Below are 56,695 nucleotides of genomic sequence, written 5' to 3'. Positions count from 1 at the left end.
GATTATCCATGCCGGACAGGAATACTGGCTTTCATGCCCACTGCAAGCGGTCAGACGCAGCCCCGCGACGAGGGCGGAGCGCTCCGGGGTCAACGGCTCGCCGAGCGGCTCACCCGGCGGTCGCCCGGACCAGCCGCGAGGGCGGCGATCGTCGCCGCATTCGCACTCTCGGCCGCCCTGCAGATCCTGGGCGTGCCCTTCACATCCAGTTTCGGCACCCGAACCCGGTTCGACATGGACGTGTACCGCATCGGCGGCCAGATCTGGCATCAGGGCCTGAGTCTGTACGCCGACGGTTCGATGCCCTTCACCGCCGACGGCATCTGGCTGCCGTTCACGTACCCGCCGTTCGCGGCGCTGCTGTTCACCCCGTTGGGTGCGATCCCGCTCGCCGTCGCGAGCATCGGGATCTCACTGGTCACCGCCGCGCTGCTGGTCTACGTCACCAAGCTCTCGCTCGCCGTGCTCGACATCGGCTCGCCCGGCAACCGGTGGTGGCTCGCGATCGCTGCATCGGTCGCGACCATCTGGTTCAACCCGTTCTGGATGACCCTCGGATTCGGTCAGATCAACGTGGTGCTGATGGCGATGATCATGATCGACGTCTTCGTCCTGCACCGCGCCGGGGGCCGCCGCGCACAGGGTGTCCTGATCGGCATCGCGTCGGCGGTCAAACTCACCCCGCTGGTCTTCCTCGGCGTGTTCCTGGTGGCCCGCCGGTTCCGCGCCGTCGCCACCGGACTGGCCGCGTTCGTCGGCGCGGCGGCGATCGGCTGGATCTGGATGCCGGCCGACTCCCGCACGTATTGGACCGACACGCTGTTCCACACCGCCCGGATCGGCCAACCCGAGGGGCGGATCAACCAGAATCTGAACGCCGCGTGGCTCCGCGTGTTCGGTGACGCGGGCAGTGCCGCGGAGGTCGCCTGGATCCTGACCAGCGTCGCGGCCACGGTCCTCGCGCTGGCGGCGGTGCTGGCGGCACGACCCGCCGAGGCGTTCGCGCGCGGACCGATGACCGGCCGCGTCGACGCCCTCGCGATCACGTGCGCCGTGGCCGTGTGGGGACTGCTCGTCTCGCCGACCACCTGGGCCCACCACTGGGTCTGGTGCGTCCCGGCGCTGCTCCTGTGCCTGACGATCGGCTGGCGCGTCGATGAGCGCCGCTACCGTGCCACGTACTTCGGCCTCGCCGGAACCGGGGTCGTGATCTTCGCGGTGGGGCCTTTCCAGCTCCTGCCGCCCATCGAGCACGGCTGGGCTGCATGGCAGCACCTGGTCGGCAACGCCTTCACGCTCTGGGGCGTGGCGCTCCTGGTGGCACTGTGGCGGCTGCCGTACCGTGCCCCCGAGACGACGACGGTGTCCGCCACGGCCGCTTGACGGCCGGCGCGGACACCGTCATGGGGTCCGGAATCGGATCAGGCCGCGTCGCCCGGTTTCGCGGCCGGCGCCGTCGGTGCCGCCGTCTTGGCGCCGCCGTCGGCGTTCTTGAGGCTGGCGGCGTACACGTCGACGTACTGCTGGCCGCCGAGACGCATCAGCGCGTACATGATCTCGTCGGTGACCGCGCGCTCGATGAAGCGGTTGCCTGCCATGCCCTCGTACCGCGAGAAGTCGAGCGGTTCGCCCACTCGGACGACGATGCGGGTCGGCCGCGGCAGCACCGTGCCGGGCGGGTTGATCCGATCGGTCCCGACCATCGCGATCGGGATCACCGGTGTGCCCGTCTCCAGAGCGATCCGTGCGAGCCCGGTCTTTCCCTTGTACAGCCGGCCGTCCGGCGACCGGGTGCCCTCCGGGTACAGGCACAGCAGCCGTCCGTCCTCGAGCACCTTCTTGCCCGCCAGAAGCGCGTCCGCGGCCGCGCTGGCGCCGGACCGGTCGATCGGGATCTGTCCCGAAGTGCTGAAGAACCACTTCTTGAAGCGCCCCTTGAGGCCCTTCTCCGTGAAGTACTCACTCTTGGCGAGGAAGAAGATCCTCCGCGGCACCATGAGCGGCAGGTAGAAGCTGTCGACCACCGCCATGTGGTTGGACGCGATCAACGCGGCACCGTCCTTGGGGATGTTCTCCAGCCCCTCGATCCGCGGACGTCCCATCAAGCGGAGCGCCGGACCCATGAAGATGTATTTGAAAAGGTAGTACCACATGGACGTTGCTGCCCCTCCTGCTCGATTCCCGACCTGCACCGGCGCACCGGCGCCCGAACGCATCGGAAGAAACTCTACTGACTGCCCGCCACCTGCATCGCCAGTCCCTGCCGTGCCACCTCGGCCGCACCGATCGTTCCCGCCGCCTCGCCGAGCTGGGTACCGCGGATCCGGGCCAGCCGGCGGTGCCCGCTACCGGTGACCGCCGCCGCATAGTGCTCGCGCGCGTCGTCGAGGAACAGACTCGACGCGGCACCGACGCCGCCGGCGAGGACGATGAGATCCGGATCGAAGACGTCGGCGATCATGCCGAGACCGTAGCCGAGCCAGCGCGCCATGTCCTCGTACGCGGCCAGTGCCGCGGGGTCGCCGTCCGCCGCGGCCGCCGCCACTCGCCTGCCCGTGAGCGAGCCCGGGTCCGCCTCCGACTCGGCGGCCAGCACGCTGCGCGGATAGTCGTGCGAGGCGAGCAGTTCCAGCACGGTGTCGACCAGTGCCGTCCCGCTGCAGTAGCGCTCCCAGCAACCGCGTTTGCCGCAACTGCACGAGCGGCCGTCCGGAACCACGGTGAGGTGCCCGAACTCCGGCGCCACGCCGAAGCTGCCGCGATAGAGCCGCCCGTCCATGATCATCCCCGCGCCGATCCCGGTGCCGATGGACAGGACGAGCGTGTTGTGTCCACCTGCCGCCGCACCGAAGTGCAGCTCGGCGAGTGCGGCCGAATTGGCGTCGTGCTCGGCGAATACCGGCAACCCCAGCCTGCGCGTCATCGTCTCCGGTACCGGAGCCTCGCGCCAGGCCAGATGCGGGGAGAAGCGCACCGTCCGGCGATCGGGTGTCAGGAAACCCGCGATCGCCAGTCCCACCGCTGCCACCGCCCACCGGTCCCGCAGTTCGGTGACGAGCCGGTGCAGGCAGTGCTCGAGTGACTCGGCGGTCGGCGGGGTGGCCGTGCGAAGCGTGTCGAGTTGGCGACCGCGCGCGTCCACCACCGAAGCTCTCACGCTGGTGCCGCCGATGTCGATGCCGATGGTCAGTTCCGAACCGGGCGACGCCCCGTCGCCTGCGCGCGCGGTCACGTCACCTGCCCATCGGCGTGACGTTGACCGAGATCGTCTCGAACCGCGACGACGTGCCTGCGCGCTCGGACCGATCCGAGCGCAGCATGTCGGCGACGGCCTCGAGCACCGCGATCAGTGCGGCGAGGATGCGGGCGAGCAGGTCGCCGAGTTCCCGGACCATCGTGCCGACGTCTCCGAGCAGCTCCGGAATGCCCGATCCCGCAACCCCGGAACCCGGGACTCGCGACCCGGATGTGCCGGCGATCAGACCGGCGAGCTGGTCGATCTGATTCGCGAAACCGAGCAGCAACGCCTGCACGGAGTCGCCGGCGTCGGCGGCTCCGGAACCGGTGGCGTCGTGGTCGTCGGTCATCGTGGGTGGAGTCCTCGGTGGTCGGGCCGACATCGGTGGTCGGGCAAACGGGGGTCGGGCAGCAAGCGGGGGTCGGGCAGCAAGCGGGGGTCGGACGGCACGTGGGTGCGCATCGCGGACACCTGACGCTACCGGGCGCGGCGGCCGATCCCCAGCGCCGGGCACCGGAGTGGTGACAGACCGCACATCCCACCCGGTCGATGCCCTCGCTCACAACGACGAGTGTACGTTCACCGGCTTCTCGTCGTGCCCGTCGCCGGGATCGTTCGTCCGGTCATCCGTCCCCGTCCGGAGTGGTTCGGGTGCGCCGCTGCGGCCAGACGGCCGGGTCCGGGCGGAAGCGCAGAACCAGCCGTCCCGCATGCCAGTCGGCCCCCGTCACCAGGCACCGCCGCAGCACCGAGGGCAGCCGGACCGGGAAACGGAAACCCGACACCGTCACCAGCAGATCGTCGCCCGACCTGCCCAGCGCCAGCCGGTCGGGGTCGGGTAGCCCTTGGTCCCACGCCAGTTCGAAGACGCTGTCCAGGCCCTCCCCGGAGACGTGCGCGACGGTCAGCGCGCCCGACCCGCGCGGCCGCCCGCCCGGTGTCGGCAGATCGACCACCACCCGGCGGATCCGGGACAGCCGGTCGACCGCCTCCGGCGCGGCGGCCACGGCCGTCACCTGCACCGTGTCGTCGCCGCCGAGCACCGCCCGCGCGGTATCGATCGCGCAGACCTGTGCCGCGCCGCCCGCGCCCTCATTGACCAGCACCGATCGCAACGGCAGCGCCATCAGGTCGCTGATCGCGATCTGGTCTGCGAGCGCACGCGCTCCGCGGTCCCCCGCGTCGACCACCACGTGGACCGCCACCCCGTGCGGATCGGTGAACAGATCCGCCAGATCCTGGCAGTCGCGGTCGATGCCCTCCACCGCCGCGGACAACTGCGCCACCGCGGGCTTCTCCGCCGCCTCGGCGAGCCGCGCGTGCCGCGGCCACAGCCGTTCGAGTGCCGCGGACAGCACCGTCGGCGACCGCAACAGGGCGAACGGATCACCGCAGCCGGACAGGTCTACGACGATGCGTCGCCACCGTCCAGCGGTCGCGGCTTCGCGAATCCGCCTGAGCAGCAGGAACTCCTGTACGCCGGGCAGCGCCGACAGCTCGCCCGGCGCCATCGACGCCACCGAACCGACTATCGGCAGGAGCGCCTTGCCCGAGCTCACCGCCGTGAGCGCGCCGGTGAACTCGCTCCACGCCTGCTCCAGCACGGACAACGGGTCGAGTTGCAGAAGGTCGACGTCGGCGGTCACCGCGACGGGTTCCCCGGGGAGCCGAAGAACGCCGAGACGTTCCGGCAGATACGACCGCGAGTCGAGAGAGACGAGCAGTGTGCCCCGCTCGGCGCCCAGCCGCACGCCCGCGGGCGGGTGCGTGGTGTGCCGCAGTGCCGCGGCCGCGGCGACGACGGAGACGCCCGAGCCACCCGGCCCGAGCACCAGATCGATGGGCGCTAGATCGATCAGCCTTCGACCCTCTTCTTCAGGTCGCCGAGCGCGGCCTCGGTGATCGCCTTCTCCGCGCGTCGCTTCAACTGGCTGATCATCGGGATGTGAAGGTCCACCATGAGAGCGTAGGTCACCTTGGTCGAACCCGGAACCTGCTGCGCCAGACGGTAACTGCCCTCCTGAGCGCGCTGCAGCTCACTCGAGACGAGCGTCCAGCAGACACCGTCGCCGTCCTCGTCCCACGTGTATCGGAGTTCGTAGGTGTCGGCGAGGACTCCCGCGTCGAGGACGAATCGCACCCGAACGCCCCGTCCGTCCTCGTCCCGTTCCAGAACGGTCACCTCGCGGGCCGCGGTGACCCACTGCGGATAGTTGTCGAAGTCGGCGATCACTGCCATCACGTCCGCCACGTCGGCGTTGATGACGATCGACTGCTCGGTGTGGTCGGCCATCGCTACGCCCCCGCGACGGCAGACGCCGCGGGCGCCCCGGCCTCGCGGTCACCCTCGAGCAGCGCCTTGACATGGAAGGACATCTCCTTGCCCGCGATGCGCCTGCGGCGGTTCAGCTCCGCGACCGCGTCCATCCGCTCGCGCGCCCCGTCCGGCAGTGGGCGCGACGGCTCGGCGTGCAGGTAGTAGTGCAGGATGAAACCGTCCATGCACGGCTCGCACCAGATCTCCATGGTGCCCTCGACCGGTCCGGCCACCGTCCACCGCACGCCCTGGTCTCCGCGGTCCTCGACCACGGTCAGCCGTAGGTCCGGCCACCACTGCCGCCAGCGCGCCCGATCGCCCACCACCGCACCGGCGAGCGACGGCGCCGCAGCGACGAAGACCTCGTCGGCAACCTGAATGCTCGTCACCGTCCTAGCTTCACACACCCGGCCCCGTGGGTGAAACCCGACTCGTGCGTAACCGGCACTCCGAGTGGGTCTAAGATCACTCAGAGATTCAGGTCGTTCTGAGAAATTTCCGTTCCGGAAGGTGTATTTCATGGCCGAGTGCCGCGTGCCCGCGAAGTTTCAGATCCCCGAGGAGCGGAACGCGTCCGACGTGCTCTTCGACATCGTCGAGAAGCAGAGCGGCAAGACCGTGTTCCGTCGTCAGTCCGGCTCGCAGTGGCTCCCGGTCACCGCGGCCGAGGCCGGAGCGCAGGTCACGGCGATCGCCAAAGGATTGATCGCCTCGGGCATCGAACCGGGCGACCGCGTCGCGTTGGTCTCGGCCACGCGCCTGGAATGGACTCTCCTGGACTTCGCCATCTGGTCGGCCGGCGCGATCACCGTCCCGGTCTACGACTCCTCCTCCGGTCCCCAGATCGATTGGATCATGCGCGATTCCGGCGCTACGGCGATCATCGCCGAGACCGCCGGGCACCGCGCCGTCATCGACACGGTGGAATCGGTGGACGACTCGGTCCAGGTGTTCCAGATCGACGTCGCCGACGGCCCGGGAGTCGTCGAACTCCTCACCGAGCGCGGCAAGGATGTGGCAGACGAGGAGGTCCACGCGCGTCGTCGGACGCTCAAGGCCTCCAGTCCGGCCACCCTCATCTACACCTCGGGGACCACGGGCCGCCCCAAGGGCTGCATGCTGACCCACTCCAACCTGCTCGGCGAGATCGCCGGCGTGATGGAGACCCCGCTGAATGCTCTGCTCGGCGACGGCAAGCGCCTGCTGCTGTTCCTGCCGATGGCACACGTACTCGCCCGCGCGATCAACCTGGTCGCGCTCGAGGCGGGCATGGAGGTCGGGTACACCAGCGACATCCCCAATCTGCTGCCGACTTTCTCCGTCTTCAAGCCGTCGCTGATCCTGTCGGTCCCCCGCGTCTTCGAGAAGGTGTTCAACTCGGCACGCCAGAGTGCGCACGACGGCGGGAAGGGCAAGATCTTCGATCTCGCGGCCGACGTCGCCGTGCAGTATTCGACGGCCGCCCAGAACGGTGACGTGGGCCTGCTGCTGCGCGCGAAGCACGCGGTGTTCGACAAGCTGGTGTACGCCAAGCTGCGCGCCGCGCTCGGCGGGGTCTGCGAACTCGCGATCTCCGGCGGCGCACCCCTCGGTTCGCGCCTCGGACACTTCTTCAGCGGCGTCGGCATCCCCGTCTACGAGGGCTACGGCCTCACCGAGACCACCGCCGCGATCACGGTGAACACCCCCGGCCAGGTGAAGGTCGGCACCGTCGGCCGGCCCATCCCGGGCAACGCCGTCCGGATCGCCGACGACGGCGAGATCCTGCTCTCCGGCGAGGTGGTCTTCACCGGCTATTGGCGCAACGACGAGGCCACCGCTACCGCGATCACCGACGGCTGGTTCCACACCGGCGACATCGGAGCGCTCGACCAGGACGGCTACCTGAGCATCACCGGCCGCAAGAAGGAGATCATCGTCACCGCCGGCGGCAAGAACGTCTCGCCCGCGCCTATGGAGGACATCATCCGCGCGAGCGCACTGGTGTCGCAGGCCGTGGTGGTCGGCGATCAGAAACCGTTCATCGGCGCACTCATCACGATCGATCTCGAGGCCTTCCCGGCGTGGAAGGAGCGCCACGGCAAGTCCGCCGACCTCAGCGTCGCCGATCTGGCGCAGGACCCCGACCTGCTGGCCGAGGTCCAGGAGGCCGTCGACGCCGCCAACGAGACCGTCTCCCACGCCGAGACCATCAAGAAGTTCCGCATCCTCCCGACCGACTTCAGCGAGGACTCGGGCGAACTGACCCCCACGCTGAAGGTGAAGCGCAACGTGGTGGCCGACAAGTGGGCCGAGGAGATCGCGGCGATCTACCGCAAGTAGCCGCCGGTGCGTGCCTGCGGGCACCGAGACGCGGTATGACGATCCCCGCGAACCCCTTCCGACGGGGTTCGCGGGGATCGTCAGTTCAAGCGCGTGGGGCGGCGTGGTCGGCCGGACCGGACGGCGCTCGTCACAGCAGCCGCATGAGGCGCGCGGCCTGCATCTTCCACTGCCAGTTCTCCACTGCCCATTCGCGTCCGGCCTCCCCCATCGCCGCAGCGAGCCGCGGTGAGGAGAGGATCTCGACGATCGCCCCGGCGACGGCGGCCCGGTCACGGCCGTCGACGACGGTGCCCGTCAGGCTCTCGCGCACCGTCTCGGGCGCCCCGCCCGAGTCGCCCGCCACCACCGGCACACCGCTGGCCGAGGCCTCGAGAAAGACGATGCCGAGGCCTTCCACGTCGAGGCCGCCGCCCCGGGTGCGGGTCGGCATGGCGAATACGTCGGCCATCGCGTGGTGCATCGGCAGTTCCGCGGCGGGGACGCCGCCGGTGAAGGTCACCGAATCCATCACGCCGTTCTCCTCGGCGAGCCGGTGCAGCGCATCGGCGTAGGGACCGCCGCCGACGATCATCAGCCGCGCGTCGGGAATTGCGTCACGGATCGCGGGCCACGCCCTGATCAGCATGTCCTGGCCCTTGCGCGGCACGAGCCGCGACAGGCAGAGCACTGTGGGTGCGTCGCCCAGTCCGTAGCGCTCCCGCAGCACGCGCCGCGCCGTGGAGTCCGGCGCGAACCGGTCGACGTCCACTCCGCAGGAGACGTACTCGAGCGATGCCCGCGGGCCGAAGGCCGCCGCGAACCGGCCGCGGGTGTAGCGGCTGACGTAGGTGATCGCGTCGGTGTGGTCGCCGATGTACCGGAGTACCTGGCGGGCGCCGGGCAGCATCGACCACCCGACCTCGTGACCGTGTGTGCTCGCGACGATCCGCCGAGCCCCGGCCTTCCGGAGCTTGGGCCCGAGGACCGCGAGCGGAGCCGCCGCGCCAAACCAGACTGTGTGAACATCGTTGTCGCGCACGAGATTCGCGGCCCTTCGCAGCACTCCGGGAGTCGGCAGCATCAGGCTCGTGGGATGGCGGACGATCCGGTACGGAGCCGCGCAGTCGTACTCCTCGCAGCCCCGCCACGTCGGCGCGTAGACGATGACGTCCTCCGGCGGGAGGAAGGCGATCAGGTTCTCCAGGTACGACTGGATGCCGCCCGGCCGAGGCGGGAAGTCGTTGGTGACAAGCAGCGTTCGTCTCACCGGCGCACCTGGGTGCGCAGCCACGCCCGCCAGTCGGCGACCACCGTCGACTTGTCGGCACCCAGCGCGTCCTTCATCGCGTCGTCGGTGGTGGAGGTGTCTCCGCCCTTGCCGACACCGATGTACATCTTCTTGAGCTTCTCCTCGCCGAACTTCTGGCCGACGAAGGCCGCGAACGACCACGCCTCCTGATAGGCGATCCGGGCCGCGTCCGAGTCGACGGAGAACGACCCGTCCGAGGGCAGCGCCTTCGGAACGTCGCCAGCGGCCACGGCAGCGGCCAATTCCGGTGCGGCGTCGACGAAGTCCCGGTAAGTGCCCTTGCGGCCCACGTACTCCGGAACGCCCTCGGTGAGCCACAGCGGCGCGTTCTCGGCGGTGTTGAGCCGCGAGGCGACGTGCGTGAGCTCATGGCGGATCACGACGGCGAGCGCCGGCTTCGACAGGGCACGGGCGGCGGGCGTGAGCACGATCCGCTGTCCCACCACCTGCTGATTCTGACGATCGATCATGGTGTACACGGTGGCGGCCGCGGCAGCTGAGGTGTCGACCGGAACGGTCCTCGTGAGTCCGGAGAACTGAGCGCCGTCGGCGGTGGAGATCACCGCGATCCGCCGAACCCAGTCGTCGCCCCAGAACTTCGATACCTCATCCACCGCAGCGGGCAGGATTTCGGCGACCTGAGCCGCGGTCTTCTCCGCGCCCCGGTAGCACAGAACCGTCGAGGTCCCCCCGGAGGTGCGCACGTCGTTCGCCGACAGCCCCGGAAACGCCCACGGTCCCACCTCGGGTGCCTTCGGATTCTCGCGTGAAGCCTGCGACGGGTCGGGCGCCAGGCCACCGTCGCCGACGACTTTCCAGTCGTCGCCGTATCGCGCGAAGGTCAGGCTCTGGTGGAGGGTCACCGTCGGTTCGTCGAGTCCAGGCGACGACGCGCCACCCAGCGCGTAGTCGAGATCGACGGGCGTCACCCAACTGTCGGAGGCGCCGGCCGCCTCGAGCTTCGCCTCGAAATCCGGTTCGAGAAGGTGCTCCGGACCGGTCTGAGGCGCCACTCGATAGCGGAATTCCTTGAGTTTGAGCGGCTTTCCCACCGGCGCCGATGCGAAATCGGCAGCCACGGCGTCGAGCCGATGCCGGAACTCGACGGTGGCGGCCGGATCGATGAGTTCGGACAGACCTCTGCGGTCGCCGTTGCGCAGCGTCGACGACAGTTGGTCGAGCAGGGCGGTGACGCCGTCGTAGCGCTGCTGTTCGAACGGGTTCAGCGGCGTCGTCGCGACCGTCGGAGACGAAGAGGCCGATGGGTGATCGGCAACGGAGCCACAGGCGGTGAGCGACGCGGCAGTCACGGCCGCCAAGACAGTGGCCGCGATCGCGGCACGCTGGGGGCGCACTCAGTACCGTCGCGCGGAGTTGTACGGGCCGGCCTTGTCGATCGGCACCACCGCGACCGGCACACCGAAGGTCGATGCGTGCACCACGTAACCGTCGCCCACATACATCCCGACGTGCGTGGCATCCGGGTAGTAGATGATCAGATCTCCCGGCTCGAGGTCGTTGCGATCGACCGGGGTGCCGCCTGCGAGCTGAGCCTCACTGGTCCGCGGAATCGAACGTCCGGCCTGCTTATAGGCCCACAGCATCAGGCCGGAGCAATCGAACTGGTTCGGCCCGGTGGCGCCCCAGACGTACGGATCACCGATACGCGAGATCGCGGCCTGGACGGCCACGAGTTCCGGAGAGGTCCCCTTCGGCACGGCCCGGGGGTCGAAGTTGTACTTCGGCCCGCGCAGCGCGGCGAGCTGCTTGCCGGTCATCGACTGGTAGATGGCGCGGATCTGAACGGCTTCGATCTGCAGATTCGCCTGCTTGGCCTGCAGTTCACCGCGCTGCTTCTCCGAGGCGGCAATGGCCTGGGTCGCGGCTGCGGCGGTCTTCTCGGCCTCCGATTTGGCGGCCTTGGCCTCGCGTGCGGTCTTCACCACCGACCGCAGGTCGGCAGCCGACTGGCGGGACATCACTTCCAGACCCGACATGTTGTCGAGGAGATTCTGGGGCGAATCGCTCACCAGCATCGCGTAGAGGCGGTTGATGCGAGCTCCGCGGTAGCTGACGCGCGCGAGGGCGTCCACCTTCTTCTGGGCCGCGTCCATCTGGCCCTGCATCGCGGTGAGCTGATGGGCCGCCTTGTCGGCCTTGCGTCGTTCGACGGCGACGATGCGGCGCTGCTTGTCGTACTCGACCTGCGCGGCGTTCATCGCCTCGGAGGTCTTCTCGGCGTTCACCGAGAGCGAGCGGTACTTCGAGAGCAGTTGGTCGGGGGTGCGCGCCGGGTCGGCTGACACGGGGGCCCCGACCATGATCGTCGACGCGGACACGGCTGCCAGCCCGAAGGCGGCCGCCCGTCTGAGCGTCCGGGACGTTCGACTCTTCAACACCACTCGCACTCGATCCTTCATACCCGTGAGGGCGGGCCGGCGCACATCACGCCGTCCCGCCCTTCACCGAAGTTCAAACGGCAGTCGCTGCTCAGTAGCGGCGAATACCCGTCAGGTTCCACGCGTTCACCTTGTCGCGCTTCACCGGAACGCCCTCGGTGGACGAGTGGACGAAGATTCCATTGCCGGCGTAGATGCCTGCGTGGCCGCCGCCGTTGAAGATCAGGATGTCGCCGGGCTGGGCCTGTGCCAGCGATGCGACGGGGGTGCCGCCGCCGAGCTGACCGTAGCTGTCGCGCGGGATGATCTTCCCGGCCTGCTTGTAGGCCCACGAGGTCAGACCCGAGCAGTCGAAGGCGTTGGGGCCGGCCGCACCGTAGACGTACGGCGCGCCGATCTTGGACTCCGCGTAGCGCAGCGCCTTCTTGGCGCGCACCTGCTGCGGGGTGCCGATGTCCAGGCTCGGGGCCTGCGGGGCCTTCGGCACCAGGTTCTGCGGCAGTCCCGGAACGTCGAAGGTGCCGACGTTCGGAACGGTCACCGGAGTGGCATGTGCGGGAGCTGCGGCGAACGCCAGCGATCCGCCGATGGCGATCGAGCCGGCGAGCACTGCGGACTTGGCGGCCTTACGGCCGGCACTGGTCTGCTCCAAACTATGTTTGCCCACGAAAACACGTACTCCTTGTTGTTCTCCCTTATCGCCGACCGGGTTAGCTGTCGGGTTCGGGCCGGAAGAGATGGACCCTACGCAGGCAGAAAGAAGCCCGAAGCTTCAATCCTTGTGCGATTCACCCCAATCCGCACGCACGATTCGCATCGGTCGCACGGAGGAAGTGGTTCCCCGGTTCGCCCCCGTTGGTGAGGGCGATTAGGCGATGACCCACCGGGCACCCGGACTGCTCCGGGACATCCCTGACTGGAAGGTCTCGGAAAGATTACGAAACCCTGACAGCGATGTCCACCGGCCCGCCGTAGGCGCGCCGTCCGCTACCGGCTCACACGGCGCGGAGGCCACCCGGCCACGACTCCCGGAAAGTGTCATCACCTGCGACGACACCCCGTTTGGCCGCACCCGCGACCTCAGGGGAGATCAATTCTGTGTCAGCGAACACATCGATCGCGTCGGCGAGTTCGGCACCGGCGGGGTCAGTGTTCTCCATGACCCCATAACCGCTGGTGGGCGGACCGAAGAAGACCTGCATCATGCAGTCGCCGCAGGCTCGCGCTCGCATCGGACACCGCGCACAGTCAATTTTCATGTGATCTGCCTCTCATCATCTCGGTGGAGACGGCGAAACCGGGCAATCACGTTGTCCGCGACCCGAAGACGTCTCGTCGCCGTCGACCTCGGGTGGAGACTACGACGCCCCTACGACATCTCCGTCCGCCGAAGCGCGTCGGGCCGGGGCTGTCAGAGCCCCGCCGTACGGTTCGGCCATGACCGTCGAACAGCTGTCGTTCGCCGACCTTCCCGAGGCCGACGAGTTCACCTCCGCTCCGTTGCGGGAGACCACCTTCGTGGTGGTCGACCTCGAGACCACGGGCGGGAGTCCGGAGAACGACCGCATCACGGAGATCGGTGCGGTCAAGATCCGTGGAGGCGAAGTGCTCGGCGAGTTCGCGACGCTGGTCGACCCCGGGCGCGCGATCCCGCCGCAGATCGTCGCCCTCACCGGAATCACCACCGCCATGCTCTACGACGCGCCAGCCGTCGAGGCGGTGCTGCCGTCCTTCGTCGAGTTCGCCCGCGGGTGCGTCCTGGTGGCGCACAACGCCCGCTTCGACATGGGGTTCCTGCGGAGGAGCGCTGCCCGAGCGGGCCTGCCGTGGCCGTTCTCCGCGTCCCTGTGCACTGTGGTGATGGCCCGACGGATTCTGAGCAGGCAGGAGGCGCCGAGCGTCAAACTCTCCGCGCTGGCCGATCTGTTCGACGTCTCGGTCCGGCCGACCCACCGTGCGCTGGACGACGCCCGTGCCACGGTCGACGTCTTCCATCGACTTCTGGAGCGCGTCGGCGACCAGGGGGTGCGAACGGTGGGCGATCTGACCACGTATCTGCCCCGGGCGACGCCGGCGATGCGCGCCAAACGCACGATGGCGTCCGGGCTCCCCCATCGGCCGGGCGTCTACCTCTTCCGCGGTCCGTCGGAGGAGGTCCTATATATAGGTACCGCCGTCGACCTCCACCGTCGCGTCTCCGGGTACTTCAACGGAAGCGACACCCGCACCCGGATCGCCGAGATGGTCTCACTCGCGACCCGCGTCGATCACGTCGAGTGCGCTCACGCGCTGGAGGCCGGGGTCGCCGAACTGCGACTTCTCGGGGTCCACAAGCCGTCCTACAATCGCCGCTCCCGCAATCCGCAGCGGGGCTGGTGGATCACCCTGACCGCCGAGCGCTTCCCGCGCCTCAAGGTGTCGCGCACGCCGGGGACCGAATCGCTCGGGCCGGTGACGAGCCGGGCGGTCGCGCTGGAGGTGGCGGACGTCCTCTCCGGGGCGGCGGGGCTGCGGACGTGCGGCGCCGACCTGAAGAAGGCGAGCCACCACTGGTGTGAGGGGCCGACGGAGGCGGGACGACTGCCGGATCCGCTCGTCGCGACGCTGCCGGGAACGTGCCGCGCCGCCAGTGACCGCCCGCAGACGCTGCCGGACTACCTCTGCCGAGTCGAGGCCGTACGCGACCTGATCTCGGGACGGTCCGACTCGCTTCTCGCGGTTCTGCGCGAACGCGTCGAGTACCTGGCCCAGCAGCGCCGGTTCGAGTCGGCGGCCCGGGCGCGCGACCGACTGTCGGCGACCATCGAGACCCTCGCCCGGACGCAGCGGCTCGCGGCGGTGGCGCAGCGGCCGGAGGTCGTGGGCGCACGGCCCGACGGTGCCGGCGGCTGGGAGCTGAGCGTCGTCAGATACGGGCGCCTGGCCGGCTCCGCGCACGCGGCTCGCGGCGTGGCCCCGATGGCGGTCGTCGAACGACTCAGAGCCGCGTCCACGACCGTGTTGCCCCCTGCCGACGACAGCGGACCGCTCGCCGGTGCGCCTGCCGAGGAGACGGCGCTGATCGAGCGATGGCTGTACGAGTCCGGTACGCGGTTGGTCGACGTGAGCGACCAGCTCTCACTGCCGATCGGCGCAGCCGAGCGCTGGCGCGACTTCGCACGCATCGCGCGATCGGCGCGCGAGGCGACGAGTCGCTAACGGCCTGGCGGCAAGCCACTAGAGTCGAGCCCATGATCACCGCCATCGTTCTCATCGGAGCCGACATCCATCAGATCCCCGAGACGGCCCAGGCCGTCGCCGAGATCCCGGGCGTCACCGAGGTGTACTCGTGCGCCGGCGACGTGGACCTGATCGCCAAGGTCCGGGTGCGCAATCACGAGGAGATCGCCTCGGTGGTGACCGGCGCCATCAACCGTCTTCCCGGTGTCCGCACGAGTGCCACGCACATCGCGTTCCGCAGTTACGCCAGCGCCGAGGTGGAGGGCGGGTTCTCGATCGGCGAGGCGTGACGCGCCCCGATGTCCCGTCCGACCGAGGCGTCCTGCGCCCCGAGTCGCTTCCCGAGTTCCATCGACTTCCCGCCATCGGCGCGACGGCCGACCTGGTCCGGTGGTTCTGGATCTGCCGCTGGCAGCTGCCGACCGGCCGTGTCAGCCGCCAGGAGGTCATCGGCTTCGGCGCCCTGAATCTGGTGGTTCAGCACGATCACGTCGTGGTGGCCGGTGCGACCACCCGGATCAGTCATCGGGACCTGGCAGGAACAGGATGCGCCGTGGGAGCACTCCTGCGGCCCGCGGCCGCAGGAGCACTCCCCATCCGTCCCGCCGAACATCTCGACACCGTCACCGTGGTGTCCGCACCGGACCTGCACGCCGCGGTGAGCACCGAGATGACCACTGGAATGGGCTCCCCGCCCGACCCCGCGGCCGCTGCCGAGACGGTGGGACGTTGGCTGCGGGCTCGCGCGTCGCTCACCGACGAGGCGCTGCTCGCGAACCGCGCGGTGACCGCGCTCGAGTCCGACCCCGCTCTGATCCGGGTCGATCAATCGGCCGAACTCTTCGGGATCAGCGAACGGACCCTGCAGCGCCTCACCGCCAAGTACGTCGGCCTGTCACCGGCGGCGTTGATCCGCCGCCGTCGACTGCAGGAGGCGGCGCACCGCGTCCGGACACGGCCGGACGAATCCCTCGCCGAGATCGCCGCCGAGCTCGGCTACACCGATCACGCCCATATGACACGCGACTTCGCCTCGGTGCTCGGGTTCACCCCGAGCCGCTACCGCGCGGGAGGGTGAGATCAGCCGTGCTCGGCGGCGAGGCGGTTGCTGACCTGCGCCCAGCGCGACAGCAGGTCCGCCGCCCCGCCCGAGTCGATCACCGCCTCGACCCTCGCGAGAGCATCGCGCATCGCCGCGATGAACTCCTCCTGAGTGAACATCTCGTCCTGTTCGAAGGCGACCACAGCGGCCGCGGCGTTGAGGACCACCGCGTCACGCACCGCACCGCGGGCACCGGCGAACATCTCACGGGCGATCTGCGCGTTGACCGAAGCGTCTCCGCCCTGCAGGGCTGACAGCTCGACGAGATCGATTCCGAGATCTCGGGGATCGAGGGTCAGTTCGCGGGAACGGCCGCCGATGATCTGCCACACGGTGGAGGTGGTGGTGGTCGTCAACTCGTCGAGACCGTCGTCGCCTCGAACCAGAAGCACCCGGTTGCCGCGCTCTGCGAAGGCCTGCGCCAGCACCGGCGCGAGGTCGGAGAAGGCGCAGCCGATGAGTCCGGCTTCCGGCGACGCCGGATTCGTCAGCGGCCCGAGCACGTTGAAGACCGTCGGAATGCCGATCTGGCTGCGCGGCGGTCCTGTGAAGCGGAAGGCCGGATGAAAGACCGGCGCGAAGCAGAAGCCGATACCGAGTTCCTCGACGCACTGCTGGACCGCGGCGGGCGGCAGCGTGATCGCGACGCCGAGCGCCTCGAGCACGTCGGCTCCGCCGCTCTTCGACGAGGCCGCACGGTTCCCGTGCTTCACCACTGGAACACCGAGAGCGGCCACGACCACCGATGTCATCGTGGAGATGTTGACGGTGTGGGAGCGGTCGCCCCCGGTCCCGACGATGTCGACCGCCGACCCCGACACCTCGATGCGGTTCGCGAGTGCGAGCATCGCCTCCGACAGCCCTCGCAACTCCGACGACGAGGCGCCCTTCATTTTGACGCCGACACCGAACGCGGCGATCTGTGCGCCGGTCGCCGCGTCGGACATGATCTCGCGCATCGCCCACGCCGCCTCGTCCACCGTCAGATCGACCCGATCGGTCACTTTGCCGAGTACATACGGCCAGGTGTAAGCGTTCTCGGCGGCAGTCACGTCGTCAGCAGTCACGCGAACCACCCTAACGGCAGCCTCCCGGACGCGTCAGCGGAGTATCCGCCGCAGTTCAGCGACGGGGCGCACCGGCTTCCCCGGCACCCGCCGGCCGCAGCACCGCCCAACCGACGACGGCCCCCTCCGCGCGCGAGACCATGCTCGCGATGCGGGCCCGCTCCCGAGAGAGCGCCACCGCATCCACCGGCATCACCCGAGCAAGCGCGAGGGTCGTCAGCGCGTCGTCCGCTGCGTCGGGCCCCGCAGCCACCACACGCTCATCCACCGGACTCTCGTCGACCGCGTAACCGTCCGCACCGACACGCTCGAGGACCCCGCCGACCGCCGAGGCGGGCAGTCGCACCACATGCCGCAGAACCACCGCCTCGGTCGAGGCGAACCCCGCCTGCGCCAATGCCACCGAACTCGCGACCGTCTCGTCGGTGCCGGAGACGACCACCCGCAGATCCGGATCGCCCACCACGGGCTCGGGTGCGCGCGCGGCGTCACTGCGCCAGGGCAGCTTCCACGAGACCATCACGCCACCTCACGCCATATCGTCATGGCGTCCACCGTAAACCCTCATCCTGGTCTCAGGACACGCCGGTAGACTCGTCGTCATCGGCTCTACCTGCGGAAAGCAGGCGACTTCGAGCAATTTTCCGACCCGGGTGGTCAACGGTTACTACGAACCGTCATACTTCTCTTGTGACTAGCGCTGTGGGTAACTCAGAAACCGCCATCACCTCACGCGTGCACTCGCTGAACCGTCCGAACATGGTCAGCGTCGGCACCATCGTGTGGCTGTCGAGCGAATTGATGTTCTTCGCTGGCCTCTTCGCGATGTATTTCGTCGCTCGGGCCAATGCATCGGACGGCTGGCCGCAGCCCCCGACACATCTGAACCTCTGGCTCGCCGTGCCGGTGACCACGGTTCTGATTCTCAGTTCGTTCACCTGCCAGGCAGGTGTCTTCGCCGCCGAGCGCGGCGACGTGTACGGCCTTCGTCGCTGGTACACGCTGACCCTGCTGATGGGCACCTTCTTCGTGTGCGGCCAGGCCTACGAGTACTACTCGCTCATCAACGAGGGCACCACGCTCTCGTCGAGCGCATACGGGTCGGTCTTCTACATGGCGACCGGTTTCCACGGCATGCACGTCATCGGCGGTCTCCTCGCTTTCGTCTTCCTCCTCATCCGCACACGCCTGTCGAAGTTCACTCCGGCGCAGGCGACAGCTGCGATCGTCGTCTCGTACTACTGGCACTTCGTCGACGTGGTGTGGATCGCGCTGTTCGTCGTCATTTACTTCATCCGGTAGCCCCCGGCGGCCGAAGAACCGGCCGGCCCGCCGGACCGGTTCACATACATTCAGTCCAAACCGCTTAGTAGAGAGTCACAGATGAGATCATCTCCACCGAGTTCGCCGGAAGACCGCGACCCGTCCGATGAAAACAACGACGCCGCGCGCGCTAAGCGGCGTCGCAAGCTCCGTCGCCGAGCCAGCGGCACCATCTTCCTTCTGCTTGGCCTGATCGCCACCGGCATCATCGCCGCATTGATCTCGCCCAAGCCGCAGGTCGCGACCGCCGACGACAAGAGCGCGAGCTCCGTCGCCGCAGGCAAGCAGCTGTACGACACCTCCTGCATCACCTGCCACGGCGCCAACCTCGAGGGCGTCCGGGACCGCGGTCCGTCGCTCATCGGCGTCGGTGACGCCGCGGTGTACTTCCAGGTCTCCAGCGGCCGCATGCCGGCCTCGCGCAACGAGGCTCAGGCGCAGCGCAAGCCCGCCAAGTTCACTGAGGCTCAGATCGACCAGCTCGGCGCCTACATCCAGGCGATGGGCGGCGGTCCGTCGGTCATGTACGAGAAGGACGCCGACGGCAACATCAAGTACAAGGACGGCTTCCCCGTCCTCGCGATGGACTCGCTGCGCGGCACCGACATCGGCCGCGGTTCGGAGCTGTTCCGTCTCAACTGCGCCTCCTGCCACAACTTCACCGGTCGTGGCGGCGCTCTCTCGGGCGGTAAGTTCGCTCCCCCGCTGACGGACGTCAACCCGCAGCAGCTCTACACCGCGATGCTCACCGGACCGCAGAACATGCCCAAGTTCTCGAACCGTCAGCTGTCGGTGGACGAGAAGAAGAACATCATCGGCTACGTCCGTTACGTGGACACCGCCAACCCCAGCGGCGGTTACGGACTGGGCGGTTTCGGTCCGGTCTCTGAGGGCATCGTCATGTGGGTTGTCGGCGTGACGGCGGTCGTCGCCGGCGCAATGTGGATTGGATCACGAAATTGAGCGACACGAGTAAGGACGTCCCGTCCGACGACGAGCTCGCCGCAATGTCTCGCGACGAGAAGGTCCGTCTCGGTACCAACCTCGACGGAGTGGAGATCATCCACCGCGCCGAGCGTTTCCCCGAGCCGGGCACGAAGGCCGAGAAGCGCGCCGAGTTCGCTGTCGCGATCTGGTTCGTGCTGGCAGGCCTCTTCGCCATCGCCGGCTTCGCGCTGTTCATCTGGAATGAATGGCAGTTCCGCATGCCGGACGAGTCGGGCTACTGGGCTTACACCCTGTACACGCCTCTGCTCGGCGTTACCTTCGGTCTCTCGATCCTGTCGTTCGGATTCGGCGTCGTTCAGCTGACCAAGCGGTTCATCCCGGCCGAGATCTCGGTGCAGGATCGTCACGACGGAGGTTCGGCGGACGTCGACAAGCAGACCATCGTCGCTGAACTCGACGACACGCTGGAGACCTCCACCCTCCCCCGCCGCAAGATGATCATCGGTTCGGCGGTCTTCGGCCTCGGCGCATTGTCGGTGGCCGGCGGCGTCGCCGCGATCGGCGGCTTCATCAAGAACCCGTGGGCCAAGGGCGACGACGCTCCCCTGTGGCACACCGGTTGGTCGCCGATCTACAATGAGACCAAGGGCGAGACCGTCTTCCTGCGCCGCGACACCGGCAACCCGTACCAGGTGGCCCTGGTCCGACCGGAGGACCTCGACGCCGGCGCCATGGAGACCGTCTTCCCGTGGCGCGTCTCCGACGGCTACGGCGAGACCGAGGAGTCCCGCCACAAGCTGCTCGAGGGTCTTCGCGCGGTCCGCAACCCCGTCATGCTGATCCGCCTGCGTCCGGCCGACGCCGAGCGCGTCATCAAGCGCAAGGGCCAGGAGAGCTTCAACTACGGCGACTACTACGCCTACACGAAGGTCTGCAGTCACCTGGGTTGCCCGACCTCGCTGTACGAGCAGCAGACCAACCGGATCCTCTGCCCGTGCCACCAGTCGCAGTTCAACGCCCTCGAGTACGGCAAGGCGGTCTTCGGACCGGCCGCACGTGCGCTGGCGCAGCTGCCCATCAGTGTTAACAACCAGGGCTACATGGTCGCCAACGGCGACTTCATCGAGCCCGTCGGACCGGCATTCTGGGAGCGTAAGTCATGACGATCGCTGACCGCCTCGCCACGCAGGCAGAAGAGGTCGACTCGCGGTACCACCTCGCGGCCGGTATGCGTCGACAGATCAACAAGGTCTTCCCCACCCACTGGTCGTTCCTGCTGGGCGAGATCGCGCTGTACAGCTTCATCATCCTGTTGCTGTCCGGTACGTACCTGACTCTGTTCTTCGACCCGTCGATGGCTCACGTCATCTACGACGGCGCCTACCAGCCGCTCAACGGCGTCACCATGAGTCGCGCGTACGAGACCACGCTGAACCTCTCCTTCGAGGTCCGCGGCGGACTCTTCGTTCGCCAGATCCACCACTGGGCGGCCCTGCTGTTCGCCGCGTCGATCATCATCCACATGATGCGAATCTTCTTCACCGGCGCGTTCCGCCGCCCGCGTGAGGCGAACTGGGTCATCGGCTGCTTCCTGCTGCTGCTGGCGATGTTCGAGGGATTCTTCGGGTACTCGCTGCCGGACGACCTGCTCTCGGGCACCGGCGTTCGCGCCGCGATGTCGGGCATCGTCCTGGGCATTCCGCTGATCGGTACCTGGGTCCAGTGGGCCCTGTTCAGCGGCGACTTCCCGGGCGACATCATCATCCCGCGCCTGTACGTCCTGCACATCCTGATCTTCCCGGCCATCATCCTGGGTCTGATCGGTGCTCACCTGGCTCTGGTCTGGTACCAGAAGCACACGCAGTTCCCCGGCCCCGGCCGCACCGAGAAGAACGTCGTCGGCGTTCGCATCCTCCCGGTGTTCGCCGCCAAGGGCGGTGCCTTCTTCGCCATCATCACCGGCGTTCTCGCCCTGATGGCCGGCGTCTTCCAGATCAATGCGGTGTGGAACATCGGTCCGTACAACCCGGCGCAGGTCTCGGCGGGCTCGCAGCCCGACATCTACATGATGTGGACCGACGGCTTCGCCCGACTGATGCCGCCGTGGGAGCTCTACCTCGGCAACTACACGATCCCCGCGATCTTCTGGGTCGTTGTGGTCATCGGCGTGATCTTCGGCCTGCTCTTCACGTACCCCTGGATCGAGAAGAAGCTGACCGGCGACACCGCGCACCACAACCTGCTGCAGCGTCCGCGTGACACCCCGGTGCGCACGGCGGTCGGAGCGATGGCCCTGGCGTTCTACATCATCCTCACGGTGAGCTGTATGAACGACATCATCGCGCTGAAGTTCCACATCTCGCTCAACGCGACCACCTGGATGGGCCGCATCGGTCTGCTGGTGATCCCGCCGCTGGTGTACTTCATCGCGTACCGCTGGGCATTGTCGTTGCAGCGCAGCGACCGCGACGTCCTCGCACACGGCATCGAGACGGGCATCATCCGCCGCGAGCCCAAGGGCGAGTACATCGAGATCCACCAGCCGCTCGGACCGGTCGACGACCACGGTCACCCGATCCCGCTCCCCTACGAGGGTGCACCGCTGCCGAAGCGGATGAACAAGCTCGGCGCAGCGGGGTCGCCGGGTTCCGGCACCGTGCTGGTTCCGGACAGCGCCGAGGAGCAGGCGCTCAACGAGCGCATCGCTCACGAGCAGCACGAAGCGGAGAAGCAGGCGCTCATCGCCCTGCAGGAGAAGGGCGGCAAGGCCCTCGACTGATCCGCGCAGTCACCACGACGAAGGCCGTCTCGCACCAGCGAGACGGCCTTCGTCGTATCTGCGCTCCCCTCCCCCACCGGCGACGGTGCGCGCCCTCGATCGGTCGCCAAGCGACGGACCACGGCCGAGCTGGCGGCAGCCGAACGGGAACTGCGCAAGCGTCGCTCGCGGTCCCGGTGACCGCCGCCGAACTCGACGAGGTCGCCGACGCCGGCCGAGAATGAAGGCACGACTCGGTGTCGGCGCCCTCGGCTCTACCGTCGCCCGCCCGGCCGCGCCCGGAGATCTGGTGGCCGGCTGCGTGGTTCACAGCGACCGCGGATCGCAGGGCGGATTCGACTGGTCGCCGCAACACCTTGACTGTGGAGGTGTTTCAGCAGTGGCGACGAAGGACTGGTCTGCTAAGACGAGCGACGTTCCTGAAAGGGCTCGGCGGCAGTGGCGTCCAGATCGTGCGTTGCGCCCGCCGATACGCTCGCCCGGGCGGCCCGAGCCCTCTCGGGCGGTGCAGCGGCAGTTCTGCCTCTGATCGCGAAGGGCATCAACTAGGCCGAGGCGTCGTTGACGGTTGGCGTGTCCGTGCCGGTTGGCGTTCATTGGTTCCGTCACGCTGGCGGTATGCCACCGATCTCATTGGCCGCACCTACCGGCCGCTACCTGTCTTTCGCCGGACGTGAGGAGATCGCGCTCTTGCGCGCTAGACAGGTCGGGGTTCGTGAGATCGTACGCAGGATTGGCCGGGACTCCGGGGACGATCTCGCGTGAGTTACGCCGCAACGCGGCCACGCGCGCAGGGAAGCAGGAGTATCGGGCATTGGTGGCGCAGTGGAAAGCGCCGCAGGCGGCGAAGCGGCCGACGACGGCAAGCTCTCGCGCTCAACAACCGGCCCGCAAGAGCCTGGGCTGGAGAACCCCGGCAGAGGGCCTGCTCCGGAAGAACGTCCTCGATCGTCAGCCCCGGGCGCCCCGGAACGGGCCTACGAGGCCGTGGACGTCGAGTTCACCACACGTCCCCGCGGCGGAATTCGCAGATCAGCCGACCGTCCGTGTCGATCTCCGCGGTCTCAGGTGTCCGGAGGACCAGGACTGCGCCCTCATCGTCCGGGGTGGACTGTACCCCCGACTGTGTGAGGACGCCGAGCGGGCCGGACCACCGTTCCCAGCCGTGTCGAAGATACAGCCGGCGACCGTCGTCGGAGGCACCGAGTGCGCCGAAGTCGTACGCACGGGCGACGATTCCGTCCACCTGGTGCATCAGCGCATCGCCGATGCCGCGGCGGCGGTATGCGGCATCGACCGCCACCGCCTCCACATAGCCCGTCCGCAGAACCCTGCCGCCGGGCACATTCTCCCCTTGGACGATCAGCTGCCGTTGAACGACCGACGCGTGTCCCACCACCGCGTCGTCGGTACCGAACGCGATCACGTGGACGCCGCCGAGCGCATGGTCGAAGTCGTCGGCGCCGAAGTCCCCGTCGAAGGCATCGGCCAGGAATGCGAACAGCTGCCCGCGGAACGCCGCGGACAGCTCGTGAGAATGACGAAGCCGCACCCGGTTCTCGGGTGCGGCTTCGTGCGTCTGAGTGGAGACGATCAGTGCTTCTCGGGTCCGACGTGGTACTCGAAGACCAGTCCGGCGACCGTGCCGACGATGATCGGCACCAGACCGATGGCGAACCACCAGTTGGAACTCGCGAAACCGATGGCGAAGAGCGCTGCGCCGCCGGCGATCATGATCGGCCAGTAGCTGTGCGGCGAGAAGAAGCCGAGCTCACCGGCGCCGTCCTCGATCTCCGCCTCTTCGTAATCCTCCGGACGGATCTCCACGCGACGGGCCACGAACCGGAAGTAGGTGCCCGCGATGAGCGCCAGACCGCCGGAGAAGAACATGGCGGTCGCACCCGCCCATTCCACACCGGTCCGGTAGTAGAACGTCGCGACGGCGTAGATCACGCCCATCAGGATGAAGAAGAGGGCGAGGGCCTCAAAGACCCGTGCTTCGACCTTCATAGTTCCTTAAACCTCCGGGGTGCACTGGGCGATCGTGGTGTTGTTGGCATCGCCGAGGTTCTTCGGAGTGGTTCCGTTGGAGACACGGCGGGTGTCGAACGGAACCGTGGTGACCGACTCGGGAACCTGGCACACGGCCTTGAGCGCCTGAGCGTTGGTCGCCTCCGGGTGGGCCTGGCGGTACTTGATGTAGTTCGCGAAGGTCGTCGGGCTCACGGCGCGGACCTCGAAGTTCATCATCGCGTGGAACGTTCCGCACATCTCCGCACAGCGTCCGACGAAGGCGCCCTCGCGGTCGATCTCGGAGATCTGGAAGCTCGAGTCCTGGTGGTTCTGCTTCGGGAAGGGCATCACGTCGCGCTTGAAGAGGAACTCGGGAACCCAGAAGGAGTGCACGACATCCGCTGCTGCGAGATCGAACTGGATGCGCGTATTGGTCGGCAGCACCAGGATCGGAATCTCCGACGAGCTACCGAGGGTCTCGATCTTGTCGTAGCTCAGGTAGTCCCGGATCTCGGCCGAACGGCCGCCGGCGGCACCGAGGATCTCCTCCTGCTTGCCGTCCTCTTCGCGGTACTTGGCGATCTGGTCCTGGAAGGGAACGCCCTGCTTGGAGTCCGTCTTCGGGTTCACCAGCTGCTTGCCGTCGATGGTGACCGACTTGTAGCCGAACTTCCAGTTCCACTGGAAGGCGGTGACGTCCACGGCGACAGCCGGGTTCTCTTCCTTCTTCTCCACCGAGTTCTGAACGACGACGGTGAAGTAGAACATCACGGCGATCAGCACGAACGGGATCGCGGTGTACGCGAGTTCCAGCGGAACGTTGTATCCGGTCTGACGCGGAATCTCGTCCTCGGCGGTGCCGTTCTTCTTGCGGCGGTGGAAGGTGATGGTCCAGAAGATCAGACCCCACACCAGCACACCCATGGCCAGGGCGGCGATGACCGACCAGGTCCAGAAGGTGCGCATATCATGTGCCTCGGGAGTGACTCCCTCCGGCCAACCGAAACGCAGGGCCTCTTCAGCACTGCAGCCCGATGTCATCAGCACACCGACGCCGAGTACTGCGAGGCCACTCAGTCTCTTGATCGTGCGCGACGGAGATCCCTTCCGTCGCGTCGACGGCCGTACACCGTTCGTCAATTTCACGCCTTCCTGCTGGCAGGGAGCTGTTCTTCCAAGGCCTGCGGCGACGAGCAGACACTCCTCGACGCAATTCTTGCACCTAGTACTACGCAGCGTAGACCAACCCGACGAAGTCGTCGTGATTGGGGTTCGCTGTTTCGCCGATCATTTTTCGCGACCTGCGGATACGGCTTCGACCGGGGGTGATTCCGCCCTCGCCACGGTGCGCCGGAGTCGCGGCGGCCAGCGCATCTGCGGCATAGTGGAACGCGCTCACGGGCGCGGATCGCCGCCCGTCTGACCTGACAGTATCTGCGAAAGAGGCCCTGACACCGTGTGTGGCTTGCTCGGAATGCTCACCAGCGACGGTTCGGCGTCGTCCACCATCGACCTCGTCGCCTCGGCAGCGAGGTGCATGCGGCATCGCGGGCCCGACGACATGGGCACGTGGAACGACGGCGACCTCGTCTTCGGTTTCAACAGGCTCTCGATCATCGACATCGAACACTCGCACCAGCCGCTGCGATGGGGGCCGGCGGAGAACCCCGAACGCTATGCACTGGTGTTCAACGGAGAGATCTACAACTACCTGGAGATCCGTGACGAGCTGGCGCGCGACCACGACGCGCCGTTCCGCACCGAAGGGGACGGCGAGTCGATCGTCGCGGGCTTCCATTACTGGGGACCGGAGGTGGTCCGCAAACTGCGCGGCATGTTCGCCTTCGCGATCTGGGACACCCAGAACCGCGAGTTGTTCATCGCCCGTGACTCGTTCGGCATCAAGCCGCTGTTCCTGGCGACCAGCCCGCGGGGTACCGCCTTCGGATCGGAGAAGAAGAGCCTCCTGGAACTGCTCGACCGGCTCGACCTCGACCGCGAACTCGACGATCGCGCGATCGAGCACTACACCGTTCTCCAGTACGTCCCCGAGCCGGAGACTCTGCACCGCGACATCACCCGGCTGGAGTCCGGCTGTTACGCGACGCTCAAGCCGGGTGCCGCCCCGCAGACGACTCGCTATTTCGCACCTCGATTCCCGGTGCGCCCCTTCGCTCCGGGTGGCGAGCAGAAGCGCTACGACGAGATCGCCGACGTGCTGCGCGACTCGGTGGCCAAGCACATGCGCGCGGATGTCACCGTCGGGTCGTTCCTGTCGGGCGGCATCGACTCGACGGCGATCGCGGCGCTGGCGATCCAGCACAATCCCGACCTCATCACCTTCACCACCGGATTCGAACGGGAGGGCTACTCCGAGGTCGACGTCGCCGCGGAGTCGGCAGAGGCGATCGGCGCCCGCCACATCGTGAAGGTGGTCTCGCCGCGGGAGTTCATCGAGGCGCTCCCCCAGATCATCTGGTACCTCGACGACCCGGTCGCCGACCCCGCGCTGGTACCGCTGTACTTCGTCGCGGCCGAGGCCCGTAAGCACGTGAAGGTGGTGCTCTCCGGTGAGGGCGCCGACGAGTTGTTCGGCGGCTACACCATCTACAAAGAGCCGCTGTCGCTCAAGTCGTTCGACAAGCTGCCCGGCGGACTGCGGCGGCTGGCGGGCAAGGTGTCGGACAGAATCCCCGAGGGCACCCGGGGCAAGAGCCTCCTGCACCGCGGCTCGCTGACCCTCGAGGAGCGGTACTACGGCAATGCACGCAGCTTCGACGACGCCCGGCTGCGTGCGGTGCTGCGGAACTTCCGGCCCGAGTGGACACATCAGGACGTCACCGCACCCATTTACCGGATGAGCGAGGGAATGGACCCGGTGACGCGCATGCAGCACCTCGACCTGTTCACCTGGCTGCGCGGCGACATCCTCGTCAAGGCCGACAAGATCAACATGGCGCACTCGCTGGAACTGCGCGTTCCGTTCCTCGACAAGGAGGTGTTCGCCGTCGCCGAACGCCTCCCGTTCGAGGAGAAGATCAGCCACGGCACCACCAAGTACGCGCTGCGCAAGGCGCTCGAACAGATCGTTCCGCCGCACGTGCTGCATCGTCGTAAGCTCGGTTTCCCGGTCCCGCTGCGCCACTGGCTCGCCGGCACCGAGATGTACGACTGGGCGCGCGAGCTCATCTCCACGTCCGACACCGACCACGTCTTCGACAAGCGTTTCGTGATGCAGATGCTCGAAGAGCACCGGCGCGGCGAGGTCGACAACAGTCGGCGGATCTGGACCGTCCTCTGCTTCATGCTCTGGTACGGCATCTTCGTCGACGGAGCCATCGTCCCGGCGATCGAAGATCACGATTACCCGGTCCGCCTGTAGCTGACCGCCCGGTGGTCGAGCAGGCGGCCCGTCCCGCCTCCGCTGGTTGAGCGAGCGGCCCGTCCCGCCTCCGCTGGTTGAGCGAGCGGCCCGTCCCTGTTCCCGCTGGTTGAGCGAGCGGCCCGTCCCTGTTCCCGCTGGTTGAGCGAGCGAAGCGAGTCGAAACCCCGGTGACAATCGGCCGGTAGCAGAACCATCTGCTGCCGTCGGATGTCGCGTTGGTTTCGACTCGCTTCGCTCGCTCAACCAGCCTGAGTGGCGCGCCAGCCGCCTACAGAACGGTCTTGATCTCCGCAGCGGCGTCGGCGCCGTAGGCCTCGGTGAGTCGCTCGACGGCCACGTCGACGTTCCAGGTCCAGCCCTGGGTCGATTCCGATTCGAGCACCAGAGTGGCGACCATCGCACCGAGCTGTGCGGCCCGTTCGTAGCCGAGGCCGCGGGCGATGCCGGTCAGGAAGCCTGCGCGGAAGCCGTCGCCGACACCGGTCGGGTCCACCTGCTCGCGGACCGGCACCACGCCGACGTGGGTCGTGGTGCCGTCTCGCTCCACGATGTCGACACCACCGGCACCGAGCGTGGTGATACGGGTCCCGACGAGATCTGCCACCTGCGCGGCGTCGAGTCCGGTCTTCTGCTGCAGCAGGCCCCACTCGTACTCGTTGGTGAACAGGTACGCCGCGCCGTCGATCAGGTCGCGGGCGGCGGTGCCGTCGAGCCGCGCCAACTGCTGCGACGGGTCCGCGGCGAACGGGATCCCCTGCTCACGGCACGTCCGCGTGTGGCTGACCATCGCGTCGGGGTCATCGGCTCCGACGAGCACGAGGTCGGGGCGGCCGGTGGTGGCGAACAGCGCGGTGAGGTCGATGTCGCGGGCCTCGCTCATGGCTCCGGCGTAGAACGTGGCGAGCTGAGCCATGGTCTCGTCGGTGGTGCACATGAATCGCGCGGTGTGCTTGGACTGGGACCTCGTGACGCCGCGGCAGTCGACGCCGTGTCCGGACAGCCAGTTCTCGTAGTCGTCGAAGTCGGGACCGGCCGCCGCGACGAGCAGGGGCTTCTCCCCTAGCGAACCGATCGCGTACGCGATGTTGCCGCCGACGCCGCCCCGATGGACGACGAGGTCTTCGACGAGAAAGCTGAGCGAGATGTGCTCGAGCTGATCGGCTACGAGCTGATCGGAGAACTTTCCGGGGAACTTCATCAGATGGTCGGTCGCAAGCGACCCGCAGACGGCAATGAACATCTGTCCAACGGTACTTCGTCCGGAAACGACGACGGCCGTGACCCCACCCCCGACGCGAGCGTCAGTTGAGGTCACGGCCGTCGACAGCTCCGTGTCAGCTGCCGAATGGACTCAGTTGAACGAATCGCCGCAGGCGCAGCTGCCGGTCGCATTCGGGTTGTCGATGGTGAAGCCCTGCTTCTCGATGCTGTCGACGAAGTCGATGGTGGCACCCTGCACGTAGGGTGCGCTCATCCGGTCGACGGCCAGCTTCACGCCGCCGAAGTCCGAGACCACGTCGCCGTCCAGGCTGCGGTCGTCGAAGAACAGCTGGTAGCGCAGACCGGCGCAGCCACCGGGCTGCACCGCGATGCGCAGGGCCAGGTCGTCGCGTCCTTCCTGGTCCAGCAGTGCCTTCGCCTTGGAGGCGGCGGCGTCGGTCAGCAGGACACCGGTTGCGGTTTCGTTCTGAACGGTCATGGGCGCTCCTCATGTCGCCGACCGCGAAGAATCTCGACGGCCGGATACGTTGTCGGTGGCTCAGTTACCGGTACAGCGGCCCGGCAGACACGGCCAACAGCATCAACGGTACTCGCCGACCCGCTATTCCCGCATCCCGCGCCCGGGTTTCGGCCGAGTCAGATTCCGGTCCGCTCGACCGTCCCGGCGAATCCGGCCGCGACCGTCTGCGCGAGTCCGGCCAGGATCGGCGCCGGGTCGGCGAGTGCGCGCGCGGACGAGCCGGCCCAGTCAGCCATCGAATACGCGACGGTGACGCCGTCGACCCGGGGCCTGCCGCGCACCTGCCCGGCCAGAACCACCGCAGGCACTCCGGCACGCCGTGCGTCGGCCGCGACGGAGGCCACCACCTTGCCGCAGGGAGTCTGCTCGTCGAAGCGGCCCTCCCCGGTCAGCACGAGATCGGCGACGGCGATGCGCCGCGCACGACCGGTGACACCCGCCACCACGTCGGCGCCCGCCTCTCGGGTCGCACCGAGTGCCAGGAGAAAGGCACCGAGCCCGCCCGCAGCACCCGCACCGGCGGCGTCACGGAGCCGCTGACCGTCGTCGGTGCCGACGCGGTGGTCCTCCAACTCGTCCGCCCACCGCTGCAGTCGCGACTCCAACCGCGCGACCGTCTCGGGGTCGGCGCCCTTCTGCGGAGCGAAGACAGCGGCCGCCCCGGACGGACCGAGCAGCGGGTTGGTCACGTCGGTGGCCGCCACGAGTTCGGTCCCCCGCAGGAGGTGGTGCGCGGCGGTCAGTCCGCCGAGTGCCGTACAGGCGCTGCGGCCTCCGTCGGTGGTTCCACTTCCGCCGAGTCCGACCACGATCCGGGTCGCACCGGCCTCCACCGCAGCCCGCAGCAGGTCACCGACCCCGGCCGTCCCCGCACACCAGGCCGTCTCCGGACCGGGCGAGCCGATCAGATGCAGTCCGCATGCCTGAGCCGACTCCACGAACGCCGTGCGGCCGTCGAGCAGCACCTCGGCGGCCACCGCACCTCCGAGCGGTCCGGACGCCGAGACGCCGAGACGCCGCCCGACGCCGGCAGCCGCGAGCACGTCGACGAATCCGGGACCGCCGTCGGACTGCGGCAGCTGCTCGAGCACATCACCCGGCCGCGCGCGGGCCCAGCCCTCGGCGATCGCGGACGCGGCCTGCGCCGCCGTCAGCGTCCCGCCGAACTCGTCGGGGGCGATCACCACCCGCATCGCCGTCGTGTCCATCACCGGTCAGAGTAGCCGGGAGGCGCTTGCCCGATGCCCGCCGTCGCCGCCGCATCGAATAGTCTCGTAGTCGTGAAGTTGCCCTGGAAATCCGACGCCGCCAAGAGCTCAGCCGCCGAGTCGGAGGAGACCACCGACGTGCCGGCCGACGACGCGAGGCCGACCTCTGGTTCGACGACGCCCGGCAAGGGCCGCCCCACGCCGAAGCGCCGCGAAGCCGAACGCCGCCGCGGTCCCGTCGCGCCGCCCCCGACCACCCGCGCTGAAGCGCGGGCCCGGAAGAAGGCACTGCGGGCGTCGATGACCAAGGTGGAGCGCAAGGAGGTGGCCGCCGAACGCCGCCGCGTCCGCCTCGAGCAGCGCGAGAAGATGATGTCCGGCGACGAGAAGTTCATGATGGCCCGCGATCAGGGGCCGGTCCGGAAGATGGCGCGTGACATCGTCGACTCGCGACGCAACTTCGCCGGACTGTTCCTGCCCTTCGCGATCTTCCTGCTGGTGGTTCTGATGCTGCCGAACCTCGCGGTCATCGGGAACCTGGTGCTGCTGGCCTTCGTCCTGCTGGTGATCATCGATTCGCTGTACCTGGGCCGGATGGTCAACAAGCGGGTGCGTGAGCGCTACCCGGACACCACCGACACCGGATTCCGGCTCGGGTGGTACTGCTTCACCCGTGCCATGCAGCTGCGGATGATGCGCGCGCCGCGCCCGCAGGTCAAGCCGGGCGACAAGGTCTGATCGCGTGCGCACGCTGATCCTCGGCGGCATCCGCTCGGGCAAATCGGCGCACGCCGAGCATCTCCTCGCCGACGCACCCGCGGTCCGCTACGTCGCGACCGGTTCCGCCGACGGCGACCGGGCCTGGCGCGCGCGGATCGATGCCCACCGCGAACGCCGCGGCGACCGCTATCGCACCGTCGAATCGTGCGATCTCGCGTCGCTCCTGCGCGACTTTCCCGATGAGCCGACACTCGTCGACGACCTCGGCAACTGGCTCACCGCACTGCTCGACGAGGCCGGAGCCTGGGAGGACGAGGCCGCCGACGTATCCGCGCAGATCGAGGACCTGTGCGCCGCCATCGCCGGCTACTCCGGCGATCTAGTGCTGGTGAGCCCCGAAGTGGGGCTCTCGCTCGTCTCGCCGACACCGTCTGGACGGCGCTTCGCGGACGAACTGGGCCGCCTGAATGCGGCGGTGGCGGCTGTCTGCGAGACGGTCACTCTCGTCGTCGCCGGACGTGCACTGGACCTGCCCGCCGGTACCGGCGCCGTGCCCGCGGCCCCGGTACCGGTTTCCGCGTCCACGGCACCGTCCTCACCCGTCCCCGCGGAAGAGCCCGCCCGGCCCGCCGACGCGCCGGCGCCCCGGCGGGCGACCGTCTCCGAACCGGCCCAGATCGACGGCACCGACGCCGAGATCTTCCCGATCGTCGAACTCCCCGATCACGACGTCGCCGAGCAGGCCCGGGCACGACAGTTGCGGCTGACCAAACCGGCGCGATCCCTCGGCAGACTCGAAGAGCTCGGCGTCTGGATGTCGTCGTGCCAGGGCGTCTGCCCGCCGCGGACCCTGCAGTCGCCCGCAGTGGTGGTGTTCGCGGGCGATCACGCCGTGGCCGCCGACGGCGTCTCCGCCTATCCGCCCGAGGTGACAGCGCAGATGGTCGCGAACATCGCGACCGGCGGCGCCGCGATCAACGTGCTGGCGCGCCGCGCCGGAGCCACGGTGCAGGTCCTCGATATGGCGGTGCGAGCCGATACCGACCCGCACGTCTCCCGGTACAAGGTGCGCGCGGGAAGCGGCGATCTGCGAACCGGCAGTTCGCTGACCATCGCCGAAGCCCGACGGGCGGTCGCCGCCGGACGGGCCGTGGCCGACCAGCTCGTCGACGCCGGCGCCGACCTGCTCATCGCCGGCGACATGGGCATCGGCAACACCACCCCGGCGGCCGTGCTGGTCGGGACTCTCACCGATCGCGAGCCGGTGGTCGTGGTGGGACGGGGCACCGGGATCGACGACGCCACCTGGATCCGCAAGACAGCGGCCATCCGCGACGGCATGCGTCATGCACGGCGGCACCGCAACGAGCCGCTCGCGCTGCTCGCCGCGGTGGCGGGCGCCGACATCGCGGCGATGGCGGGATTCCTCGCCCAGGCGGCCGTCCGGAAGACTCCGGCACTCCTGGACGGGCTGATCACGACCTCGGCCGCCCTGGTCGCGCAGCAGTTGGCGCCGGGTGCCGCCTCCTGGTGGCAGGCCGGTCACCGGTCCACCGAACCGGCGCACGCGTTCGCACTCGATTCACTCGGCCTGACCGCGATCCTCGACCTGTCGATGCGGTTGGGCGAGGGCACCGGTGCCGTGTCGGCGCTGCCGCTGGTCGCGTCGTCGATCGACATTCTGACCGACATGGCGACCTTCGACGAGGCCGGCGTCAGCGGCGGAGAATAGGCACACCGGGATGATCGCCCGTGGCCTCCGCGGCGTGCACGACGCCTTCAGCTGGCTGACGGTACTCCCGCTCCCGCAGCCCCGCGGCGAATTCGACCGCGCCCGGGGCGCGACCGTGATCGCCGCGGTACCCGTCGTCGGAGCGGTGGTCGGACTGCTCGCCGCCGCCGTCGCCTTCGGGCTATCGCACACCGATCTCCCCAGCGCGCTGGCCGGCGTCACCGTGGTGGCGGTGCTGGCGGCGACTACCCGCGGCATGCACTTGGACGGTCTCGCCGACACGGCCGACGGTCTCGGCTGCTACGGAGATCCGGATCGCGTGCGGGCGGTGATGCGCAGCGGCGACGTGGGGCCGTTCGGTGCGGCCACGCTCGTTCTGGTGCTGTTGGGCCAGTCCCTGGCGTTCGGCGCCCTGACCGCCGACTCACGATGGTGGTCGTTGGCGCTGGCGGTGGTCGCCGGAAGGACCACCGCGACCGTCGCGTGCCGGGCCGGTCTGAGCGCCGCGAACACCGACGGGTTCGGGGCGCTGGTCGCCGGAACTCAACGCGCGTCCATCGCGGTGTGGGCGGTGCTCCTGCTCGCGGTCGCGGTGGCCGCGGGAGGCTGGAACGCGGGTACCTTCCACGCGGCGGATGCGGTCCGTGCGGCGGCGACCGTGGCCGTCGTCTGGGCGTTCGCCTGGGCCTTCACCGGGCATTGCGCCCGTCGCGCCGGCGGGCTGACTGGCGATGTCATCGGCGCGACGATCGAAGTGGCGACCGTGCTGACAGCCGTCGGCCTGCTCCTGTAGAGGTCGCCGAAACGGATCATGCCGCAGCCGGAACCCGGACGGGTGCGGCTGCGGCATGAGCGCTCATTCAGGGCCGGAGCGGCCGGTTCACGGAGCCGGGTAGAGCGTGGTCATCCAGCCGTGTGTGTCGGCGAAGGTGCCGCGCTGCAGACCGGTGAGGGTGTCACGGAGAGCCTGCGTCACCTCTCCCGTGGTGCCGTCGCCGATCAGGTAGTCGTCGGTGTCGCTCTGAACCCGACCGACGGGAGTGATCACGGCAGCGGTACCGCAGGCGAAGACCTCGGTGATGTCGCCGTTCTTGACCCCCTCGCGCAGTTCCTCGGTCGAGATGCGGCGCTCGTCCACCTTGTAACCCGCGTCGGCGGCGAGGGTGAGCAGTGAGTCGCGGGTGATGCCCGGAAGCAGCGAGCCGCTGAGCTCCGGCGTCACCAGCTGTGCGTCCGACCCCGAGCCGAAGACGAAGAACAGGTTCATGCCGCCCATCTCCTCGATGAAGCGGTGCTCGATGGCGTCGAGCCACACCACCTGGTCGCAGCCCTTGTCGGCGGCCTGCGCCTGCGCCAGCAGCGACGCGGCGTAGTTGCCGCCGAACTTCGCATCGCCGGTACCTCCCGGGGAGGCCCGCACGTACTCGGTGCACAGATAGACGCTGACCGGCTTCACGCCGCCCTTGAAGTAAGCGCCGGCGGGCGATGCGATCAGCGCGTAGCTGTACTTGTCGGCCGGCCGGACGCCGAGGCTCGCCTCGGTCGCGATCATGAACGGGCGCAGATAGAGAGACTCCTCGCCGCCCGCGTCGGGAACCCACGCGTGGTCGGCGGCCAGCAACGCCCGCAGCGATCCGACGAAGTCCTCCACCGGCAGCTCCGGCATCGCGAGGCGCCGTGCCGACCGGTTGAACCGTTCAGCATTGGCCTCCGGCCGGAAGGCGGCGATGGAGCCGTCGGGCTGGCGGTACGCCTTCAGCCCCTCGAAGATCTCCTGCGCGTAGTGCAGGACCATCGCAGCCGGGTCCAGAGCGAGCGGCCCGTACGGGGTCACCCGTGCGCCGTGCCATCCACGATCGCGGTCGAAGTCTACGGTCACCATGTTGTCGGTGAAGTAGTTGCCGAAGCCCGGCGCGGCGAGGATCTCGGCGCGTCGATTCTCCGACACCGGATGCGGATGCTCGGTACGGGTGAACTCCAAGGTCATGCGGTCATGGTACCGCCGACCCGCAAGGGAGTTTCCCGGCACCGGCGGGATGCGCCGGTCAGACGTGACTCTCCACGAACGGCGGCAGAACGACCTCGCAGGTCAGGGCCCGCCCGCGGACATCGACCACCACTTCGTCGCCCTTCTTGACGCCGGAGGCGGTGTCGATGAACGCCAGGGCGATGCCCTGCTTGAGGGTCGGAGAGAACGTGCCCGACGTGCACACACCGATCTGCTCACCGCCGGCCTCGACATGCACCGTGCAGTCCGCGCGCGGCACCCCGCGGCCGGTGGCCTTCAGCCCGTACAGGCGCCGGGCCGGGCCCGCGGCGCGTTCGGCCACCAGCGCCTCGCGTCCGAAGAACGACGGCTTGTCCCAGCCGACGGCCCACGACGACCGCGCCTGCACCGGGGTGATGTCGACGCTCAGTTCGTGTCCGTGCAGCGCGTACCCCATCTCGGTGCGGAGCGTGTCACGCGCACCGAGCCCCGCGGGCTGACCGCCGCGCGCAGTCACCTCGGCGAGCAGAGCGTCGAAGACCGCACCCGCGTCGTCCCACCGGGGCAGCACCTCGTACCCGTGCTCGCCGGTGTAGCCCGACCGGCACACCCGGATCTCCAGTTCGGCTCCGCCCAGCACGATCCGAGCGTCTCGGTAGGCCATGTACTCCATGTCGGTCGGCAGGTCGAGCGCGGCGAGCACGTCGGCCGACTGCGGGCCCTGGACTGCGAAGACCGCGTAATCGCGGTGCTGATCGGTGATCTCGATCCCTTCGGGGGCGACCGCTCGCAGTGCCGCCACGACGGCTGCCGTATTGGCTGCATTCGGCACCAGGAACACCTCGTCGTCGCCGGCCAGGTAGGCGATCAGATCGTCGATCACGCCGCCGCGCTCGTTGCAGCACAGCGTGTACTGGGCCTTCCCGGGCTCGATCTTGCCGAGATCGTTGGTCAGGGTCGCGTTCACGAATCCGGCGGCTCCCGGGCCCGCCACGAGCGCCTTGCCGAGGTGACTGACGTCGAAGATGCCGACGGTGCTGCGGACGGCGTTGTGCTCGGCGACGGTGCCTGCATACGAGACGGGCATGTTCCATCCGCCGAACTCGGCGAAGGAGGCGCCCAGGGCGGTGTGACGATCGGCGATCGGGCCTGCGAGCAGTTCAGTCATGGCGCTAACGGTATCGCCCCGACCCGGGCGGTTCCCACCCGAGGTTCAGCCGCTCGGCGGTGCCGGTGTGGCAGAGTTGAAAGGCGTGAGCGCCAACCACTTCTCCGACCGTGTCCGCGGTCCCCGCATCGACCTGACCACTGCCCTTTCCTCCGACGACGACGTGCTCGTCGTCGGCCTCGTCGCCGGTTCCGGCGACGGCGGCACCGAGGAGCCGACACTGCTGCTCGTCGAGGACTTCCTCGACGACGAGCCCGCCGACCAGATCAGCGCGGCGCTGTCGGCTCTGGGCGCCAAGGGGTCGGTCGGCGAGATCACGCGGATCCCGGCACCGCAATCGCTGCCGGTCGGCGTGGTGGTCGCGGTCGGGCTGGGAACAGAGGTGGACGATCCGGAGACCATCCGACAGGCCGCAGGGAACGCCGTACGCGCACTGGACGGATTCGACCGCGTCGTGAGCACCCTCTCGGCCGCCGACCTCGGTGCGGCGGCGGAGGGTTCGTACCTGGGCGCGTATCGCTTCGACGAACTGCGCAGCGAGAAGTCACGCCCCTCCGAGCAGCCGCCCTCCGCCGTGTCACTCGCGGTACCCGCGAAGAGCAAGCAGGCCAAGGTCGAACTCGACCACGCGCTGATCGTCGCCGACTCCGTCGCGATCGCCCGCGACTTCGTCAACACCCCGCCGAACGTCCTCTACCCCGCCGAGTTCGCCGAGCGCGCACGCATCCTCGGCAGCAAGGCCGGCCTCCGGGTGGAGATCCTCGACGACGTGGAACTGGCGAAGGCAGGCTACGGCGGCATCGTCGGCGTGGGACAGGGATCCTCGCGCAAGCCCCGCCTGGTGCGCCTGACCCACGAGGCCAAGGGCGCCGAGCGCACCGTCGCGCTCGTCGGCAAGGGCATCACCTTCGACACCGGCGGCATCTCCATCAAACCCGCCGCCGGGATGGACCACATGACCTCGGACATGGGCGGTGCGGCGGCGGTCATCGCCTCCACGATCGCCGCTGCACGCCTGGACGTGCCGGTCACGGTCATCGCGACGGTGCCGATGGCCGAGAACATGCCCTCGTCGACCGCGCAGCGTCCCGGCGACGTCCTCACCCAGTACGGCGGCACCACGGTCGAGGTCCTCAACACCGACGCGGAGGGCCGCCTGATCCTGGCGGACGCCATCGTCCGCGCCTGCGAGGACGAGCCGGACTTCCTCATCGACACGGCCACCCTGACCGGCGCGCAGATGGTGGCGCTGGGCACCCGGACTCCCGGTGTGCTCGGCACGGACGACTTCCGGGACCGCGTCGCCGCCATCTCCCAGTCGGTCGGCGAGCACGGCTGGCCGATGCCGATGCCTGCGGAACTCCGCAGCGACCTGAATTCACGGATCGCCGATCTCGCCAACGTCACCAACCACCGCTGGGGCGGCATGCTGTCGGCCGCGATGTTCCTGCGGGAGTTCGTCGCCGAGGGGCTCGACTGGGCGCATATCGACGTCGCCGGCCCGGCGTTCAACACCGGTGGCCCGTGGGGCTACACCGGTAAGGGCGGCACCGGCGTACCCGTCCGGACCATCATCGCGGTCATCGAGGACATCGCCGGCGGACAGTGACGCGCACCGCACTCCGGCGTTCAGCGGACTCACGCGGACCCGAGATCGTTTGGGAGTAGGCTGAGTCACGGGCGTCGACCCATCCGGCCGACATCACGCGAACCTGCACACGCCGCTGGAGCGCGCCGACCCGCATCGACCGATCGACCGAACAGCACAGTTCACGAAATTGTTAGGGAGTCACACGCAAATGGCCTTCTCTGTCGAGATGCCCGCACTGGGCGAGAGCGTCACCGAGGGAACCGTCACCCAATGGCTGAAGCAGGAAGGCGACACCGTAGCGGTCGACGAGCCCCTGCTCGAAGTCTCCACCGACAAGGTCGACACCGAGATCCCGTCGCCCGTCGCGGGTGTGCTGGTCAAGATCGTCGGCGCTGAGGACGACGTCGTCGAGGTGGGCGGACAGTTGGCGCTGATCGGAGAGGCCGGCGAGTCGGCGTCCGATGACGCGGCCGCGCCCGAACCCGCCGCCGCTCCCGAGCCGGAACCCGAACCCGAGCCCGCCGCACCCGCTGCCTCCGCTCCGGCCGCCGAGAGCCCCGCGACCGAGGCGCCGGCCGCGTCGACTCCCGCGGCCTCGGCATCCGGCGTCGACGTCCTCATGCCCGAACTGGGCGAGAGCGTCACCGAGGGCACGGTGACCAACTGGCTCAAGCAGGTCGGCGACACGGTCGCGGTCGACGAACCGCTGGTCGAGGTGTCCACCGACAAGGTCGACACCGAGATCCCGTCGCCGACGGCTGGTGTGCTTCTCGAGATCGTCGCCGACACCGACGAGGTCGTCGAGGTCGGCGGCAAGCTGGCCGTCATCGGCGACCCGAGTGCCGCATCGGCGGCCCCCGCGGCTCCGGCTCCGGCGGCTCCGGCTCCCGCGCCGGCCGCTCCCCCGACGCCCGAGCCCGCCGCTCCGGCACCTGAACCCGCACCCGCGGCCACCGCACCCGCTCCGACTCCCGCTGCCGCCGACGGAGATCTGCAGTCCACTCCGTACGTGACGCCGCTCGTGCGGAAGCTGGCCGCGGAGAACGGAATCGACCTGGCGACCGTCAAGGGCACCGGCGTCGGCGGACGCATCCGCAAGCAGGACGTGCTGGCCGCGGCCGAGGCCAAGAAGGCGCCCGCCGCCCCCGCCGCGGCTCCGGCCGCAACACCGTCGGCGCCGACACCGGCCGCCGCACCCGCCGCGGCGAGCCCCGAACTGGCTGCACTGCGCGGAACGACGCAGAAGATCAACCGCATCCGGCAGATCACCGCGGCCAAGACGCGCGAGTCGCTGCAGACCAGCGCGCAGCTCACGCAGGTCCACGAGGTCGACATGACCCGCATCGCGGCACTGCGCACCGCGGCGAAGTCCTCGTTCAAGGCAGCCGAGGGCGTCAACCTGACCTTCCTGCCGTTCTTCGCCAAGGCCGTCGTCGAGGCACTGAAGGTGCACCCGAACGTCAACGCCTCGATCAACGAAGAGGCCAAGGAGATCACGTACCACGCCGACGTGCATCTGGGCATCGCCGTCGACACCGAGCAGGGCCTCCTGTCGCCGGTGATCCACAACGCCGACGACCTCTCGCTGGCCGGCCTCGCTCGCGCGATCGCCGACATCGCCGCACGGGCCCGTTCCGGCGGGCTCAAGCCCGACGAGCTGGCCGGCGGCACGTTCACGATCACGAACATCGGCAGCCAGGGCGCTCTGTTCGACACCCCGATCCTGGTCCCGCCGCAGGCGGCCATGCTCGGCACCGGCGCGATCGTCAAGCGCCCCGTGGTTCTCACCGGCGACGACGGCACCGAGTCGATCGCCGCACGGTCGATGGCCTACCTGCCGCTGACCTACGACCACCGGCTCATCGACGGTGCGGACGCCGGCCGGTTCCTCACCACGGTCCGTCACCGTCTCGAGGCCGCGGAGTTCGCCGCCGACCTGGGGCTGTAAGCACCCGGTATGCGAATCGCGGTCGCGGGAAGTCACGGGCTGATCGGTTCGGCCCTCGTTCCCGCGCTGACGCAGGCGGGGCACGACGTCCACACTCTGGTGCGTCGTGCCCCGACCGGTCCGCGGGAGATCGGTTGGGAGCCCGAGCGGTCCGAGCTTCCGGCCGACGCCCTGCGCGGCTTCGACGCGGTCATCGCCCTCGGCGGCGAGAACATCGGAGCCCACCGGTGGAGCGGCCAGGTGAAGCAGCGGCTCCGCAATTCGCGGATCATCCCGACCACCGTCCTGGCCGACGCCGTCGCCGAGTCCGGCGTCGGAGTGTTCCTCAACGCCAGTGCCTCCGGTTTCTACGGAGACACCGGTGAGACCGCGGCGGACGAGACGTCGCCGCACGGCTCCGGCTTCCTGGCCGACCTGGTGGTCGACTGGGAGAAGGCCACCGAGCCCGCACAGGCCTCGGCGCGCGTGGTCACGCTCCGCACGGCGCCCGTGCTCTCCCGGCGCGGCGGCATCCTCGCGCGGCTCCGACCGCTCTACCGTTTCGGCCTCGGCGCCCGTATCGGCGACGGCAGGCAGTGGTTCTCGTGGATCAGCCTGCCCGACGAGATCGCCGCGATCACGCACGTGCTCGGCGACGATTCGATCGTCGGTCCGGTCAATCTGACCGCGCCCGGACCGGTACGCTTCGCCGATTTCTCCGCCGAGCTCGCACGAGCCGTCCACCGCCCCGCGGTGCTGCGCGTGCCCGCCGCGCTCGCGCGCAAGGCGGGCGGAGAGATGGTCGAGGAGATGGTCCTGACGTCCTCGCGCGTGGTTCCCGCGCTGCTCACCGACCGCGGCTTCACCTTCACCCACCCTCATCTGACATCTGCACTGGAGTACTGCTGTGCGTAACGCATCGTCGCGAGCCGACGGAGCACCGATCGAAGTCCGCCGCCTCGGCGTCGTCGACTACACCGAGGCCTACGAGCTGCAACACCGCCTGGCCGAGCAACGCGCCACCGGCGAGCTCGACCACGACCTGCTGCTGTTGCTCGAACATCCGTCGGTCTACACGGCGGGCAAACGGACCGAGGACTCCGACCGTCCGGTCAACGGCGCCCGGGTGATCGACGTCGACCGCGGCGGCCGCATCACCTGGCACGGTCCCGGCCAGCTCGTCGGGTATCCCATCGTCAAGCTCGCCGAACCCCTCGATGTGGTCGACTACGTCCGCCGTCTCGAAGAGGCGCTGATCGGCGTGGCGGCACGGCAGGGTCTGGCCACCGGCCGCGTGGACGGGCGCTCCGGCGTGTGGCTGCGCGACGCCGCCGGGGAGCGCAAGCTCGCCCAGATCGGCATCCGCGTCGCCAAGGGCGTCACCCTTCACGGGTTCGCCCTCAACGTGAACCCCGACATGTCCGTGTTCGACGCGATCGTCCCGTGCGGCATCGCGGACGCGGGGGTGACCTCGCTGAGCCAGGAGACCGGCACCGCCGTGACCGTCGACGACGTGCTCGACGACGTCGTCGAACTGGTCCAGAAGTGCCTGGACGACCCGGCCGGACCCGGCTCGGATACGGCAGGCGCCCCGGCTGAGGCCGGTCGGCCCACCGCACCCACGAGCGTAGGATCGGCACAGTGACCACCACCCCCGCCCAACCCGCCTCACCGAGTCCCGCCGACGCTCCCGCCGGGCGCAAGCTCCTGCGTCTGGAGGTGCGCAACGCGCAGACTCCCATCGAGCGCAAGCCGAAGTGGATCAAGACGCGTGCCACGATGGGACCGGAGTACACCGAGCTCAAGGGACTGGTGCGCAGCGAGGGGCTCCACACGGTGTGTGAGGAGGCCGGCTGCCCGAACATCTACGAGTGCTGGGAGGACCGCGAGGCCACCTTCCTGATCGGCGGAGAGCAGTGCACCCGTCGCTGCGACTTCTGCCAGATCGACACCGGCAAGCCCGCCGCACTCGACCGCGACGAACCGCGCCGCGTGGCCGAGTCCGTCCGGTCGATGGGGCTGCGCTACTCCACCATCACCGGTGTGGCCCGCGACGATCTCCCCGACGAGGGAGCGTGGCTGTACGCCGAGACCGTTCGCAAGATCCACGAACTCAATCCCGGCACCGGCGTCGAGAATCTGATCCCCGACTTCCACGCGAAGCCCGACCTGCTCGACGAGGTCTTCGCCTCCCGTCCCGAGGTGCTGGCTCACAATCTCGAGACCGTTCCCCGCATCTTCAAGAGCATCAGGCCCGCCTTCCGGTACGAACGCTCCCTGGAGGTGCTGACCCGTGCCCGCGACTACGGCCTCGTGACCAAGTCGAACCTCATCCTCGGCATGGGAGAGACACCGGACGAGGTGCGAGAGGCTCTGCGCGACCTCCACGACGCCGGCTGCGACATCGTCACCATCACCCAGTACCTGCGACCGTCGGTGCGGCATCATCCCGTCGAACGGTGGGTCAAGCCCGAGGAGTTCGTGGAGCACTCGCAGTACGCCGAGGAGATCGGATTCGCCGGGGTGATGGCCGGTCCGCTGGTGCGGTCGTCGTATCGCGCAGGCCGGCTGTACGCCCAGGCGATGGCCCGTCACGGCCGTGAGCTGCCGCCGGAACTGGCCCATCTGGCCAAGGAGGGCAGCGCCGCTCAGGAGGCCTCTTCGGTCCTCGCCCGCACCGTGCGCTGAGGCCCGCCCACTGCCGAATCGACCGGCCGGAACATGTGTTCCGGCCGGTCGATTCCGTTGTGCGGGCCGCGCTACCCGAGCGCCGTCGACACTGCGTCGGCGCGCTCGGTGTGCACCGTAGACTGGCACTCATGGCTAAGGCGCAAGACAAGTCGAGCAAAGAGGCGAAGCAGGCTGCTAAGGCAGCTCGCAAAGCGGCGAGCAGGGAACGGCGGCAGCAGATCTGGCAGGCGTTCCAGATGCAGCGGAAAGAGGACAAGGCCCTCATCCCGCTGATGGTCGCCACCGTCCTGGGCACCACGCTGGTCTTCGGCCTGCTCGGCCAGTTCGTCTTCCACAATCTCTGGATCACCCTGCCGCTCGGCGTCATCCTCGGCGCGCTGCTCGCCTTCGTTCTGTTCGGCCGGCGCGTTCAGCGGAGCGTCTACAAGAAGGCCGAGGGCCAGCCGGGCGCCGCGGGCTGGGCTCTGAGCAACATCCGTGGGCAGTGGCGGGTACAGCAGGCCGTCACCGGCACCTCGCATCTCGACGCGGTGCACCGCGTCATCGGCAAGCCCGGCGTCATCCTGGTCGGTGAGGGCTCCCCCACTCGCGTCAAGCCGCTGCTGGCGCAGGAGAAGAAGAAGGCCGCCCGCGTGGTCGGCGACACCCCGATCTACGAGATCCTCGTCGGCGACGGCGACGGCCAGGTGCCGCTGTCGAAGCTGGAACGCCACATCCGCAAACTCCCGAGCAACATCGACCGCAAGCGGATGGACGCGCTCGAGGGCCGACTGTCCGCGCTCAAGGCGAAGGGCGGCGCCGGCGCCGCCATGCCCAAGGGCCCGATGCCGCAGGGCGCCAAGATGCGCAGCGTCAGCCGCACCACCCGTCGCCGCGGGGCCTGAACCTCCCGGCCGGTGGAACACCGCCCCACCGCCCGCATCGCGCTCGTGCGAATGTCGGGCGATTCCGACTCGAACGAGGAGCTTTGACATGACCGATCTGAACCGTTACGGCCCCTGGGCATTGATCGTCGGAGCCTCCGAGGGAGTCGGTTCCGCGTTCGCCCGGCGCCTGGCCGCCGACGGGTTCGGAGTCGTGCTCGCCGCCCGCAACGCCGAGCGTCTGGAGGCGGTGGCCGGCGAGGTGCAGGCGCTCGGCGCACCTTCGCGCACGGTCGCTCTGGACATCCTCGACGAGGACGCCGCCGAACGGCTGATCGACGCGACCGCCGACCTCGAGATCGGGCTCCTGGTGATGAACGCCGGCGCCAACACGTACGGGCACTCGTTCGTCGACGGCGACCTCGCGCGCCACAACGAGGTGGTCACGCTCAACGTCCTGCGCCAGCTGCCGCTCCTGCACCACTACACGCGGGCGATGGTGGAGCGCGGCCGGGGCGGAGTCATCACCACCGGATCGGTCGCCGGCTACACGGGCTCACCGCGCGAAGGCGCCTACGCCGCGTCGAAGGCCTTCCTCCGGGTCTTCACCGAAGGTCTCTGGGTGGAGTGCAAGCCGAAGAACGTGGACGTGGTGCACCTGGTGCTCGGACTCACCCGGACCCCCGCGATGGAGCGCCGCGGCCTGAACTTCGACAACCCCGGCATCCCGGTGTCCGAGCCCGACGATGTCGCCGCCGAGGGTCTGGCCCATCTGGCCGACGGCCCGGTCTGGATCACCGAAAACAATGTGAGGTCGGTTCAGCGGCAGTCGGGGCCCGATCGCGCCGCGATCGTTCAGGCGTCCGCCGACGTGATCGCGAAGGTGGTCGGTCAGCGGTGATGCGCATCGGACTCGGTCTGCCCGTCGTCACCGCCTACCCGCCGACCACTCAGGACTGGGAGAAGGGTGCGGGCATCGCTGAGATCGCGACGGCCGCCCGTGTGGCCGACGCCCTCGGCTTCCACCACCTCACCTGCAGCGAACACGTCGCGGTGCCGGACGAGGTGGCCGCGGTCCGGGGCGGCGTGTACTGGGATCCGCTCGCGACCTTCGGGTACCTCGCGGCCATCACCCGCCAGATCCGCTTCGCGACCAGCGTGCTGGTTCTCGGCTATCACCATCCGCTCGAAGTCGCCAAGCGCTACGGCACCCTCGACCAGGTCTCCGGCGGACGGCTCGTCCTCGGCGTCGGCGTCGGGAGTCTGCAGGAGGAGTTCGAGCTGCTGGGCGCCGAGTTCGACGGCCGCGGCGCCCGCGCCGACGACGCGCTGGCCGCGATCCGGTCGGCGTTCCCGACCGGCACACCGTCGCACACCGGCCCGTACTACTCCTACGGCGGCGTGACGGTGGAGCCGCACGCTGTGCAGGACCGGGTGCCCGTGTGGGTCGGCGGCCGGAGCGGTCGCGCCCTGCGCCGCGCCGTGGAACTCGGCGACGGGTTCAGCCCGTTCGCCCTGTCGCCCGACGAGGTCGCCACCATGCTGTCGCGCGTCGAGACCCCGGAGGGATTCGACGTGGTGCTGCCCAGCGGTCCGGTGGACCCGCTCGGCGATCCGGACGGAGTCCGGAGCCGTCTCGACTCGCTGCAGGCGGCCGGCGCGACGATCGTGACAGCATCCATCGCCGCCACCGGTCTGGATCACTACACCGACCAGCTCGACGCACTCCACTCCCTCGCCCGTGCGCAGGGCGCCGTGTTCAGCCCCGCGGCGGAGGGCCCCCGATGAATGTCGACGAGCGGCTCGAGGCTCTCGAGACCCGGCTGCGCCTCGTGGAGGACAGGCTCGCGATCACCGATCTCGTCTACCGCTACGGTCCCGCGATCGACACCGGGTCGGTCGACGACGTGCTCGCTCTCTTCACCGAGGACGGCGTGTACGACGTCGACACCGGCAGGCTCTCCGGTGCGCAGGAGATCGCGGACATGGTGACCGGCGATCCGCACCAGGGGCTCATCCACCGCGGCTGCAGTCACGTGATGAGCGCGCCGCAGATCCGGATCGACGGCGACCGTGCGAGCGTCGTCAGCTACTCGCAGCTGCTCCTGCGCGACCCCGCCAGGGACACCTTCACCGTGCTGCGTGCGACGGTCAATCACTGGGCGCTCACCCGCACCCCCGACGGGTGGCGGGTGGCCCAGCGCACCGCACGCAAGGTCGACGGATCCGACGAGGTGCGCGCGCTGCTCGCCTCCCACGGCCTCGACCGGACGTCAGAGAGCAGCTGAGTCGCCGAGCGGCTCATCCGCACCGAGCCGGAAGTGCGACCGGTCGGGCCGGGCGAGCATCCTCGACAGCGTCGCGCGGTCGAACGGCCACAGGTCCACCGCACCGGACTCGGTGAGGTACCAGGAATCGCATCCGCCTGTCTTCCACACCGTGGTCTCCGACGCCGCCGCCACCTGGGCGTTGAACTCGGCCGTCGCCTCCTCGGTGACCTCTATCCGGTCCACCTCTCCGTTCCGGAACAGGTCGAACCACTGCGCCAGGTACCGTGCGGTCTTCTCGGCCGTGTACTGCAGGGAGATCGAGCCGGTCGGTGAGTTGGGTCCAAGGACGGTGAACAGGTTGGGGAAGCCCGGGATCGCCGTCATCCGGTACGCCCGCGGACCGTCCCGCCACGCCTCGTCGATCGTGAGTCCGCCGCGGCCGACCACCGTCATCGGGCGCATGTAGTCGTGCGCGCGGAAGCCGGTCGCCAGAATGATCACGTCCACCTCGTGGAGCCGCCCGTCGGCGGTCACGATCCCCTCCGGCCGGACCTCGGTGATGGACTCGGTCACGAGGTCGGCGTTGCCGGCGGTGATCGCACGGTAGTAGGTGCCCGACACCACCTGCCGCTTGCACAGCGGCTGGTAGTCGGGCGTCAGGTCGGCCCGCAAGTCGCTGTCGCGGACTTGCGCGCGCAGCGACAGCCGCGCGTAGGCCTGAACGGCTCGGCGGCGCCACGTGTCTTTGCGGACGATGTCGGCCAGAATTCCCGACCCCCACAGCAGGCCTCGGTACAGCGCGTGATGCAGGCGCGGCGACGCGGCCAGGACGGTGTCCGCGAAGGGCAACTGCGGCAACGACATCGGCGCCCAGAGGATCCACTGCGGGGTCCGGGTGAAGTGGAGCAGTTCCCGGGCTTCCGGCTGTAGCGCGGAGACCACCTGCACGCCGGTGGAGCCGGTGCCGATCACCGCGATCCGCTGTCCTGAGGTGCGCACGTCGTCGTCCCAACGCGCGGTGTGCACCACCGGTCCCGCGAAGCTGTGGAGCCCGGGGATGTCGGGGATCGACGGGTTGTGCAGCACCCCGGTGGCGCAGACGACGAAGTCAGCGTCCACCGTCTCCCCGTCAGCGAGAGTGACCGTCCACCGACCGGTGGCGTCGTCGAAGACGCTGCTGACGACCTCGGCGTTCAGCCGGATCCGGTCGCTCAAGCCCAGGCGTTCGACGACGTCCCGGTGATACCGCTGGATCTCCGGACCACTGGCCCAGATCTTGGGCCAATCGGGTTTGGGTGCGAATCCGAACTGGTAGAGCTGCGAGGGCACGTCGCACGTGAGACCCGGGTAGTGGTTCCAATGCCATACCCCGCCGACGTCGTCGCCCTTCTCGTAGACGGTGAAGTCGGTGAACCCGGCCTCCTGCAGGACATGTGCCGTGGTGATGCCGGCTATCCCCGCACCGATGACGACGATCCGCGGCGATCGGCGGGCCGTCACAGCGCGGCCCGAGTCTCAAGAGCCCGGGCGACGGCCTCGGCCACGGTCGATCGCGCGGCGTCGAATGCGCGCTCCCGGTGATCCCGGTTCATGAAGTTCCATCCGAGACCGGCCATGTCTGCCGCACCGGGGGCGATGTGGACCACCTCGGTCCCGCGTCGACGGACGGTTGCGATCTCGGCGTCGAGCACGGCCGACATCGGCCGCCGGAGAAGAGCTCGTTCGGCGAGTCCGCCGATTCCGGGGGCCCGCACGGACGGCGCCGACGCCATCGGGGTGATCAGGTAGATCAGATCCGCTTCGTCTCGCGCGACCAGATCCACCGAGGCGGTGGACGCGGCCCCGCCGTCGACGTACTCGCGGCCCTCGATCGCCACCGGGGGCATCCATCCGGGAATCGCCCACGAGGCGCGCAGCGCCTCGCCTGCGCCGGCCTTCGGTGCACCCGGAGCACCGAACGCGACGCGCGCGCCGTCGTCCACGCGGTACGCGACCATGCGCGCGCCGGGATGCGGCAGTCGGCCGTAGTCCGCGGTCACCGCGTCCGCGAGTCGCTGAAGCCAGGAGGCATCACCGCGCCCGCGGGGAGCGATGCCGGTCAGCGCGGCGTGACCGCCGCGCCTGGTCCACAGCGTAGAGGGTCGAGGTCGCGCCGGACGCGGCAGCGGAGGCAGGCTCGGGGGCGTGGCAGCCGAGTGCGCCCGGAGAATCGGGCTGGTGGCCCGACCGGCCTGCATGTCTGCGAGGTCGGCGGCAGTGAATCCGCCGGCGAGCATCGTCACCATCTCCGCACCGGCGGAGGTGCCCTGCAGCACCGTCGCCTCCGCCGGGTCCCAACCGGTCTGCCGAGTCAGCTCGTCGAGGGCGGCGATCGCCCACGCTCCGCCGATGGTCCCGCCGCATCCGATCACGAGGGCCGTCTTCGTCATCGCGCCCGCACCTCGCTCGTGCCCGCAGAGTCCACTACCGCGCCGTCGACCACCGTGCCGCCGGAGTGGCCGCCCGCCGCGTGATCGCTCGCCTGCCTCGCGATCCGTGCGAGGTACGCCGATCGCTCCGCGGCGTCCAGGGCCAGCGCCTGACCGTGTCCGGCCAGAGTGCGCGCGACGCGTTCCACCGACTCCGGGACGAACAGGTCGGCGATCGACCATCCGGGCAGCACCCATCCGGGGACCGACGTGCGGGCCGCTCGCGTGCGAACCGTGCGGACCACGGCACGGGCGACATCCTGCGGGTCGACGGTGGGAAGCACGCCTCCGAGGTCCGCTCCGGAAGCCAGCTCGGTGCGGACCGCTGCGGGCAGAATCGCGGACACGGTGACGCCCGTGCCGTCGTATTCGCGGCGGGCGGCCAGCGAGGCGCCGTAGGCGGCGAACTTGCTGGCGTTGTACGAGACCATTCCCGGCAGTGGCAGCATTCCGGCCATCGACGCAATGTTGACGATGTGGCCTCTCCCCTCGCCGAGCATCGAAGGCAGGACGGCGCGCATCCCGTTCAGCATGCCCCGGACGTTGACGTCGAGGATCAGATCGGCGGTGGCCTCCGACTCCTCGAGGAACGCGCCCACCGGCATCACACCCGCGTTGTTGACCAGGATGTCGATGCGCCCGCACTCGTCGAGGACCTTCGAGACGAACTCACGCCAGGAGACGGCGTCGGTCACGTCCAGCACCGCCGACCGCGCACCGTCGATGACGCCAGCCGTGTCAGCGGCGACGTCGGCGTCCACGTCCCCGATCCAGACCGTCGCCTCCGCCTCCGCGAACTGTCGGGCGATCTCGGCGCCGATCCCCCGCGCCCCACCGGTGACTACGACGACGGCGCCGGGCGGCTCGATCCGCGGATTCGACCGCGCGTACGACCCCGGAACCAACTCGCTCAGCATCTCGGACAGCCTCACGGCCCACCTTCTCTCGGATCTTGCCATTGGATGATGGCACCGATGATCGTTCAGATACCATCGGTATGTCAATACCTTCGGTATCTGAAATGAGGAGGTCCGATATGGCCAGGATCAGCCGCGCCGACCAGAAGGAGCGGAACCGAGCGGCTCTTCTCGCCACCGCACGCACCCAGTTCCTCGACGCCGGCTACGCGGCGACCAGCCTCGATGCGATCGCCGAGGCGGCGGGCTTCTCGAAGGGCGCGGTGTACTCCAACTTCAAGGACAAGCCGACGCTCTGCCGGGCCGTGCTCGAGGACATCCACGGGGAGAAGCTGAACGAGCTGCGCGGCATCGTCGAACAGAGCACCGACCTGCACGGGATGCTCGACGCTTTCGCAGCGTGGGTGCGCCGCACCATCGGCGACGTGGAGTGGACGATGCTCGAAATGGAGTTCGCGGTGCTCTCACGGCATCATCCGGAACAGAAGGCGATGATCGTCTCCCTGCGTGAGGATGCGCGCGACGCCCTGGCCGGGCTTCTCGAAACCGTTCTCGGAGACTTCTCGCCGCTCATCGACCAGGCGGCGGCGGACACCTCGAATCCGGTGCCCACGCGGGACGAGATCGCCGACCTGATTCTCAGCACCGGAATCGGGCTCGGGATCCAACGAGCCATCGACCCGGCCGTGTCCGTCGAACCCGGCATCGCGTTGATCCGGTCGGCGTTCGGCCGGTGAGTCGACTCAGCGCGTGCGGACGATGGCCGTTCCGGTCGCGCGGTCGTGCATCGCGCGACCGTTGTAGTCGTTGATGAGTGCCGGCACCACGAAGATCAGAATCGCTTGGCGGCCGAGGGCCCGAATCGGCCCGACCGCGGCCCTCGGCGTCTCCCCGCGAGCCTCCGCGGCGCCGCGATCACTGCCCAGATCCACCCGTACCACCCGCGTGCCCGCGATGAACTGCCCCGGGGTGAAGCCGAAGAAGGCCACCGCCAGCACACCGATCACGAACCAGATGATCAACTGCGGCGTCGCCGCCGCACGCATGGTCATCTCCAGACTCGACGCCATCTCCTGAGCCGGCCGCACGCCGACGATCACGATCGCGAGGCCGCCGGCGATCAGCCAGTCGAACAGCAACCCCACCACGCGCAGCCACCCGCCGGCGAGAGCGCCCGGTCCGTCCTGCGGCAACCCGAGATCCTGCCCGCGGTACTCGTTCTCCGTGGCACCCGGGAACTGCGGCCCCGACAGCCACGTACTCGTCGCGCGCGCCACTACTGGGCCCCTCGGGAAACGGTCATGAATACCACGGTCATGAATGCCATGGTAGCCAGCTTCCCCGTGCACCCCAATAACGTGACTCCGACCACACCGCCGTGCGCGCGACGCGGTCTTTCGTAACGCGCCGGCCATCGGTGTAACACGGGGGAAACATTGGTTTAGCGCACGAGCAACGTCATCTCCGTACTCTGGTTGCCGAGATTCGTGCTGCCCTCGCGAGGGTGGCACGGGTTCTGTGTCAGAGAGTTTCTGACCGGATCTTCACCAAGAAGGAGTCAGGCGAACCGTGTACAACACGAACGAGGAACTGCTCGAGGGGATCAAGGCCGAAGGTGTCGAGTACGTCGACATCCGCTTCTGTGACCTGCCGGGAACGATGCAGCACTTCTCCATCCCCGCAGCAGCATTCACCGAGGACGTCTTCGAAGAGGGCCTGGCATTCGACGGTTCGTCGGTTCGCGGCTTCCAGTCGATCGACGAGTCGGACATGATGCTCCTCCCCGACCCGGCCACCGCGCGGATCGACCCGTTCCGCAAGGCGAAGACGATGAACATCAGCTTCTTCGTTCACGACCCGTTCACCCGCGAGGCCTACAGCCGCGATCCCCGCAACGTCGCGCGCAAGGCCGAGGAGTACCTCGCCTCCACCGGCATCGCCGACGCCTGCTTCTTCGGCGCGGAGGCCGAGTTCTACATCTTCGACTCGGTCTCGTTCAGCTCCGAGATGAACTCGACCCACTACGAGGTCGAGTCGGAGTCAGGTTGGTGGAACGCCGCGTCGCCGACCAACCCCGACGGCACCCCGAACAAGGGCTACAAGGTCCGCCAGAAGGGCGGCTACTTCCCCGTCGCCCCGTACGACCACTACGTCGACCTGCGCGACGAGATGTCGACCAACCTGACCAACTCGGGCTTCACCCTCGAGCGCGGCCACCACGAGGTCGGCACCGGCGGCCAGGCGGAGATCAACTACCGCTTCAACACGCTGCTGCACGCCGCGGACGACGTTCAGCTGTTCAAGTACATCATCAAGAACACCGCGTGGCAGAACAACAAGTCGGTCACCTTCATGCCGAAGCCGCTCTTCGGCGACAACGGTTCGGGCATGCACGCTCACCAGTCGCTCTGGAAGGACGGCAAGCCGCTGTTCCACGACGAGTCGGGCTACGCCGGACTGTCGGACATCGCGCGCTACTACATCGGCGGCATCCTGCACCACGCTCCGTCGCTGCTGGCCTTCACCAACCCGACCATCAACTCCTACAAGCGCCTGGTTCCGGGCTACGAGGCTCCGATCAACCTCGTCTACAGCCAGCGCAACCGCAGCGCCTGTGTGCGCATCCCGATCACCGGCAACAACCCGAAGGCCAAGCGCATCGAGTTCCGCTGCCCCGACAGCTCGGGCAACCCGTACCTGGCATTCGCGGCGATGATGATGGCCGGCCTGGACGGCATCAAGAACCGCATCGAGCCGCACGAGCCGGTCGACAAGGACCTCTACGAGCTCCCGCCGGAGGAGGCCAAGGGCATCCCGCAGGCACCGACCTCGCTGTCTGCCGTGATCGATCGCCTCGAGCAGGACCACGACTACCTGACCAACGGCGGCGTCTTCACCGAGGACCTCATCGAGACCTGGATCGCACTCAAGCGCGAGAACGAGATCGAGCCGATCCAGATCCGCCCGCACCCGTACGAGTTCAACCTGTACTACGACTGCTGACGTCTGACCTGCTAAGACGGGTCTCCCGTCCGCAGTGCGTCCGCAGTAGAGTCGACCCGCTCCGCGATCACCTTCCCGATCGCCGAGCGGGTCGGCTCGTCTGAGTCCGGCGATGACAGAGCCGATCCACCCGCTCGGGCTCACGTCCATCCGTGACGAGCCCCGTTCCCTCTGCTCGACGAACCGTCGACCGGGCTCGATGTCGCCGCGCATGAACAGTGCCGAGACAGACGTGCGCAGGTGCCCGCGCCGGCCTACCCGATGAGATCGAGCGCCAGGTCTCGCGCTCGGTCGAGTTGCTCCTCGCTTCCGAAGAGTTCGCGGTGGACGTTCGCCGCACACAGGTAGGCGTCGATGCGGAACGCGTCCCCGGCCGGGTCAGCGACCCCCGCCTCTCGCAACTCGGACTCCAGCAGATCGAGCCACTCACGCTTCAACGCACGCACCGCGTCCGCTACGTCACCCTCACGGCGCCCGTACTCGGCCGTACTCGCGACGATGAAGCAGCCGCCGGGGAAGACCGCTGCCCGCAGGTAGGCGACCCAGCAGTCCAACAATGCCCGCAACCGCGGCCTGCCCGGCTCATGTCCCCATGCCGGAGCCACAACCGCCTCCAGATAGATCGCGCGCGCCTCGGCGACAGCAGCCACCTGGATCGCCTCCCTGGTACCGAACACCGTCAGGATCCCGCTCTTACTCAACCCGGTCGCCGCCGCGAGCGACCCGACGCTGATCGAGTCGAGCCCATGGGTGGTGGCGATCTCCGCCGCCTTCCGCGCGACGGTGCGACGCGTGAGATCTCCACGCGCACGGCGCCCGTCGACCTTCGAGCCCGACGTCATGGTCCGAGAATATGCGACCGACTTGACGCGAACCATCGGCGCTACCTACGCTCCACAACAACACGTCCGATCGAACGTATAGTTTGGAGACCCTCCGTGCCCGTCCCCTCCGCAGAGCTCCTGCACGACACCATCGACATCGACGCCACCCCGGAACAGGTCTGGGAACTGATCAGCGACCTGCGCCGCATGCCGCAGTGGAGTCCCCAGGTCGACTCCGTGCGGCTGCGCGAAGGCTTCGACCGGATCGAGCTCGGTGCCGAGTTCACACATCTCAACCATGAAGGCGACCTCAAGTGGACAACCCACAGCACGATCGTGCGGTTCGAGCCTGAGCAGGAGATCGCCTTCCGGATCGAGGAGAACTGGGTCGTCTGGTCGTTCCAGACCACTCCCCTGCCCAAGGGCCAGACGCGCCTGAGCCAGCGGCGCGAGACACCGGCCGGCATCTCCGACTACTCACGGGAACTCACCGAGAAGTACCTCGGCGGACAGCAAGCCTTCACTCAGGTCTTGCGCGCCGGAATGCGTCAGACGCTCGAGGCGATCAAGGCCGCCGCCGAACAGTCCGACCGCACCACCTGATCCGAGGCCACCGGCAAGTCGGTTCCCCAGCCTTGTCGCGTGCGATTGTTCGCGCGTGTGCCCGACTGAACGGGTCGTGACCGGTCCCGCGACACCAGCGCTGTTTCTGTGCCTTCCGGCGCGCTGTGCGCGCAACCACCGCCGTCCGCGGTGCTACAACTTACTGCGAGTCCGCCGGTCCCGATCGGCGTCTCCTTCCGGCGCCCTCCCGGCCCCCCGATACCGCAGCGGCTCGCGTCGCTCACGGAAGTGAAAAGAACTCGTATGAAGATCCGTTCCCTGGCAGGTCTGTTCGCCGGCCTGCTCACCCTGACGGCCGCTGCGACCGGTACGACGGTCATGGCCGCGTCCGCGTCCGCCACGGCTCCCTCCCACATCGTGTCGGTGGCCGACGGTGCCACCCCGCAGCACAAAGTGGTCACCGTCTACTCGCAGTCGATGCAGCGCGACATCCCGCTCGACGTCCTGCGGCCCGCCGACACCCGCAAGCCGGCTCCGGTGCTGTACCTGCTCAACGGCGCCGGCGGCGGCGAGGACTCCGCGAGCTGGGCCCTGCGCACCAACTACGTCGAGTTCTTCCGCACCAAGCACGTCAACGTGGTGACCCCGCTCAAGGGCATGTTCTCCTACTACACCGACTGGGAGCGCGACGACGAGGTCCTCGGCAAGCAGAAGTGGCAGACCTTCCTGACGAAGGAGCTTCCTCCCCTGCTCGACAAGAGGTTCAAGACCAGCGGAAAGAACGGCATCGCGGGCATCTCGATGGCGGGCACATCGGTACTGAACCTCGCCATCGCCGCGCCGGCGCTGTACAAGATCACTGCCTCGTACAGCGGCTGCGCTCGCACCAGCGACAAGGTCGGCCAGCAGTACATCCGCACGGTGGTGGAGAGCCGAGGCAAGGCCGACACCCGCAATATGTGGGGACCGTACGACGGCCCCGGCTGGCGCAAGAACGATCCGTACCTCAACGCCGAGAAGCTCCGCGGCACCCAGATCTATCTCTCCTCCAACTCCGGGCTCCCCGGGCAGGACGAGTCGATCGAGCCCGGAAGCACCGCGGCGCAGGGCGTCTCGCTGGCCGACCGGGTGGCTCTCGGCGGCGCCATCGAAGCCGCCACCAACGTCTGCACCCAACAGATGGCGCAACGCCTGGCGCAGCTGAAGATCCCCGCCCGCGTGGAACTGCATCCGCAGGGCACCCACTCGTGGGGCTACTGGGAGCGCGAACTGCACTCGTCCTGGCCGATGATCGCCAAGGCCATCGGAGCCTGACCGGAACCGGGCACCACACGTGCGAGCGGCGGCTCGGAGTCCTGTCGGGGGACTCCGAGCCGCCGCTCTGTGTGAGGTGTGCCACCGACGTTTTCGTGCCACGTCCGGGCCCAGGAACCTATCAGTCCGGGCTGCTAGTGTCGTCGCCCATGAAGCGCAAGTCTCTCCTCCTGGTCCCCGCGGCGGCGGCCCTGCTGGCCGCGGCCGGATGCTCCTCCGACGACACCGCGGGCAGCGCGCAGACCAGCCTCGACGTGACCACGCCCAGTCCGACGATGGACGGCGGGATGTGCCCGGAGGCCGATCCGCCGGCCGACACCAGACCGCAGTGGCAGGTGATGGGTGCGACGGGCAGCGCGGAGATCGCCGCCTCCACCGATACCGCCGGGCCGCTCATCAAGATCACCCCGCCGTTCAGCGTCGATGAGACCCAGGTCAAGACACTGGCACCGGGAACCGGCGACGAGATCACGGACGCCTCCATCGTCAACGTCTGCTACGAGGGCGTCGACGGCCGCGACGGCCAGACCTTCGACAGCTCCTACCAGAAGGGCACGCCCACCCGCCTGCACGCCGACGGCGTGGTTCCGGGTTTCCGCAAAGCGCTCGTCGGACAGCGCGTCGGCGCCTCGGTGGCAGTGGTGATGACCTCCGCCGACGGATACCCCGACGGCAGTCCCGACGGAACCATCAAGCCCGGAGACAGCATCGTGTTCGTCCTCAAGATCATGGCTGCGGAACCGGCCTCGGCGACCGACGGATAGGCTGATCGACCATGAAGCTCAAGGCACTGGTCCTCCTTCCCCTCGCCGCCTCCGCGCTCGCCCTGACCGCGTGCTCGTCCGACGACGGCGACAGCTCGGCCGCCGACACCACGAGCTGCGCGCCGACGCCGCAGAACGTCTCCGGAGCGCCCTCGTGGACCGTCGACGGCGTGCAGGGTAAGGCCGCTTTCACCGTCACCGACGACGCGAAGAACGCTGCGCCGGCGATCACCCTGACCACACCGTTCAAGGTCGACAAGACTCAGGTGAAGACGCTCATCGCGGGAAATGGCTCCGAGGTGACCGACGCGACCACCGTCTCCGTCTGCTACGAGGGGGTCAACGGCACCACGGGTCAGGTCTTCGACAGCGCTTACCAGCGAGGCGAGCCGGCCCAGTTCCCGGCCTCCGGCGTGGTTCCCGGCTTCCGTCAGGCCCTCGTCGGCCAGAAGGTCGGCTCCACCGTCGTCGTGGTGATCCCCTCCGCCGACGGCTATCCCGACGGCAATCCGGGCGCTTCCATCAACAAGGGCGACACCATCGTCTTCGGGCTCAAGATCCTGGAGGCACAGGGCTGAACCGGCCTCGGTCGGCTCATCCGCGCAGGCGTCTGCGCAGCACCTTGCCGGTGGCCGTCTTCGGCAGGGCAGGGAGCACGGTGATGCTGCGGGGACGTTTGTACGCCGCGAGCTGAGCCGCCGCGAACTCCTCGATGTCGGTGACGGTGGCGGTGGCCCCGGATTCGAAGGCGATGAAGGCGCTGACCACTTCGCCTCGTGTGTCGTCGGGCACTCCGACGACGGCGGCCTCGGCGATCGCCGGATGGCGGTAGAGCACCTCCTCCACCTCGCGCGGCCAGACCTTGTAGCCGGCGGTGGTGATCATGTCCTTACGCCGGTCGATCAGGAACACCCACCCGTCCGTATCGCGGAAGCCGATGTCGCCGGTCCGCAGCGCGCCGTCGCCCGGGCCGCCGACGATCGAACCGTCCTGCCAGTACCCGGGGCTCACCTGCGGTCCGGCGATCTCCACCTCGCCGATGACACCTGGGGCGACCGGCTCGCCGGAGTCATCGAGGATTCGGCAGCGCGTGGCCGCGACCGGCATCCCGATCGACAGTGCGCCGGACTCGCGGTCGATCGGCCCGAGCCGCCCCACGGGCGTCGCTATCGCGGGCGAGGTGGTCTCGGTGAGCCCGTAGACGATGCTGAGCTCGGTGCCCGTGCGTTCGGCCACCCGTGCGGCGGTGTCCGCCGACACCGGCGCACCGCCGGTCGCGAGCCATTTCACGGACCGGAAGTCGTCGGGACCGTCGGCTTCCTCGGCGAGCGCGACGATCGCACTGATGACGCCGATCACGAATGCCGGCCGATGCTCGCGCAGCGCGCGCACCAGCACCGGCGGATCGAACCGGTGCGCGAGGATCAGCGGCGCCCCCACACGCAGCGCGAGCGCCACGTGGCCGACGATTCCGGTGACGTGGAACAGCGGAGTGATCCCGAGGATCTCGTCATCGGAGCCGATCGTCGTCCACCGGCGG

54 protein-coding genes, 1 pseudogene and 1 riboswitch (1 of these 56 cut by a window edge) are annotated in these 56,695 nt (G+C 68.7%); of the genes and pseudogenes, 29 read left to right on the top strand and 26 right to left on the bottom strand.

Annotated features, from left to right (window positions below; all coding sequences use genetic code 11):
* The first annotated feature begins 33 nt into the window (after positions 1 to 33).
* On the top strand, positions 34 to 1,383 hold the full coding sequence (locus tag Y710_RS05435; RefSeq protein WP_062366696.1) for a glycosyltransferase 87 family protein: 1,350 nt from the start codon (positions 34 to 36) through the stop codon (positions 1,381 to 1,383).
* Positions 1,384 to 1,421: 38 nt separating this feature from the next.
* On the opposite strand, the gene Y710_RS05430 is transcribed toward Y710_RS05435, so the two are convergent.
* From Y710_RS05430 to Y710_RS05405, 6 genes are all read right to left on the bottom strand, one after another.
* Positions 1,422 to 2,153: a lysophospholipid acyltransferase family protein gene (locus tag Y710_RS05430; RefSeq protein ID WP_062366694.1), complete on the bottom strand. Its 732-nt coding sequence runs from the start codon at positions 2,151 to 2,153 to the stop codon at positions 1,422 to 1,424.
* A gap of 74 nt (positions 2,154 to 2,227) precedes the next feature.
* Positions 2,228 to 3,232 (bottom strand): ROK family protein, encoded by a 1,005-nt coding sequence (locus tag Y710_RS05425; protein WP_062366692.1) that lies wholly within the window; start codon positions 3,230 to 3,232, stop codon positions 2,228 to 2,230.
* A 1-nt stretch (position 3,233) separates the two neighbouring features.
* Positions 3,234 to 3,587, bottom strand: a complete 354-nt coding sequence (locus tag Y710_RS05420) for a hypothetical protein (protein ID WP_062366690.1) — start codon at positions 3,585 to 3,587, stop codon at positions 3,234 to 3,236.
* 274 nt (positions 3,588 to 3,861) lie between these two features.
* On the bottom strand, positions 3,862 to 5,073 hold the full coding sequence (locus Y710_RS05415) for an ArsA-related P-loop ATPase (protein WP_062366688.1): 1,212 nt from the start codon (positions 5,071 to 5,073) through the stop codon (positions 3,862 to 3,864).
* Positions 5,074 to 5,093: 20 nt separating this feature from the next.
* Positions 5,094 to 5,531 carry an SRPBCC family protein gene (locus Y710_RS05410; protein WP_062366685.1) on the bottom strand — a complete coding sequence of 146 codons (438 nt, stop codon included), beginning with the start codon at positions 5,529 to 5,531 and terminating at the stop codon, positions 5,094 to 5,096.
* Between the two features lie 2 nt (positions 5,532 to 5,533).
* Entirely contained in the window at positions 5,534 to 5,944 is a 411-nt protein-coding gene (locus Y710_RS05405) for a hypothetical protein (RefSeq protein WP_062366683.1), read from the bottom strand.
* Positions 5,945 to 6,074: 130 nt separating this feature from the next.
* Here Y710_RS05405 and Y710_RS05400 point away from each other — a divergent pair, with 130 nt between their 5' ends.
* Positions 6,075 to 7,877 (top strand): AMP-dependent synthetase/ligase, encoded by a 1,803-nt coding sequence (locus Y710_RS05400; RefSeq protein ID WP_062366681.1) that lies wholly within the window; start codon positions 6,075 to 6,077, stop codon positions 7,875 to 7,877.
* A gap of 130 nt (positions 7,878 to 8,007) precedes the next feature.
* Here Y710_RS05400 and Y710_RS05395 read toward each other — a convergent pair whose 3' ends face one another.
* The 4 genes from Y710_RS05395 to Y710_RS05380 all read right to left on the bottom strand — a co-directional run bounded on the left by Y710_RS05395 (position 8,008) and on the right by Y710_RS05380 (position 12,234).
* Complete coding sequence (locus Y710_RS05395; RefSeq protein ID WP_006895299.1) at positions 8,008 to 9,126, bottom strand: glycosyltransferase family 4 protein; 1,119 nt, start codon at positions 9,124 to 9,126, stop codon at positions 8,008 to 8,010.
* A complete protein-coding gene (locus Y710_RS05390; protein ID WP_231875682.1) occupies positions 9,123 to 10,478 on the bottom strand; it encodes a peptidase MA family metallohydrolase in 1,356 nt (451 codons plus the stop codon). The genes Y710_RS05395 and Y710_RS05390 overlap by 4 nt, the downstream gene beginning before the upstream one ends.
* A 45-nt stretch (positions 10,479 to 10,523) precedes the next feature.
* The gene (locus Y710_RS05385) at positions 10,524 to 11,489 is read right to left on the bottom strand and encodes a C40 family peptidase (protein WP_045539826.1); all 966 of its coding nucleotides are present in this window, start codon (positions 11,487 to 11,489) and stop codon (positions 10,524 to 10,526) included.
* A 169-nt stretch (positions 11,490 to 11,658) separates the two neighbouring features.
* Positions 11,659 to 12,234 carry a C40 family peptidase gene (locus tag Y710_RS05380; RefSeq protein ID WP_006895296.1) on the bottom strand — a complete coding sequence of 192 codons (576 nt, stop codon included), beginning with the start codon at positions 12,232 to 12,234 and terminating at the stop codon, positions 11,659 to 11,661.
* A gap of 18 nt (positions 12,235 to 12,252) precedes the next feature.
* Positions 12,253 to 12,452: riboswitch (cyclic di-AMP (ydaO/yuaA leader) on the bottom strand.
* 552 nt (positions 12,453 to 13,004) lie between these two features.
* On the opposite strand from Y710_RS05380, the gene Y710_RS05370 reads away from it, so the two are divergent.
* The 3 genes from Y710_RS05370 to Y710_RS05360 are packed head-to-tail and all read left to right on the top strand — an operon-like array spanning position 13,005 to position 15,864.
* Positions 13,005 to 14,765, top strand: a complete 1,761-nt coding sequence (locus Y710_RS05370) for a DEDD exonuclease domain-containing protein (protein WP_062366676.1) — start codon at positions 13,005 to 13,007, stop codon at positions 14,763 to 14,765.
* Between the two features lie 32 nt (positions 14,766 to 14,797).
* The gene (locus Y710_RS05365; RefSeq protein ID WP_006895293.1) at positions 14,798 to 15,076 is read left to right on the top strand and encodes an Lrp/AsnC family transcriptional regulator; all 279 of its coding nucleotides are present in this window, start codon (positions 14,798 to 14,800) and stop codon (positions 15,074 to 15,076) included.
* Positions 15,073 to 15,864: an AraC family transcriptional regulator gene (locus Y710_RS05360; RefSeq protein ID WP_062366674.1), complete on the top strand. Its 792-nt coding sequence runs from the start codon at positions 15,073 to 15,075 to the stop codon at positions 15,862 to 15,864. Before Y710_RS05365 ends, Y710_RS05360 begins: the two co-directional genes overlap by 4 nt.
* A 2-nt stretch (positions 15,865 to 15,866) precedes the next feature.
* On the opposite strand, the gene trpD is transcribed toward Y710_RS05360, so the two are convergent.
* On the bottom strand, positions 15,867 to 16,955 hold the full coding sequence (trpD, locus tag Y710_RS05355; RefSeq protein ID WP_062366672.1) for an anthranilate phosphoribosyltransferase: 1,089 nt from the start codon (positions 16,953 to 16,955) through the stop codon (positions 15,867 to 15,869).
* Between the two features lie 55 nt (positions 16,956 to 17,010).
* On the bottom strand, positions 17,011 to 17,475 hold the full coding sequence (locus tag Y710_RS05350) for a hypothetical protein (protein WP_006895290.1): 465 nt from the start codon (positions 17,473 to 17,475) through the stop codon (positions 17,011 to 17,013).
* Positions 17,476 to 17,645: 170 nt separating this feature from the next.
* Here Y710_RS05350 and Y710_RS05345 point away from each other — a divergent pair, with 170 nt between their 5' ends.
* From Y710_RS05345 to Y710_RS19050, 5 genes and pseudogenes are all read left to right on the top strand, one after another.
* Positions 17,646 to 18,257 (top strand): aa3-type cytochrome oxidase subunit III, encoded by a 612-nt coding sequence (locus Y710_RS05345; RefSeq protein ID WP_039866941.1) that lies wholly within the window; start codon positions 17,646 to 17,648, stop codon positions 18,255 to 18,257.
* A gap of 81 nt (positions 18,258 to 18,338) precedes the next feature.
* Positions 18,339 to 19,241: a cytochrome bc1 complex diheme cytochrome c subunit gene (locus Y710_RS05340; RefSeq protein WP_062366670.1), complete on the top strand. Its 903-nt coding sequence runs from the start codon at positions 18,339 to 18,341 to the stop codon at positions 19,239 to 19,241.
* Complete coding sequence (locus Y710_RS05335) at positions 19,238 to 20,389, top strand: cytochrome bc1 complex Rieske iron-sulfur subunit (RefSeq protein ID WP_062366668.1); 1,152 nt, start codon at positions 19,238 to 19,240, stop codon at positions 20,387 to 20,389. Before Y710_RS05340 ends, Y710_RS05335 begins: the two co-directional genes overlap by 4 nt.
* Positions 20,386 to 22,005, top strand: a complete 1,620-nt coding sequence (locus tag Y710_RS05330) for a cytochrome bc1 complex cytochrome b subunit (RefSeq protein WP_006895286.1) — start codon at positions 20,386 to 20,388, stop codon at positions 22,003 to 22,005. Before Y710_RS05335 ends, Y710_RS05330 begins: the two co-directional genes overlap by 4 nt.
* A 457-nt stretch (positions 22,006 to 22,462) precedes the next feature.
* Positions 22,463 to 22,861, top strand: a pseudogene (locus Y710_RS19050) (helix-turn-helix domain-containing protein); the annotation flags it as partial.
* 144 nt (positions 22,862 to 23,005) lie between these two features.
* Here Y710_RS19050 and Y710_RS05325 read toward each other — a convergent pair.
* Genes Y710_RS05325 through Y710_RS05315 form a run of 3 tightly spaced genes read right to left on the bottom strand, consistent with a single transcriptional unit; the run spans position 23,006 to position 25,164 of the window.
* Positions 23,006 to 23,557: a GNAT family N-acetyltransferase gene (locus tag Y710_RS05325; RefSeq protein WP_062366666.1), complete on the bottom strand. Its 552-nt coding sequence runs from the start codon at positions 23,555 to 23,557 to the stop codon at positions 23,006 to 23,008.
* A 41-nt stretch (positions 23,558 to 23,598) separates the two neighbouring features.
* Complete coding sequence (locus Y710_RS05320) at positions 23,599 to 24,015, bottom strand: cytochrome c oxidase subunit 4 (RefSeq protein ID WP_006895284.1); 417 nt, start codon at positions 24,013 to 24,015, stop codon at positions 23,599 to 23,601.
* Between the two features lie 6 nt (positions 24,016 to 24,021).
* A complete protein-coding gene (locus tag Y710_RS05315) occupies positions 24,022 to 25,164 on the bottom strand; it encodes an aa3-type cytochrome oxidase subunit II (protein WP_006895283.1) in 1,143 nt (380 codons plus the stop codon).
* Positions 25,165 to 25,474: 310 nt separating this feature from the next.
* On the opposite strand from Y710_RS05315, the gene asnB reads away from it, so the two are divergent.
* Positions 25,475 to 27,400, top strand: a complete 1,926-nt coding sequence (asnB, locus tag Y710_RS05310) for an asparagine synthase (glutamine-hydrolyzing) (protein ID WP_045539468.1) — start codon at positions 25,475 to 25,477, stop codon at positions 27,398 to 27,400.
* Positions 27,401 to 27,671: 271 nt separating this feature from the next.
* Here asnB and Y710_RS05305 read toward each other — a convergent pair whose 3' ends face one another.
* From Y710_RS05305 to Y710_RS05295, 3 genes are all read right to left on the bottom strand, one after another.
* A complete protein-coding gene (locus tag Y710_RS05305; RefSeq protein ID WP_045539470.1) occupies positions 27,672 to 28,643 on the bottom strand; it encodes a carbohydrate kinase family protein in 972 nt (323 codons plus the stop codon).
* 111 nt (positions 28,644 to 28,754) lie between these two features.
* The gene (locus Y710_RS05300) at positions 28,755 to 29,102 is read right to left on the bottom strand and encodes a HesB/IscA family protein (RefSeq protein WP_006895280.1); all 348 of its coding nucleotides are present in this window, start codon (positions 29,100 to 29,102) and stop codon (positions 28,755 to 28,757) included.
* 158 nt (positions 29,103 to 29,260) lie between these two features.
* On the bottom strand, positions 29,261 to 30,352 hold the full coding sequence (locus Y710_RS05295; protein ID WP_231875681.1) for a glycerate kinase family protein: 1,092 nt from the start codon (positions 30,350 to 30,352) through the stop codon (positions 29,261 to 29,263).
* 72 nt (positions 30,353 to 30,424) lie between these two features.
* Between Y710_RS05295 and Y710_RS05290 the strand changes: the two genes are divergently transcribed.
* From Y710_RS05290 to Y710_RS05280, 3 genes are read left to right on the top strand one after another with little or no spacing between them, the layout of a single operon-like run.
* The gene (locus Y710_RS05290; RefSeq protein WP_006895278.1) at positions 30,425 to 31,090 is read left to right on the top strand and encodes a DUF3043 domain-containing protein; all 666 of its coding nucleotides are present in this window, start codon (positions 30,425 to 30,427) and stop codon (positions 31,088 to 31,090) included.
* A gap of 4 nt (positions 31,091 to 31,094) precedes the next feature.
* Positions 31,095 to 32,804 carry a nicotinate-nucleotide--dimethylbenzimidazole phosphoribosyltransferase gene (gene cobT, locus Y710_RS05285; protein ID WP_006895277.1) on the top strand — a complete coding sequence of 570 codons (1,710 nt, stop codon included), beginning with the start codon at positions 31,095 to 31,097 and terminating at the stop codon, positions 32,802 to 32,804.
* A 10-nt stretch (positions 32,805 to 32,814) separates the two neighbouring features.
* Positions 32,815 to 33,597 (top strand): adenosylcobinamide-GDP ribazoletransferase, encoded by a 783-nt coding sequence (locus Y710_RS05280; RefSeq protein ID WP_062366664.1) that lies wholly within the window; start codon positions 32,815 to 32,817, stop codon positions 33,595 to 33,597.
* 87 nt (positions 33,598 to 33,684) lie between these two features.
* On the opposite strand, the gene Y710_RS05275 is transcribed toward Y710_RS05280, so the two are convergent.
* Both Y710_RS05275 and gcvT read right to left on the bottom strand, forming a co-directional pair.
* The gene (locus Y710_RS05275) at positions 33,685 to 34,791 is read right to left on the bottom strand and encodes a branched-chain amino acid aminotransferase (RefSeq protein WP_062366662.1); all 1,107 of its coding nucleotides are present in this window, start codon (positions 34,789 to 34,791) and stop codon (positions 33,685 to 33,687) included.
* Between the two features lie 58 nt (positions 34,792 to 34,849).
* Positions 34,850 to 35,959: a glycine cleavage system aminomethyltransferase GcvT gene (gcvT, locus tag Y710_RS05270; protein WP_062366660.1), complete on the bottom strand. Its 1,110-nt coding sequence runs from the start codon at positions 35,957 to 35,959 to the stop codon at positions 34,850 to 34,852.
* A gap of 85 nt (positions 35,960 to 36,044) precedes the next feature.
* On the opposite strand from gcvT, the gene Y710_RS05265 reads away from it, so the two are divergent.
* From Y710_RS05265 to Y710_RS05225, 9 genes are all read left to right on the top strand, one after another.
* Positions 36,045 to 37,568: a leucyl aminopeptidase gene (locus Y710_RS05265; RefSeq protein WP_039866939.1), complete on the top strand. Its 1,524-nt coding sequence runs from the start codon at positions 36,045 to 36,047 to the stop codon at positions 37,566 to 37,568.
* A gap of 190 nt (positions 37,569 to 37,758) precedes the next feature.
* Entirely contained in the window at positions 37,759 to 39,498 is a 1,740-nt protein-coding gene (gene sucB / locus Y710_RS05260; protein ID WP_062366658.1) for a 2-oxoglutarate dehydrogenase, E2 component, dihydrolipoamide succinyltransferase, read from the top strand.
* 9 nt (positions 39,499 to 39,507) lie between these two features.
* Positions 39,508 to 40,392: a TIGR01777 family oxidoreductase gene (locus tag Y710_RS05255; protein WP_006895271.1), complete on the top strand. Its 885-nt coding sequence runs from the start codon at positions 39,508 to 39,510 to the stop codon at positions 40,390 to 40,392.
* A complete protein-coding gene (gene lipB / locus Y710_RS05250; protein WP_006895270.1) occupies positions 40,385 to 41,122 on the top strand; it encodes a lipoyl(octanoyl) transferase LipB in 738 nt (245 codons plus the stop codon). Before Y710_RS05255 ends, lipB begins: the two co-directional genes overlap by 8 nt.
* Positions 41,119 to 42,165, top strand: a complete 1,047-nt coding sequence (gene lipA / locus Y710_RS05245; protein ID WP_006895269.1) for a lipoyl synthase — start codon at positions 41,119 to 41,121, stop codon at positions 42,163 to 42,165. The genes lipB and lipA overlap by 4 nt, the downstream gene beginning before the upstream one ends.
* A 131-nt stretch (positions 42,166 to 42,296) precedes the next feature.
* Positions 42,297 to 43,052 (top strand): DUF4191 domain-containing protein, encoded by a 756-nt coding sequence (locus tag Y710_RS05240; protein WP_006895267.1) that lies wholly within the window; start codon positions 42,297 to 42,299, stop codon positions 43,050 to 43,052.
* Between the two features lie 88 nt (positions 43,053 to 43,140).
* On the top strand, positions 43,141 to 43,932 hold the full coding sequence (locus Y710_RS05235; protein ID WP_006895265.1) for an SDR family NAD(P)-dependent oxidoreductase: 792 nt from the start codon (positions 43,141 to 43,143) through the stop codon (positions 43,930 to 43,932).
* Positions 43,932 to 44,819, top strand: coding sequence for an LLM class F420-dependent oxidoreductase (locus Y710_RS05230; RefSeq protein ID WP_006895263.1), 888 nt, complete (start codon positions 43,932 to 43,934; stop codon positions 44,817 to 44,819). Before Y710_RS05235 ends, Y710_RS05230 begins: the two co-directional genes overlap by 1 nt.
* Positions 44,816 to 45,319 carry a nuclear transport factor 2 family protein gene (locus tag Y710_RS05225; protein ID WP_039866938.1) on the top strand — a complete coding sequence of 168 codons (504 nt, stop codon included), beginning with the start codon at positions 44,816 to 44,818 and terminating at the stop codon, positions 45,317 to 45,319. The genes Y710_RS05230 and Y710_RS05225 overlap by 4 nt, the downstream gene beginning before the upstream one ends.
* Here Y710_RS05225 and Y710_RS05220 read toward each other — a convergent pair.
* The 3 genes from Y710_RS05220 to Y710_RS05210 are packed head-to-tail and all read right to left on the bottom strand — an operon-like array spanning position 45,305 to position 48,686.
* The gene (locus Y710_RS05220) at positions 45,305 to 46,801 is read right to left on the bottom strand and encodes a flavin-containing monooxygenase (protein ID WP_006895261.1); all 1,497 of its coding nucleotides are present in this window, start codon (positions 46,799 to 46,801) and stop codon (positions 45,305 to 45,307) included. The genes Y710_RS05225 and Y710_RS05220 overlap by 15 nt on opposite strands.
* Complete coding sequence (locus Y710_RS05215) at positions 46,798 to 47,730, bottom strand: patatin-like phospholipase family protein (protein ID WP_006895260.1); 933 nt, start codon at positions 47,728 to 47,730, stop codon at positions 46,798 to 46,800. The genes Y710_RS05220 and Y710_RS05215 overlap by 4 nt, the downstream gene beginning before the upstream one ends.
* Positions 47,727 to 48,686 carry an SDR family oxidoreductase gene (locus Y710_RS05210; RefSeq protein WP_081598073.1) on the bottom strand — a complete coding sequence of 320 codons (960 nt, stop codon included), beginning with the start codon at positions 48,684 to 48,686 and terminating at the stop codon, positions 47,727 to 47,729. Before Y710_RS05210 ends, Y710_RS05215 begins: the two co-directional genes overlap by 4 nt.
* Before the next feature lie 119 nt (positions 48,687 to 48,805).
* On the opposite strand from Y710_RS05210, the gene Y710_RS05205 reads away from it, so the two are divergent.
* Entirely contained in the window at positions 48,806 to 49,423 is a 618-nt protein-coding gene (locus Y710_RS05205) for a TetR/AcrR family transcriptional regulator (protein ID WP_006895258.1), read from the top strand.
* A gap of 6 nt (positions 49,424 to 49,429) precedes the next feature.
* Here Y710_RS05205 and Y710_RS05200 read toward each other — a convergent pair whose 3' ends face one another.
* Positions 49,430 to 49,963, bottom strand: coding sequence for an RDD family protein (locus tag Y710_RS05200; protein ID WP_006895256.1), 534 nt, complete (start codon positions 49,961 to 49,963; stop codon positions 49,430 to 49,432).
* Positions 49,964 to 50,255: 292 nt separating this feature from the next.
* Here Y710_RS05200 and glnA point away from each other — a divergent pair, with 292 nt between their 5' ends.
* Positions 50,256 to 51,689, top strand: a complete 1,434-nt coding sequence (glnA, locus tag Y710_RS05195) for a type I glutamate--ammonia ligase (protein ID WP_006895255.1) — start codon at positions 50,256 to 50,258, stop codon at positions 51,687 to 51,689.
* A gap of 254 nt (positions 51,690 to 51,943) precedes the next feature.
* Here the strand turns inward: glnA and Y710_RS05190 are convergent, their stop codons facing one another.
* A complete protein-coding gene (locus Y710_RS05190; RefSeq protein ID WP_062366761.1) occupies positions 51,944 to 52,531 on the bottom strand; it encodes a TetR/AcrR family transcriptional regulator in 588 nt (195 codons plus the stop codon).
* Between the two features lie 96 nt (positions 52,532 to 52,627).
* Here Y710_RS05190 and Y710_RS05185 point away from each other — a divergent pair, with 96 nt between their 5' ends.
* The 4 genes from Y710_RS05185 to Y710_RS05170 all read left to right on the top strand — a co-directional run bounded on the left by Y710_RS05185 (position 52,628) and on the right by Y710_RS05170 (position 55,733).
* A complete protein-coding gene (locus Y710_RS05185; RefSeq protein ID WP_006895253.1) occupies positions 52,628 to 53,116 on the top strand; it encodes an SRPBCC family protein in 489 nt (162 codons plus the stop codon).
* Positions 53,117 to 53,380: 264 nt separating this feature from the next.
* The gene (locus Y710_RS05180; RefSeq protein WP_062366656.1) at positions 53,381 to 54,391 is read left to right on the top strand and encodes an alpha/beta hydrolase; all 1,011 of its coding nucleotides are present in this window, start codon (positions 53,381 to 53,383) and stop codon (positions 54,389 to 54,391) included.
* A 149-nt stretch (positions 54,392 to 54,540) separates the two neighbouring features.
* Entirely contained in the window at positions 54,541 to 55,155 is a 615-nt protein-coding gene (locus Y710_RS05175; RefSeq protein ID WP_062366653.1) for an FKBP-type peptidyl-prolyl cis-trans isomerase, read from the top strand.
* Positions 55,156 to 55,166: 11 nt separating this feature from the next.
* Entirely contained in the window at positions 55,167 to 55,733 is a 567-nt protein-coding gene (locus Y710_RS05170; protein ID WP_062366650.1) for an FKBP-type peptidyl-prolyl cis-trans isomerase, read from the top strand.
* Positions 55,734 to 55,749: 16 nt separating this feature from the next.
* On the opposite strand, the gene Y710_RS05165 is transcribed toward Y710_RS05170, so the two are convergent.
* Positions 55,750 to 56,695: the 3' portion of an AMP-binding protein gene (locus Y710_RS05165; RefSeq protein ID WP_062366648.1), read on the bottom strand. It continues 617 nt past the right edge of the window; the window shows 946 of its 1,563 coding nt (coding positions 618-1,563); its start codon lies off the right edge, out of view; the stop codon is at positions 55,750 to 55,752.

Source organism: Gordonia sp. QH-12, assembly GCF_001578675.1.
In the GTDB taxonomy this organism is placed as follows: Bacteria; Actinomycetota; Actinomycetes; order Mycobacteriales; family Mycobacteriaceae; genus Gordonia; species Gordonia sihwensis.
This window is presented reverse-complemented; position numbering and strand designations above follow the sequence as displayed.

What these genes read in the sequence shown, in the direction of transcription:
- Y710_RS05435 (WP_062366696.1), top strand. Translation starts at nt 34, where the DNA reads ATGCCCACTGCAAGCGGTCAGACGCAGCCCCGCGACGAGGGCGGAGCG.
- Y710_RS05430 (WP_062366694.1), bottom strand. Translation starts at nt 2,153, where the DNA reads ATGTGGTACTACCTTTTCAAATACATCTTCATGGGTCCGGCGCTCCGC.
- Y710_RS05420 (WP_062366690.1), bottom strand. Translation starts at nt 3,587, where the DNA reads ATGACCGACGACCACGACGCCACCGGTTCCGGAGCCGCCGACGCCGGC.
- Y710_RS05410 (WP_062366685.1), bottom strand. Translation starts at nt 5,531, where the DNA reads ATGGCCGACCACACCGAGCAGTCGATCGTCATCAACGCCGACGTGGCG.
- Y710_RS05400 (WP_062366681.1), top strand. Translation starts at nt 6,075, where the DNA reads ATGGCCGAGTGCCGCGTGCCCGCGAAGTTTCAGATCCCCGAGGAGCGG.
- Y710_RS05385 (WP_045539826.1), bottom strand. Translation starts at nt 11,489, where the DNA reads ATGGTCGGGGCCCCCGTGTCAGCCGACCCGGCGCGCACCCCCGACCAA.
- Y710_RS05370 (WP_062366676.1), top strand. Translation starts at nt 13,005, where the DNA reads ATGACCGTCGAACAGCTGTCGTTCGCCGACCTTCCCGAGGCCGACGAG.
- Y710_RS05365 (WP_006895293.1), top strand. Translation starts at nt 14,798, where the DNA reads ATGATCACCGCCATCGTTCTCATCGGAGCCGACATCCATCAGATCCCC.
- Y710_RS05350 (WP_006895290.1), bottom strand. Translation starts at nt 17,475, where the DNA reads ATGGTCTCGTGGAAGCTGCCCTGGCGCAGTGACGCCGCGCGCGCACCC.
- Y710_RS05340 (WP_062366670.1), top strand. Translation starts at nt 18,339, where the DNA reads ATGAGATCATCTCCACCGAGTTCGCCGGAAGACCGCGACCCGTCCGAT.
- Y710_RS05330 (WP_006895286.1), top strand. Translation starts at nt 20,386, where the DNA reads ATGACGATCGCTGACCGCCTCGCCACGCAGGCAGAAGAGGTCGACTCG.
- Y710_RS05320 (WP_006895284.1), bottom strand. Translation starts at nt 24,015, where the DNA reads ATGAAGGTCGAAGCACGGGTCTTTGAGGCCCTCGCCCTCTTCTTCATC.
- Y710_RS05305 (WP_045539470.1), bottom strand. Translation starts at nt 28,643, where the DNA reads ATGTTCATTGCCGTCTGCGGGTCGCTTGCGACCGACCATCTGATGAAG.
- Y710_RS05300 (WP_006895280.1), bottom strand. Translation starts at nt 29,102, where the DNA reads ATGACCGTTCAGAACGAAACCGCAACCGGTGTCCTGCTGACCGACGCC.
- Y710_RS05295 (WP_231875681.1), bottom strand. Translation starts at nt 30,352, where the DNA reads ATGGACACGACGGCGATGCGGGTGGTGATCGCCCCCGACGAGTTCGGC.
- Y710_RS05280 (WP_062366664.1), top strand. Translation starts at nt 32,815, where the DNA reads ATGATCGCCCGTGGCCTCCGCGGCGTGCACGACGCCTTCAGCTGGCTG.
- Y710_RS05275 (WP_062366662.1), bottom strand. Translation starts at nt 34,791, where the DNA reads ATGACCTTGGAGTTCACCCGTACCGAGCATCCGCATCCGGTGTCGGAG.
- gcvT (WP_062366660.1), bottom strand. Translation starts at nt 35,959, where the DNA reads ATGACTGAACTGCTCGCAGGCCCGATCGCCGATCGTCACACCGCCCTG.
- sucB (WP_062366658.1), top strand. Translation starts at nt 37,759, where the DNA reads ATGGCCTTCTCTGTCGAGATGCCCGCACTGGGCGAGAGCGTCACCGAG.
- Y710_RS05255 (WP_006895271.1), top strand. Translation starts at nt 39,508, where the DNA reads ATGCGAATCGCGGTCGCGGGAAGTCACGGGCTGATCGGTTCGGCCCTC.
- Y710_RS05240 (WP_006895267.1), top strand. Translation starts at nt 42,297, where the DNA reads ATGGCTAAGGCGCAAGACAAGTCGAGCAAAGAGGCGAAGCAGGCTGCT.
- Y710_RS05235 (WP_006895265.1), top strand. Translation starts at nt 43,141, where the DNA reads ATGACCGATCTGAACCGTTACGGCCCCTGGGCATTGATCGTCGGAGCC.
- Y710_RS05230 (WP_006895263.1), top strand. Translation starts at nt 43,932, where the DNA reads ATGCGCATCGGACTCGGTCTGCCCGTCGTCACCGCCTACCCGCCGACC.
- Y710_RS05225 (WP_039866938.1), top strand. Translation starts at nt 44,816, where the DNA reads ATGAATGTCGACGAGCGGCTCGAGGCTCTCGAGACCCGGCTGCGCCTC.
- Y710_RS05215 (WP_006895260.1), bottom strand. Translation starts at nt 47,730, where the DNA reads ATGACGAAGACGGCCCTCGTGATCGGATGCGGCGGGACCATCGGCGGA.
- Y710_RS05210 (WP_081598073.1), bottom strand. Translation starts at nt 48,686, where the DNA reads ATGCTGAGCGAGTTGGTTCCGGGGTCGTACGCGCGGTCGAATCCGCGG.
- Y710_RS05205 (WP_006895258.1), top strand. Translation starts at nt 48,806, where the DNA reads ATGGCCAGGATCAGCCGCGCCGACCAGAAGGAGCGGAACCGAGCGGCT.
- Y710_RS05190 (WP_062366761.1), bottom strand. Translation starts at nt 52,531, where the DNA reads ATGACGTCGGGCTCGAAGGTCGACGGGCGCCGTGCGCGTGGAGATCTC.
- Y710_RS05180 (WP_062366656.1), top strand. Translation starts at nt 53,381, where the DNA reads ATGAAGATCCGTTCCCTGGCAGGTCTGTTCGCCGGCCTGCTCACCCTG.
- Y710_RS05175 (WP_062366653.1), top strand. Translation starts at nt 54,541, where the DNA reads ATGAAGCGCAAGTCTCTCCTCCTGGTCCCCGCGGCGGCGGCCCTGCTG.
- Y710_RS05170 (WP_062366650.1), top strand. Translation starts at nt 55,167, where the DNA reads ATGAAGCTCAAGGCACTGGTCCTCCTTCCCCTCGCCGCCTCCGCGCTC.